Genomic DNA, 57671 nt, shown 5'->3' with positions numbered 1-57671 from the left:
CTCATCGGCTTTCTCGCCGGCGTGGGCGTGCAAGTATCGATCGCCATGTTCGGCGATATGTTCGGCATGACGGTGCCCATCCCTTCATCGCGAAGCTTTGCGCAACTCGTCTACGTCGCCGGCCATCTTACGCAGGCCAATCCGCCGACCGTTGCGCTGACGGCGCTCGTCGTCGTCGCCATCCTCGGCTGCAAGCGCTTTTTGCCCCGTGTGCCCATGTCGCTCATCGCGGTGGTGGGCAGCATCGCGGCCAGCAAGGTTTTCGATTTCGCCGCGCACGGCATGTCGGTACTCGGTCCGGTAGCGGGCGGACTGCCGCTGCCGCGTTTTCCCGTCGTGACTTGGCAGCAGTTGCTCGACCTCGTGCCGGTCGCCGCGTCGTGCTTCGTGATGATCATCGCGCAGAGCGCCGCGGCGGCGCGGGTGTTCGCGCAGGCGCACCACGAGGAAGTCGACGCGAACGCTGACATCCTCGGGCTCGCCGCGGCCAATGCGGCGGCCGCGCTCAGCGGGACGTTCGTCGTCAACGGCAGTCCGACGCAAACGGCCATGGCCGAGCGCGCGGGCGCGCGCAGCCAGATGGGCCAACTCGCGTTCGCGGTTGTCGTCGTAGTCGTGCTGCTTTTCCTTAGCTCGTTTCTCCAATATCTGCCGCGTTGCGTGCTGGCCGGCATCGTCTTTACCATCGCGCTGGGGCTCATCAACGTTCAGGCGCTGAAAGCGATTCGAGGCGAAAGCCCCGGCGAATTTGCGCTGGCTCTGGTGACGGCCGCCGCCGTCGTTTTGGTGGGGGTCGAGCACGGCATTCTGCTCGCTGTTGCCTTATCGATGATGCGGCACGTGCGGCACAGCTATCATCCGCATACGATGGTGCTCTCTCCCGCCGCACCGGGCGGACGGTGGCTTCCCATGCCGTCGCGGCCCGGCGTCATTACCGCGCCGGGCCTCATCGTCTACCGGTTCGGCGCGGATCTGTTCTATGCTAACGATCACTTCTTTTGCTCGGAAGTCGCCGGACTCATCGAAGCGGCGCGCGAGGAGTTGCACTGGTTCGTCGTCGATGCCGGGGCCATCACCGACCTCGACTACTCCGCGGCGCGTACTGTGAGCGACTTGATACAAGATCTGCGCGTGCGCAACATCCGCGTGATTTTCGGGCGCGTCAACAGTTACTTGCGTTCGGATATGGACCGGCATGGCGTAACCGCGATCGTGGGCACATCGAACATCTTCGAAACGCTCCACGAGGCGCTTGCCGTTGTAGGGATCGAGCCGCCTGCGCACGTGAATGGCGGTCTGTAGCGCGATTTCGGCGGCCGCGGTCGCAAGTCGCGGTAAGGTGTGGGGCACACGGGAGACGCTTATGAAGATCGGGTTCATCGGCCTCGGTGTCATGGGCCAGCCAATGGCGCTCAACCTTGCGCGCGCCGGTACCGAGCTCGTCGTCTGGAATCGTACGCCGGAGCGTGCCGACGCATTGCGCGAAGCGGGCGCGCAAGTCGCCGAGAGCGTCGCGGAAGTTTGCCGGGAGGCTCGCATCGTGATCGCGATGATGGCAACCGATGCTGCATTGGACGCGGTGCTCGGCCGCGGCACCGATGCGTTCGCCGCGAACGTCGCGGGACATACGATCGTGCACATGGGCACGACGTCGGCCGACTATTCGCGCGGGCTCGAGGTCGATGTCCGCTCGGCGGGCGGCCGTTATGTCGAAGCACCGGTCTCCGGCTCGCGCAAGCCGGCCGAGGCGGGGCAGCTCGTGGCGATGATGGCGGGCGACCCGGCGGCTGTCGAGGAAGTTCGGCCGCTGCTCAAGCCGATGTGTCATGAAACGGTGGTTTGCGGCGCCGTGCCGTCCGCGCTTTTGATGAAGCTGTCGGTCAATAGCTTTCTGATTCCGATGGTGACTTCGCTTGCCGAGGCCGCGCATCTCGCGCGACGTTTCGGGCTCGACATGAAGCAGTTCCAGGCGGTGCTCGACGCGGGTCAAATGGCGAGCAGCATATCGCGCGTGAAGGTCGACAAGCTCGTGAACGAAAATTTCGAGGTCCAGGCTTCGATCGTCGACGTGCTGAAGAACAATCGGCTGGCGACTGAGGCGGCGCGCAACGCAAATCTTGCATCGCCGCTGCTGGATATCTGCTTCCAGCTGTATTCGGAGACCGTGTCGCTAGGGCACGGCAACGAGGATATGGCGGCAGTCGTGCGTGCCATCGAGGCACGAAGCGATGCGAGGCGCGGATCGGCGTGAGCAGTGGCGCTCGACCCACATTGAATCGCCGAACTCATGTGTCCGATAGTGTGACGCCTCGAGTGCGGCCTCCGCGCGTTGTAGCGTCAACTCATCGGTGAATGCTCCGAGCAGCGCGTAGTGGCTGGAATCGGGTTCGTGTGTGCCTGTCACGATTGCATCGACGACTTTGAGCTTCGTTCGCGGACCAATGTGCTGACGCGCGACACCGTCGCCCGCTTGTACCGTGCCATCGACACTTGCCGCGGCCTCCAGAGCGCGCACCACAGTGGTCCCGATGGCGACAATGCGTCCACCGCGCTTGCGTGTGGCTTCGACCAACGCGGCAGTCGCCGCGGGGATCCTGTAGCACTCGTCGAACGGCAACTTCGCATCGAGCGCCGGATCGCCAGTCGTTGACAATCCCGCCGCATGCGTCAATGTTGCGAATGCCACCCCCTTCTCACGCAATTCGCGCAACATATGCCAGTCAAGAGCAAAACCCGCCGATGGAGGTTCGAACGCAACGGGATGCGCGGCGATGGGCGTCCAGACATCCCACATCGCAAGCGGATCGACCATGTAGGAGTACTGAATTGGCTTGCCATGCACCGCGAGTTCGTGCCAGATCCGTACCGGCTCGCTTTCGAATCGGATCTCGATCAAATGCGGATGGTCGAGGAGTCGGACGATGGTAGCGTTTAGCGCTCCGAGCACGATACGCTCGCCGAGCGTCAACGGAGGCGGGGCTGGGCGAGCTTCAGTCGGCGTACGAAAATCGCCGTCGCCGAAAACGACGCAACGAAAGTCTCGAACGTCGTCGGGTTCGAGCGAAGAACGGCCGGCTAGCCGCAATTCGACGCGCGCGCCCGTGCGTTCGAGGACGCCGGACAGGCTCGCGGGCAGCGTTGCGGCATCATTGGCGATCACGCAATCGCAGCGGCGCAGCAGACCCACCAACGCACTACGAGCGCGATGCTCGATCTTCCCGTAGCGATCGACGACAAGTAGTCGTGCATTCTTCGGTCGCTGGACCGGTGTGGTTGCCGCTTCCATGCTCACATTTCTCCTTTGGCTGGCAGGTGACGCATTTCCTCGAGCGTAGATGCGATGGCGTCGGCAAATTCGCGTGCCGCGTCAGCTGGGCGCTTGAGCGTCGCGATGTCCGCGTCAGGCACCGCAAGTGCGTGGAACGGCGTATTCATATCGCCGGGATCGAGCGAAAGCACGCGAATGCGCTCGGCACGTAGTTCCTCGTCCCAAATGCGGCTCATGTGACGAAGCGCAGCCTTGCTCGCGCCATAGGCGCCCCAAGTCGGGTACGGCTCGACGGCCGCGTCGCTCGATACATTCAGTACGACTGCGCCGCCTCGCTCGCGCGCCGCGGCGGCGAGAGCGCCTAAAAGCGCCTTTGTCAGACGGAATGGTCCAAGCAGGTTCGTGGCAATCGCCACTTCGAGGTCCTCGCAATCGGTGTCGCCAAGCAACGTCAGCGGCACGGGACCGAGCGACGACGCATTGTTTACGAGTACATCGACGCCGCCGAGCACGCCGGTGATTTGCATCGCGAGCGGATAAATGTCGTCCTTGCGTGAGACGTCGGCCGCGAAGCCCGTCGCGTACGGGCGTTCGCCGGCCACAGATGCGACGCGCCCGGCGTCCCGCGCGACGAAGGCCACTCGCGCTCCGCGCGCTAGAAGCTCATCGACTAGGGCAAGGCCGAGTCCGGACGTGCCCCCGGTGATCGCGGCGCGTATGCCTGCAAGGCTGAGCGGTTGCTCCATGATCGTTCTCCTCGTCCAGGTTCTGCCGGTGCACAACCGGCGGTTTCCGTATGACCGATAATGGCGACACTGCGGTGCACGCTCCAGCGTGATGTCTAAAACTTTGTCGGAAAGTCGATACGATGGACGAAGTAGAACAGGCTGCTCACCATCTCGCCCGCAATCTCGTGGCCTTGCGACATGCGCGTTCGCTGACGCAAGACGCACTGGCAAAGGTTTCAGGGCTGCCTCGATCGACGATAGCGAACTTGGAGTCGGGCGAGGGCAATCCATCGCTCGCCGTACTGATGAAGGTCGCGGGGGCGCTTGCGGCGCCGATAGACGAGTTACTCGCATCGCCTCGCGCGAAGGTGCGGAAATGGGCAGCCAGCGAAGTGCCGGCATCGAATCGCGGCACCGGCCTGACGGTCCGGCCGCTTGTGCCCGAGCCGGTACCGGACGGCATACTCGATACGATGGCGTTCGCGCCAGGTGCATCGATGCGCGGTACGCCGCATCTTCCTGGCACGCGCGAATATTTCACCTGCTTGTCGGGCACCGTGACCGTGTTCGTCGCGGGTGAACGGCACTCGCTCGTCGCCGGGGACGTGCTCGCGTTCCCCGGCCATGTAGCGCACTCCTATCGCAACGAGGATGCGGAGCAGGCGGCGCTGGGCATTTCGATCGTCATTCTTGCCAAGGCAGGCGTGTAGCGCCAATCCATCGCCGTTCTTGCATCGGGTAGGCCTCGCGAATGAGCGCAACTGGGCTGCGAAGGCTCACCTGAAGCAAAATGTCGTCTGCGCACGTCGGCAGAGCGCCGGTCACGTCACGTATCGGCCTTCCGACCCTTTTTGTTCCTTTGCCGGCCATCGATGCCGAGTAGGGGAAAGTCAATTCGTCGTTCAAGCGAGCTCAAAGGAGCCACTGCTCATGCCCGAAACGAACGTTTCGTTCTTCAGTCGATTGTCTCTCGCGATCGGCACGTTTTTTACCATCCTCGCCGATCGTGAGTTCGCGGCCGGCGTGCTCCGCTTGCGGGAAGGCGCTGCGCCCGTCGCCGCGGCGCCCCAAGCCCCGACCGCTGCCGCGCCCGTGATCAAGGATACGGGCCCGGATGCGGCGCTTCAGCTATTGGGACTTCTTCAGCGCGAGGCGCGCTTGATCGATTTCGTCGAGGAGGACATCGCCAGCTACGCGGATGCGGACATCGGCGCGGCGGCGAGGCTCGTGCACGAAGGCTGCCGCAAGGCGCTGCGCGAGCATTTCACCATTCGCCCAGTGCGCGAAGAGGCCGAGGGCAGTCGCGTGACGTTGGCCGAGAACTTCGATGCCAAGGCAATCCGGCTCACGGGCAACGTTGTCGGCAAGCCGCCGTTCAGCGGCAGCATCAGCCATCGTGGATGGCGCGTCGAGGAGGTCCGGCTGCCGAAGCTGACGGGTAGTCACGATGCGACCGTGATTGCACCGGCGGAGATCGAGCTATGAGCGATCCGCGCTATTCGATCGGCATTGATCTCGGTACGACGCATTGCGCGCTTTCCTACGTCGATCTCTCCGCGAGCGACGGCGAGAAGACGAGCCAGGACGTCATGCCCGTCATGCAACTGGTCGGCCCGGGGGCGCTCGAAGCCCTCGATTTGCTGCCGTCCTTCCTCTATCTCCCGCATGAAAGCGAATTGACGCCGGGCGATCTCGCACTGCCGTGGACTTCGGCACGAGATTTCATCGTCGGGGAAATGGCACGCAGCCGGGGAGCCGGCACGCCGATTCGGCTCGTGTCCAGCGCGAAGAGTTGGTTATGCCATCCCGGCGTCGACCGCCGCGCCGCCATTTTGCCGAGCGACGCGCCGCCCGAGGTTGCGCGCACGTCGCCGCTCGAGAGTTCCGTCCGCTATCTCACGCATCTGCGCGAGGCGTGGGACTATGCGCACCCCGACGCGCCATTCGCCGAGCAGGCCATCACCGTGACGATTCCCGCGTCGTTCGACCCGGCCGCGAGGGAGTTGACGGCGGAGGCCGCCGAGGCGGCCGGTTACAGCCGCGCGACGCTGCTGGAAGAACCGCAAGCGGCGCTCTATAGCTGGATCCAAAAGAGCGAGGGGGCCTGGCGTAAAGAGGTACGAGTAGGCGACATCATCCTCGTCGTCGATGTCGGCGGCGGCACGACAGACTTGTCGCTGATCGCCGTCGTCGAGCGCGAGGGCAATCTCGAGCTGCATCGCGTCGCGGTCGGCGATCATATTCTGCTCGGCGGCGACAACATGGACCTTGCGCTCGCGCACGTCGTCGCGCGCAAGCTGGCCGCGCAAGGCACGCAGGCCGACGCGTGGCAATTGCGCGCACTCACCTACGCGTGCCGCTCGGCGAAGGAGACGCTGCTGACGGCGACCGATACGGACGTCGCGCCGCTCGTCGTGCCGAGCCGCGGCTCGAAGCTGATCGGCGGCTCGATCCGGACCGAGCTCACGCGCGAGGAACTGACGCAAACGATTCTCGAAGGCTTTTTCCCGCAAGTCGACGTTTCGGCGCGACCGATCAATCGGCCGAGGGCCGGCTTGACACGGCTCGGCCTGCCGTATGCGCAGGATGCGGGCATCACGAGGCATCTCGCCGCCTTTCTTGGCCGGCAGGTCGGCGCGCTCGACGAACTCGACGGCTTGAACGAGGCGCGCGTGGAAGGGGTGAGCTTCCTGCATCCGACCGCCGTTCTCTTCAATGGCGGCGTATTCAAGTCGCCGCTGTTGGTCGAGCGCATCATGCAGGCGCTGAACGGTTGGCTCGCGGCCGAAGGCTCCGCGCCTGCGCGTCTGCTCTCGGGTGCGGACTTCGACCTTGCCGTCGCGCGCGGCGCGGCTTATTACGGTTATGTGAAGCGCGGCAAAGGCGTGCGGATTCGCGGCGGCACGGCGCGTTCGTACTATGTCGGCGTCGAATCGGCGATGCCGGCCGTTCCTGGCATCGAGCCGCCGATCCAAGCGCTTTGCGTGGCGCCGTTCGGCATGGAGGAAGGCACGGACGCGGACTTGCCGGAGCAAGAGTTCGGTCTCGTCGTCGGCGAGCCCGTTCATTTCCGGTTTTTCGGCTCGTCGGTGCGCCGCCAGGATCAGGTCGGCACGATGCTCGAAGCGTGGTCGGCGGACGAGTTGCAGGAGCTCGACGCGATCGAGGCGACGCTGCCGGCGCAAGGGCGCACGGCCGGCGAAGTCGTGCCGGTCAAGCTTCATGCGCGCGTCACCGAATCGGGGACGCTCGAGCTCGAAGCGATCCCGCGCGGGACCGACGAGCGCTGGAAGGTCGAATTCGATGTGCGCGGAGGGGCCGTCGGCTGAATTCGATGAAGCAATACACGGTCGGCATCGACCTCGGCACGAGCAACACGGTCCTCGCCTATGTCGAGGCGGGATCGGAAAACATTCGTGTCTTCGACGTCGACCAGCTCGTGAGTCTCGGTGAAGTCGGCGCGCGGCCGCTTCTGCCGTCGGTGCGGTATCACCCGGCACCCGGCGAGCTCCATGAGGGCGACCTGCAATTGCCGTGGACGCGCGCCGGGCAAGACGGCGAGGTCGGCGCCGAGCCGCCGGCCGTCATCGGCCAGCTCGCCCGGGCGCTCGGCGCGCAGGTGCCGGGCCGCATCGTCACGAGCGCAAAAAGCTGGCTCTCGCATGCTTCGGTCGATCGTCTCGCGCCGATTCTGCCTTGGGGCGCCGACGACGAAGTCGGCAAGGTATCGCCCGTCATCGCGAGCGCCAGCTACCTGGCTCATCTGCGCCGCGCCTGGAACCACCGCTTTCCGCACGCTCCGCTCGAGCAGCAGGATGTCGTGCTCACGGTGCCCGCGTCGTTCGACGATGGCGCACGCGCGCTTACGCTCGAAGCGGCGCGCATCGCGAAGCTGCCCGACCTGCGGCTGCTCGAAGAGCCTCAGGCTGCGTTCTACGACTGGCTGTTCCGTCATCGCGCCACGCTGAAGGAGGAGCTTGCCGATACGCGACTGGTGCTGATTTGCGATGTCGGCGGCGGCACGACTGATCTCACGCTCATCAAAGTGCAGTTCGACAACGGCGAGCCGCAATTGACGCGCATCGGTGTGGGCAACCATCTGATGCTCGGCGGCGACAACATGGATCTCGCGCTTGCGCGGCTCGTCGAAACGCGCATTGCCTCGGGCGATACACGCTTGTCGGCGGCGAGCCTCTCGCAGCTCGTCGAGCGGTGTCGGGCGGCAAAGGAGCAGCTCCTGTCGGACGACGCACGCGACTCGGTCGCCATCACGCTGCTGTCCGCCGGAGCGAGACTGGTCGGCGGAGCGCGAACGGCCGAGCTGGACCGAGAGGAAGCGGAGCGCGTCGTCGTCGACGGATTTTTCCCCGTCGTCGAGCCAGGCGAAACGCCTCGTCGCGCGCGAGGCGCGATCGTCGAGTTCGGGTTGCCTTATGCGGCGGACCCCGCCATCACGCGACACATCGCTGCGTTCTTGAGTCGCTTCGACGGACCCTCGCGCGAAGCGTTGAAATTGCCGGAGCACGCGAGCGCGGCCGCGGCCATGCCGGATACGTTGTTGCTCAATGGCGGCGTCTTTCGCAGCCAGCTGCTCTCGGACCGTCTCGCCGACACGATCGGCGCATGGCGCCAACGGCCGTTGCACGTCCTGCGCAACGATCATCCCGATGTGGCCGTCGCGCGCGGCGCCGTTGCCTATAGCCTCGCTCGCAAAGGTTTTGCGCCAAGGATCGGAGGCGGCTCGCCGCGCAGCTACATGCTCGTGCTCGATGAGGACGGCGACGTGAAGCGCGGTGTCTGTCTTTTGCCCAGGGGGACCGAGGAGGGGCACGAGGTGCGTCTCGAGGATCGGCTCTTTGCGCTGCGGCTCGGGCACCCCGTGCGTTTCCATCTGGTTTCGACCGCGGCCGATACGGCCTACCGGCATGGCGAGCTCGTCGATCTCTCGACGGGCGACTTCGTGCGATTGCCGCCGATCGCGACCGTCGTGCAGCCGCAGGGGACGGGCGAGGCGCGCGAAACGCCGGTCAAGCTCGCGACCTCGCTCACCGAGGTGGGCACCCTCGAGATGCATTGCGTCGGCGCCGACGACCCCGCGCAACGATGGCTGCTCGAGTTCCAATTGCGGCAGGGCGAACTCGGTGCGGAGGCCGCGTCCGCGTCTGAAACGGCGGCGCATTCGTCGCTCGAAGCGGCGATCGCGCCTATCGATCGAGCGTTCGGCGCACGCGCAGCCGGCGTCGATCCGAAGGAAACGAAGCGGTTGCGCTCGCGGCTCGAGGAACTGCTCGGGCCGCGCGAAAGTTGGGACAGCGCATTGCTTCGCGAGATGTTCGGTGCGCTTTGGGAGCGCGCGCGTCGGCGGCGGCGCTCCGCGGACCATGAGCGGATATGGCTCAATCTGGCTGGGTACTGCATTCGCCCCGGTTTCGGTTATCCGCTCGACGATTGGCGCGTCGATCAACTCTGGTCGCTCTTCGACGACGGCATTCAATACGTCAACGACGGCCGCGTCTGGTCCGAATGGTGGACGCTCTGGCGCCGCGCGGCGGGCGGCCTCGGCGAAGAGGCGCAACTGCAGTTGCTTGATGCGATGGCTTATCTCGATCCGGCCAACATGAAGCGACGCAAAATGCCGTTCGATCCCGCGAAGGTCGGCCATGCCGACATGGTCCTCGTCTCCGCATCGCTCGAGCGAATACCGGTCGAGCGCAAGATCGAGATGGCGGAGCGGCTGCTCGACCGACTTCGCAAGCCCTCGGAGAATCAGCAGCAGTGGTGGGCGATCGGCCGGATCGGCACGCGTCGACCGTTCTACGGCAGTGCGCATGGCGTGGTGCCGCCCGAAGTCGCGACGCGATGGCTGGAAGCGATTCTGGCGCTGGATTGGAAGAAGGTCGAATCGGCCGTCTTTGCCGCGCTTCAGATCGCTCGCGTGACGGGCGACCGGGCCCGAGACCTGCCGCTCGAAGTCCGCGAGACCGTCGCGCGTCGGTTGCAGGCGGCGAACGCGCCGCCGCGATGGGTGCGGATGGTCAGCGAGGTGGTGGAGCTCGACGACGCCGACTCGGTGCGCGTTTTCGGCGAGACGCTGCCCGCCGGTTTGAAGCTGATCGGCGGCTGACGTCGTGCTTCGCTCGCGAAAGCCGAGCGCAATCCGCTACGGCCGGGCCGCGACTTCGTCGAGATGAGAGAGGAGGTCGGCGGGGTCTTCATAGACGCGCAGGGCGCCCGCCTTCTCGAGCTCGTCGGTGCCATAGCCTCCCGAGAGCAGTCCCACGCCGAGGGCCCGGCATCGACGCGCCGCCAGCATGTCCCAGACGCTGTCACCCACCACGACCGTATGTTCGATCGGCACACCTAACCGATCGGCAGCCGCGAGAAAGAGATCGGGGTCGGGCTTCGCGTGCTTGACTTGATCGCGCGTGACGACGACGGCTGCTTCCGGGTCGACGCCGAGCGCTTCGAGGTTGAACTTCGCCGTTTCCATCCGCCCGCTCGTCGCGATCGCCCATCGAATCTTTGCGCGCGTCAGCGCTTCGAGCAGCGCGATGGCGCCCGGCAGCGGCTTCACCTCGCTACGCAGGCGTTGATACGCTGCCGTATGGGCGACGCGCAGACGCTCGACTCGATCCTCGTTGAATTGATCGTGCGTTTCGCGCAGGAGCTGGTTGACGAAGAGACCTCCGCTCATGCCGATCTTGCGGTGAATGCGCCAGACGGAAAGATCGATGCCCTCCGAGTCGAGCGCCTCCTTCCAGGCGAGCACATGCTGATAGACGCTGTCGACGAGCGTACCGTCGAGGTCGAAAAGAAACGATGTCTCGATGCGCATGGGTGGATGATCCTCTTCCTCAGGTTCGCTCAACGCCTCAGGCGTCGAGTCGTGATGTCGGGACTGCGCAGCAACGTGCGTACCGCGCGGCTCAATCCTCTCCGATATGCGCTTCGCCGTGACCGCTGAGCCCACGCGTATCGGGTGCGAGCTGCGCGAAGATCCACGCCGAAGACGCGGTGATGATGCCGACGCATGCGTACGTCGCATGAAACGCCACGAGCGTTTCATTGGACGATTGATGGCCGAACAACGACGTGAAGGTGCCGAGCAGCGCGCCGGCCACGGTGACGCCGAGGCTCATCGAGAGCATCTGCGCCAGCGAAAATAGGCTGTTGCCGCTGCTCGCCCCGGCGGTGCCGAGGTCCTTGAGCGTGAGGGTGTTCATGGCGGTGAACTGCATCGAATTGAAACCGCCGAAGATCGCAAACTGCACGATGTGCAGCCAAATGGGCTGATTTGGCGCGACGAGCGCGAAGCTCGCCATCGTCAGGCCGACGATCACCGTGTTGACGAGCAGCACCGAGCGGTACCCGTACCGGGTGATCAGTTCGACGACGATGCGCTTCGACGCCATGCCGGCAGCAGCGGCCGGCAACATCATCAGGCCGGCGTGAAACGGCGAATAGCCGAGGCTCACTTGGAGCAGAAGCGGCAGCAGGTACGGCATCGCCCCACTGCCGATGCGCGCGAAGAGGTTTCCGAGGAGACCGACCCGAAAAGTCGGGATCTGAAACAGGTCGAGCGAGAACAGCGGCTCCGCGCTGCGCGCGGCGTGCAATGCGTACCCCGTCAGGCAAGCGAACGCGAAGATGAGCAGCACGAGGACGATGGCATGCTGGAGCCCGAGCTCCGCGAGACCATCGAGCGCGACCGTGAGCGCCAGCATCGCCAGCGCGAGCATCGCATAGCCTTTGATGTCGAAGCCGCCGGCCGAAGGCAATGGCTCGCCGAGCATAAAGAGCGCCGTGGCCGCGCAGCCGACGACGCCGACCGGCACATTGATCAGAAAGACCCAATGCCATGACGCGACGTCGGTCAGCCAGCCGCCGAGCGTCGGGCCGATCAGCGGGCCGACGAGACCCGGGATGGCAACGAAGCTGAGCGCCGCCAGGTATCGCTCGCGCGGAAACGTGCGCAGAATCGCGAGGCGCCCGACAGGCAGAAGCATGGCGCCGCCGACGCCTTGCAACACGCGCGACGCGACCAACTGCCAAAGCGCGCGCGAGCTCGCGCAAAAGAGCGACCCCACCGTGAAAACGAGGATCGCGGCGAAGAATACGCGCCGCGTGCCGAGGCGATCGGCGAGAAAGCCCGAAACGGGGATCATCAGCGCCATCGTCAGCGAGTAGGCGACGACGACCGATTGCATACGTAACGGCAACTCGCCGAGACTGCGCGCCATCGCGGGCAGGGCCGTGTTGACGATCGTGGTATCGAGCGTCTGCATGAAGAACCCCGTGGCGACGAGCCATAGCGTGATCGTCAATTTGCGCTCGTGCGCTTTGTCTGGCTCGATCTCGGTCTCGGTCGTGATGTCGCGCATGGGGTATGGGACGATGGGGCTGCTCGGGAAGACGATAAAACGATGGGTAAAAAATGTCCGACTATTTTAGCGGCTTCCCTCAATCCGATTCGGTCAGGCGCGCATGGCGTCGCCAGGTTGGTCCGCACCGCTACCGGCTGCGTCGTCATGCTTCGGTCGGCGCACTGCCCGCAACTTCCCGCTGCCACCGCCCCCGCAGAAGAATTGCTCGCCGCCATCGGACTCGAGCCCCGAGACATTGACGCCTTCCGGCATTTCGATGGATTCGAACACTTCGCCCGTTTGCGGGTCGATTCGCCGCAACTCACTCGCGTCGTCTTCCCAAGTTCCGTGCCAGAGCTCGCCGTCGACCCAGGTCACGCCGGTGACGAAGCGGTTCGACTCGATGGCGCGAAGAATGGCGCCTGTTTCCGGGTCGACCTGATAAATCTTGCGCTCGCGATAGCGCCCGACCCAGAGCGTTCCTTCCGCCCATGCGAGCCCCGAGTTGCCGCCTCCGCCCGGCGCGGGAATCGTGGCGATCACACGCCCGGTCTTGCGATCGATCTTGTGGATGCGGTCGTCGGCGATTTGAAAGAGATGCTCTCCGTCGAACGCCGTTCCCGCACGCGACTCGACGTCGATCGAGCGTAGCGTTTCCCCGCTCGACGGGTCCAACGCCTGCAGCTTGTCGCCGGTCGCGAACCAGACATGCTGGCCGTCATAGCTGACGCCGTGCACGCCATCGACGCCGGGAAAGGGGCCATACTCGCGGATGATTTCGGCTGCCGATCGTTTCATGCACGTCTCCTGAGGTGTTCGTCATTCACTAGACTAGCCGAGCGGGGAGCAACAACGTGGTCGCCAAGGCCGGCATGGGCGGCGCCATCCAACGACGGGCCCGTCCGCGGCCGACCGATTGCACCTTGCCGCTCTGAGCGAGCGAATCGAGTGCCCGCTGCACGGTGCGCTGACTGGCGCCGAGCGCAAGCGCCACGGCGGAACTCGACCACGATTCGCCGTCCGCCAGCAATGCGAGAACGGCCGCGTGCTTCTCTTCGACGGGCCGCGCCAACACGACGATCTCGCGAGCATGCTGCGGGATCAGCGCAAATCCTCTTTTCGTCGCGACCACCTCAGCGAGCGGCCGAATGGCTGCGCGCAGCCGTGCCATCTCCACCCGCAGCCGCATGCGATGCGATTCATCGGGGAGCTTCGTCCGGAATGCATCGGCGATCAATGCGTTTCGGGGCACGTCTTCGGGCCATGCCTCGGCGAGGGCGCGGGCGAGCGCGAACAACACCGGTCGCCGTGCAAGACGGATCGCGGGGGCTGCGTTGCAGGCGACGATATGCCGGCAAGCGTCCACGACGAGCGTGCCCGACATCATCAGCGCTTCGACTTCTTCGAGCAGTAGCGGATGCGCTTGCCCGTGCGCGATCAGCCGCGCCGCCGGCGTCGACAGCAGGAGGGCCGCGCTCTCGACTTCCGCTTTTAGCGCAGGAATGCCCGAATGGGCCGCGGCGTGTCGGGCGCGGACGAGCGCGGCACGCGCGGCCTTTGCCTGAAGGCGCCGCATCGCCATGCCCGCGACGATCAACTCATGCGCCGCCTTCAACGCGGGCGGGAACGGTGCGGCGTCGAATCCGACGAGCAAGCGCTCGGCATCCTCGAGGCGGCCGATCAGCAAGAGGCGCCGGACTTCGAGGTACCGCGCGTGGGCTGCGTTCAGTCGATCGCCATGCGCTTCGAGCGTCGCGCGTGCTGCGTCCAGCGCCTTCGCTGGCCAGTTGAGCTCGCGCGAAGCGAGCGCGATCTCGGCCTCGGCGACGACACACCTTGCGCGGGCCAACGCTTCCTTAGGACCGAAGGCGCGCGCCGCGCTGCGCATCAGCGCTTTCGCTCGCGCCAAGTCTCCGAGCTGAGCCATGGCAATGCCTCGAAGCGCGAGCGCGGGCGCGTCGCCGCGCAGCGCGACGCGATTCAGCGCGCCGAGCGCATCTCCGGCCGCGAGCGCGCGTGCCGCGGCTTCGATCAGCGAGTCCATCCGAATCGCGCCAAAGTTGTCACTCCCTCTCGTCAGACGCCCGGCCCTAATCTATCACCACGCTCACCAACTAGCACGTCGAATCGGGGACCGACCGAGCGACGAAACCCGACGAAACCCCTTAGGAGGAAGGAATGGCAACGACACATGCAACCGGCACCCGTGACGAGTGGCTTGCGGCGCGGATCAAGCTGCTCGAGGCCGAGAAGGAGCTGACGCGACGCGGCGACGAACTGGCGACGCAGCGGCAGGCACTGCCGTGGGTCCGCGTCGAGAAGGACTACCGGTTCGACACCGAGGAAGGCAACGTTTCGCTGGCGGATCTGTTCAAAGGGCGCTCGCAACTACTCGTCTACCACTTCATGTTTGGGCCCGATTACCAAGCGGGGTGCCCGGCATGCTCGACGATCGCGGATGGATTCAACGGCTTCGCCATTCACCTCGCGAACCACGACGTCATGCTGATGGCGGTATCGCGAGCGCCTTTCGCGAAGCTGCAGGCGTACAAGCAGCGGATGGGCTGGACGTTTCCTTGGGCGTCGTCGCTCGGCAGCGAGTTCAATTTCGACTTCAACGTGTCGGTGACCGAGGAGCAGCAGCGCAAGGGCGACGTCGAATACAACTACGAGCGCGGCGGTCATGCCATGGATATGAAGGAGCCGCCGGAACCGGTCGTACGGTTTGCGAGTTCATGCGGCACCGACGCGGCGACCTACACGCGCGATCGGCCCGGCATGAGCGCATTCATCCTCGAGGACGGTGTCGTCTATCACACCTACTCGACTTATGCGCGAGGACTGGACGGCCTCTGGGGCATGTACCAGTGGCTCGATCGCGCGCCGAAAGGACGCAACGAAGCGGACGGCCTCTGGTGGCTTCGCCATGACGAGTACGAAACGCGTTGAGGCAGCGTTCAAAATGAGCATGAGGGAAGACCATCCCGCGGAGCGGGCGATACCGCGGCCCATCGCCTCGGAATTCGCCTCCCAGCGAGCCCTGTTCGGCACGTCGGCTCTGCTGTTCGTCATCGGCGCGGCGATCACGGTCGTCTGGTCCGCATCGATGTCGGCCATGCACGGAATGCCGATGGCGGGCGGCTGGTCGATGTCGATGGCCTGGATGCGGATGCCCGATCAGACATGGCTCGGCTTCGCCGCATCGTTCGTCGGCATGTGGGTCGCCATGATGACGGCAATGATGATGCCGTCGCTGGTGCCGATGCTCCTGCGCTACGGCCGGGCGATCGATGTCCGGGGCGCGAGACGGCTAGCGTGGCTGACATCGATTGTCGGTGCGGGCTATTTCTTCGTGTGGACGCTTATCGGCATGGCGGTTTTTGCGATTGGCGTCACGCTTGCCGCAGCCGAGATGGCCTGGCCGGCGCTGGCGCGCGCGGTTCCGATCGCGAGCGGTATGGCCGTGGTAGCTGCCGGAGGGCTCCAGTTCACCGCGTGGAACATGCGCCACCTCGCCTGCTGCCGCGAGGCACCGGGGCGCGATCGCAAATTGCGCCCCGACGCCGGCACGGCATGGCTCCACGGTTTGCGTCTTGGTCTGCATTGCTGCTATTGCTCGCTCGGGTTGACGGCGGTTTTGCTCGTCGTTGGGATGATGGACTTGCGCATGATGACTGTCGTGACGGTTGCCATTACCACCGAACGTCTCGCGCCGGGCGGCGAGCGTATCGCAAGGGCCATCGGTGCCGTTGTCGCCGTGGTGGGACTGGGCCTGATCATGCATGCCGGCTTGCAGGGGTGACGCATCGCGGCTATTTGCCTTTTCAGCGTCGCGAGGAGTATTGTCGGAGGCGGGCGTATTTCGAGATAGGAACAGCGGGTGAGGTATGATGGTGGAACATGTATGTTCCATTTGATGGACCTCCCATGAGGGATACCGACGTGCTTTACGGCGAGGACGCGCAGGCGCTGCGCAAGAAGGCCGGGCTCACGCAGACGCAGCTCGCGGAGCGCTGGGGCCTCACGCGACAGCAAATCGGTCGCTACGAAAAGACGGGACAGACAGTTCCGCCAAAGGAGGCCGACGCGTATCGAGGCTTGGTGCTTACCGTGCAGCGTAATGCAACATAGAAATTGCATTTGACGTCTGGGTGCGCTACCATGGATCCCCTCACCGAATTTCCTCGACGCGCGATGACGGCTATCGTTTTTGACACGCTTGCTTACGCTGAAAAGCTCGAGGCCGCTGGCTTTACGCACGAGCAGGCCAAGGGCCAGGCGCACGCATTGCGCGAAATGATCGATGATCAGATTGCGACGAAGCAAGACCTGGCCGCGCTCGATGCGAGTGTCTCGGCAAGGCTGTCCGAGATGAAAGCCGAGTTGATCAAGTGGTACATCGGCACGACGTTCGGCATGACCGCCTTGGTCGTCGGGCTGCTCAAGCTCATTCACTAGTCCGCCGTTCTTCTCAAACGGCGGCGTCGGCAAAAGCTCGCAACGAACCGGTTCGCAATCTTCATGCCGCGTTGCATAGTGATGCAGCATCCAGCTCAATCTTTTCCCAATTCACGAGTTAGCGATAGATTGCTTGGCTGCGTTAAATACAGAAAGAACGGCCTTTATATTTATTATTGACAAATACCTTACTATTTTCGGGGCGGGCGATTAAGCACGTAAAGCTCCGGCAATAGAAAAGATTTCGCTCCCGTGTTGTTCGCAGAGCGCCAGCCTAGTGCCTACGCTCAAGCCGAAGACGAAGCCGCGCCTTGACAAGCCGCGCGTTCCCACCTAATTTCATAACGCCGATCTTATCGGTATCTATGCATTACCCTCCGAAATTATTTATCAAAATCGCTTAACAGACGTTTCGCATCACGCAGTATTAATTTGTGCGGTTCGATAGTCAGGCTCTTGGTTGTGTCGAGAAGAGGGCTGAAGGTCGACCGTCGTCTGCTATTGCGCGCCGAAAAAAACGACGCGTATGGAAGGCGGCGGTCATCGAGAAACGGCAACTCAACTTCCAAGGACGAACAATGAAGAAGCGAGATAGGAGTGGTACACCGGGGCTCGAGCGTCGTTGTGGCGGCGGGCTCTGGCTCGGTGCGATTGCGGCGGCAGCGCTTGCGCTTGCCGGGTGTGGCGGTGGCGACGGCGGCTCGCCGGTGACGGCGAGCGCGAATGCCCAGCAACCCACGGCAGCGCAGTCAGCCGGTGAGCAGCAGGCGATGGCCGATGCGCCTTTCGTGGATCAGATAGCCTATTCGACGAACGCGGGCGACAGTCTCGATCCGACGCACGTATCGGAGAAGGCAGCCGTCATGCATCACGTTTGGACTTCGGGCAATACGACGATTCACTACACGACGACGACGGGCCATCTGACGGCCTTCGATCTTGGCGGCAAGCCGGAAGCGACGATGTCGTACGTCGCCTACACGGCGCCGAGCAAGGACGGGACGCCTCGCCCGGTCACGTTCTTCTACAACGGTGGCCCGGGCTCCTCATCGATCTGGCTGCGGCTTGGCTCGTTCGCCCCTACGCGCGTGGCCACGCCTGATCCACTGATGACGAATTGGCCGAATTTCCCGCTCGTGGACAATGCGCAGAGCCTTATCGATACAACCGACATGGTCTTCATCGACCCGCCGGGCACGGGGCTCTCGGAGGCCATTGCGCCCAACACGAACCAGAAGTTCTGGGGTAGCGATCCCGATGTCAATGTCATGCGCGACTTCATTCGTCGCTATATCGCGGCGAACAGCCGGAGCAATTCGCCGCTGTACCTGTATGGCGAATCGTATGGCACGCCGCGCACGGACATGCTGGCGCTCGCACTCGAATCCGCCGGCGTCCATCTGACGGGGATCATGCTGCAGTCGTCGATCCTGAACTACTTCGCCGATGCGATCGAAGCGGTCGCGATCCTCAGCGGCAACACGATCGACATGAATGCGCTCAAGCTCGACACCGATACGTTGAGCGGCTATTACCCCGGATATGCGGCGGTGGCGGCCTACTTCAATCAACTGTCGCTGCCGGTTCAAGTGGACCCGGCGTTGTTTGCGTTCCAGTCGGAGTTGTTCGCGACGACCCACTATAGTGACTTCACGAAGTATGCGCAGTCGTGGGTACTGAGCCAGCTCGGCGTGCCGACGTTCCTGGGCACGCCGGTTTTCCCGAGCGCACCTACGCTGGCTTCGTGGACGTGGTCGTCGGGCTTGTCGTTCCAGGCGCTGAATGGTTATTTCAACATCAATCCATTCAACAACGAACTGCTGCCGGGCACGACGATCGGCCGCTACGACGGACGCGTCTCGCTGCCCGATAGCGATCCGCGACTGCAAACCGACGGCGATCCTTCGGATATCTTGATTTCGCAGCCGTTCACGACGGCCCTCGCGACGCAGATGCCGACGTATCTCGGCTATACGGCGCCGAACGCCACGTACATGCCGTTGAACGACAACATCATTAACGTCTGGAATTTCTCGCACGACGGCCAGCCGCTGCCCGATACGATTCCCGATCTGCTGGCGGCGATCGAGCTCAACCCGCAGTTGCAGGTGCTTGCGTTGAACGGTTATCACGATCTCGCCACGCCGTTCTTCAACACGGAGAAACAGCTCGCACGTTTGCAGACGGTGCAAGGGTTCAATCCGAACCTGCAGGTGACGTTCTATCCGGGCGGCCACATGATCTATCTCGACGACAACGCACGCCCGAAAATGAAGTCGGATCTGCGTGACTTCTATGCCGGACAGCCGGCGCCCGGCGCACTCGGACTTTGGATGCTGCCGCCGCCGTGGAGAGACGAAAGCCCGGCGGGCACGCCGACGCTGGCGGCACAGTCCTCGACGCAGTAACCGGCGATTGCCGGTTTCTTCAGCTACCCTTTATAGAGAGCGGATCATGTCACCAATCGATATGCTGCGAAGACTTTCTATCTTGATGCTATTGAGCGTGCTGGCCGGTGGTGTTGGTGCGGCCACGCTTCAATCGGTTGCGCCTGTCCAACTGCCGCATCGCGGCAGCGGGGTCGATGGCCCGTACTTCCCGCGAACGCGGGTTACGGCGACGATGCCGACGACGGGCAACGATCTGGCCCAACAGGCGCAGCAGCGGCTCGACGCACGCCTTGGCGCTAACACGGTGCTCAGCAATGGCGCTGCGATAACCAAGACGCAAGCCCAAGCGAATGGGCTCGGCTATATCGCCAAGCACTTCGACCAGATCGACACGACGCACAGCGGGCGCGTCACGATGAGCGACGTCAGGCAGTACCTGCAGCAGCGTCAACGGCAATAGAGACGCGTCGACACCCATCATGGGAGCGTCATGCTGCCCGCACGCGGTTTTCTCGCGCGGGCAGTTTTTCTTTGCGCTGCGGGCGGAAACGGGGAACAATGAGAAAATGACCCGGGGCGCAAACGCGCCGCCCGGCCGTTAGCCGGTATCGATAACGACGCTCACCACATGGGGATCGCAATGCGTCTTTTGCTCGCTTTGGTTTTGCCGTGGTTCCAGTTTTTCACGATCGGCCGTCCGTTCGCTGGAATCATCTGTCTCCTGCTCCAACTCACGGTTATTGGTTGGGTGCCCGCCGCTATCTGGTCCGTTTATGCGTTGAGCCAATACAAGACGGACAAGAAGATCGAGCGCGCGTTGGGGAGCCGCGGCTGAGACGCTCCCAACGATCGAGGTGCCCCTTCCGGTCCAACAATGAAGCCATAGACATCCGTGTCGACACCTATGTTTCCGAAACGTCTCGCGGCAAAGATCGCGATGCCGGTGAGTATGTCGGGAGGAGCTATCCTCGTCTTGTGCGCGAGCTTCTCCACAACGTATGCGCATGCTGGCAGTTCATTGGACTGTCAAAAACTCAACGCGGCGACGAGCGGCCCGGACAACAATTTCAGACCGCCGGCTTCAGCGACGGTCACGGGATCGGGGCGTGCCTATTTCTATTCGGCTCCCGCCCCTCAATGCCTGACCAAGCGAACCTTTATCGTTCCCGGCGACGTCGTGGCGGTCTATAAGCCATACAAGACGTGGTACCAAGTGATGTATGTGAACAAGTCCGGTGAGGATTTCCAAGGGTGGGTCGAGGAAGGTCGTCTACGCTTGGACGGCCAATTGGGCGGCGGCGATCAGTAGTCGGACGCGCTTCATGCTTCGTCGCGGGGCCAGCCATCTGATCACCCGATCCGCGCCACGAACTCCCGGTCGATGTTGTCGATCCGCGCGCATCCGATCAACGCGAGATCCACGTCGATCTCCCGCCGCAGCAGTCGCAGCGCATGCCGGACGCCAGCCTCGCCGCCCACCGCGAGCCCATACATAGCGGGCCGGCCGACGAGAACGAACCGCGCACCCAGTGCGAGTGCTTTCAGCACGTCGGTGCCGCGGCGCACCCCGCCATCGAGAATGACGGCCATGTCGCCCGCGACCGCGGCGATCTCGGGCAGCGCGTCGAGCGTGGCGACGGCACCGTCGAGTTGCCGGCCGCCATGGTTCGACACGATCACCCCATCGGCGCCGGCCTCTTTCGCGCGCCGTGCATCACCCGGATGAAGGATGCCTTTGATCAGCAGCTTGCCCTTCCACTGCGTCCGTAACCAGTCGATATCGCTCCAGTTGAGCGCCGCGCGTCCGCTGCGGTGATCGCCGGTGGCCCCAGTGACGATAGGCCCGCCGCGCGTTGCGGTGAAATTCTCGAAGTGCGGGATGCCCCGTGTGGCCAGCGTTCGCGCGAACGTGGACCACATCCAGCGCGGCCTGGCGAGCCCGCCGAGCACGAGCCGAGTGCTCAAGCGCAGCGGCACGCTGAAGCCGTTGCGCAGTTCGTTTTCTCGTAGGGAAGCGAGCGGGACATCGACAGTCACCACCAGTACGCGGAAGCCCGCGGCTTCGACGCGCACGAGTAGAGCGGCGATCGCGGCGCGATCGGCGCTCAAGTAGGCCTGATACCAGCTGCCGGGCGCGGCTTTCGAGATCGCTTCGAGCGGCACCGTCGACGCCGCGCTCAGCACGAACGGCACGCGCTCGCTGTGCGCGACACGGGCGAGTTGGAGGTCGCCGTCATGCGCGCACAGTCCGGCAAGCCCCATTGGCGCAATGCCGATCGGCGATGCATAGCGCGCGCCCAGCAGTTCGACCTCCTGCGAGCGCTCGGCAACGCCGGTCAACATCCGTGGCACGAGCGCCCAACGAGAGAATGCGGCCCGGTTGCCCGCGAGTGCGCATTGGTCCTCCGCTGCGCCGCTCACGTATCCATAGATGCTGGCCGGCAGCCGCCGACGCGCGCTGCGCTCGAGATCGGCGATGGACAGGTGACGCGCGAGTTTCATCGAGCGTTTGCCTCCGCTCCGGCATCGATGACTAAATTTGGCGTAAGGACGTGGGGTTCGGTGCGCAAGACGAGCACAGACGCTGTCCGCGCAGCGCGTGCGCGCTCGAAGGCCGAAGGAAAATCTTCAGTGCGCTCCACTTGCTCGGCATAGGCGCCATACGCGCGCGCGAGCCCGACGAAGTCGGGGCTTTTGAGTTCGGTGCCGATCACGCGCCCCGGGTAGTGGCGGTGCTGATGCATGCGGATGCTGCCGTACATGCCGTTATCCACGACGATCACGATGACGAGCGCGCCGTATTGCACCGCCGTCGCGAGTTCTTGACCCGTCATCAGGAAGCAGCCGTCGCCCGCGAAGCAGACCGCCGGCCGCGTCGGTTCGTGCAACGCTGCCGCGATCGCGGCGGGCAATCCATAGCCCATCGCCCCGCTCGTCGGGGCAAGTTGCGTACGCCAGCCGCGATAGCGAAAGAAGCGTTGCACCCACAACGTATAGTTGCCGGCGCCATTGCTGACGATCGCGTTCCCAGGCAGGGCCTCGTCGACGTGCGCCACGATCGCCGCAAGATCGATTGCCCCCTTGCTTGCGGGCGGCGTTCGCCGAGCTTCGTAGTCGGCGTGCGCGGCGCGAGTCCATTCGCTCCACCTCGATTGGGCGGGCGAGGGCAATCGCGACAGCGCTTGCGCGAACTCGGCCATGCCGGCATTGATCGCGAGGTGCGGACGGTAGACTCGGCCGAGTTCACCGGCGTCGCGATGGACATGGACGAGCTTTGTCGCGGGTACCGGAACGGAAAAGAGTTCATAGCCGCGTGTGCTCGTCTCGCCGAGGCGCGGTCCAATCGCAAGAACGAGATCCGCTGCGCGCAGCCGCTCGGCGAGGGCTGGATCCATTCCGAGTCCGGCTTCGCCCGCATAGTGCGGATCGCGATTGTCGAAGAGGTCTTGCCGCCGGAACGCGCAAACGACGGGCAAATCGAAGCGCGTGACGAACGCCTGCAAGTCGGCGCACGCGGCGGGAGTCCATGCGCCGCCGCCGAGCAGGACGGCCGGCCGCTGCGCCTCGTCGAGCAGCGTTCGCAGTTCGTCGATCTGCGCCCTGGCCGGCTCCATGACGATCGAATGAGAGGGCAGTAGCGGCGGCACGTTCTCAGCGGGAACGAGTTCGACGAGCATATCCTCGGGCAGCGCGATGACGACCGGGCCAGGTCGTCCCGACGTCGCCACATGGAATGCGCGGCTCACGATCTCGGGAATTCGCGCGGCGGACTCGATCTGCGTGACCCACTTTGCGACGTGGCCGTACATCTGGCGGTAATCGATCTCCTGCCACGCTTCGCGCTCGAGCGCATCGCGCGACACTTGACCGACGAAAACGATCATCGGCGTCGAGTCCTGCCGTGCCGTGTGTACGCCGATGCACGCGTTCGATGCGCCGGGGCCACGCGTGACGAAGCAGACTCCAGGGCGATTCGTGAGCTTGCCGTGTGCTTCGGCCATGTTCGCGGCACCGCTCTCATGTCGGCAGACCACGAGGCGAATTTCATCACGCACATCGTAAAGTGCGTCGAGCACCGCAAGAAAGCTCTCGCCGGGCACCGTGAAGACGGTATCGGTCCGTTGCGCGCGCAACGAGCCTACGAGCAGGCGCGCTCCTGAAAGAGAGCCGGTTTCGCTTGTCATTCTTGATCTTCCACTTGCCTTGCGATTTCCAGATTGCCGCGCGTTTCGGGCACGATACAGGCGCCGAGCAGAAACAGCGCCGAAATGACGAAGAGGAACCATGATAGCGTCGCCGGCAATTGCTGCACGTCGCGGGCGAACAGTGAAACGACCGTGGGCATCATGCCGCCGATCGCGAAGCCGATGTTCCAGGAGAGACCGGTGCCGCTCGCGCGAATGGCTGTCGGGAAGCGTTCGTTGAGGAAGATCAAGAGCGGAGCGTAGGTCGCGCCGCCGAGAATCGCGAGTACCAGAGAGTAGGCTGCGAGCACGGGTACGCTCGTGGTTCGAGTCATCAGTAGATAGAGCACGGGCAAGAGCAGAAGGCGCAGCACCCCCGAGCCGATAAAGACGGTTTTGCGGCCCACACGCTCGGACAGCGCGCCGATGGCGATCGCGGCGACCATCGAAAGCAACCCCGTGATCATCAAGATCGTCGAGGCAGTGCTGTTCGGCAGATGCTTGATTACCTTGAAGAAGGTCGGCATATAGCCGGAGCAGAGGTAGTAGCCCGCGCCGCTCGTGCCGGTGAGGATCAGGTTGACGAGCATCACGCGGCGATGCGGCGGAGAAAACAGGACGCTCAGCGGCGACTTCTGCGTGAAGCCTGCCGCGCGTCGGGCGGTACGCCGCGCCTGTTGCGCTTTCCAGAACGGAGACTCTTCGAGCTTCGTGAACAGCAGCGCGCCGATCAGCGAGGTCAGCAGTCCGGCGAAGAACATCGTGCGCCAGCCCCACACCTCGAACTGCGGGCCGGGAAAGAGTTCCGACGCGACATAGAACACGAACGACGCGATGAGCCCGCCGATACCGGCGCCGCCGCCGCCGATCAATCCCGACACCGCGCCGCGCCAGTGCTGCGGCACCGACTCGGTGCCGATTGTGTGCGAAGAGGCGACCACGCCGCCGACGAACACCCCTTGCACGAGTCGCAACAGCACGAAGATGACCGGCGCGAAGATCCCGACCTGGTGGACCGTCGGCAATGTCCCGAACAGCGCGGTGCTGACGCCGACGCCGAGCACGGCGATTTTCATCGCGCGCTTGCGGCCGTGACGATCCGCGTACGATCCGAACAGCGCGGACCCGAGCGGGCGCATCAGCAAGGTGACCGCGAACGAGGCATAGACGGCTGCCAGCGAGAGTGTCGGGTGACCCGACGGAAAGAACAGCTTGCCGACTACAGGGGCGACGTAGAGCAGGACGAAGAGGTCGAAGAGGTCCAGCGCCCAACCGAAACAGGACGACGCCGCCGCGATGATGATGCTGCGATTGCTCGGAGTCGTGGTGCTGCTAACGCCGCCAACGGTCGTATTCATCTGCTTGTGCTCCGTGAAGGGTCGCCAACGGTTGCTTCATAGGGGATGGCCAGAGGAGTGCGTTCGCGGAATCGCGCCGCGCAGATAGCCGCGCAGCATCCACTGCGACGGCCGACCGCGAGTCGCTTACGAGCACTCACGACTCGGGCTCTTCGTCGCCGCCATTGCGAAACGCGTCGGCAAGGCCGCTCCATCGCTGCGGGATCTCGCCATGCTCGACGCCGAAGAGATCGAGAATGCGCCCGACCGTGTGGTCGACGACGTCCTCGATCGTTTTCGGATGCGCATAGAAGGCAGGTACTGGCGGCATGGCGATCGCACCCATTTCGGTCGCAAGCGTCAGGTTGCGAAGATGCGCAAGATTGAGCGGCGTTTCGCGGACGACGAGCACGAGGCGCCGCCGCTCCTTGAGCGTCACATCGGCCGCGCGCGTGAGCAGATTGTCGGCGAAGCCATGCGCGACCGCCGCGAGCGTCTTCATCGAGCAGGGAGCGATCACCATGCCGGCGGTGACGAACGATCCGCTCGCGATCGACGCGCCGATGTCGCGCACGTTGTGTACGACATCGGCAAGACGGTCAAGATCGGCGCGGCCGACGCCGAGTTCCTGGGCGGCCGTCACGGCGCCGGACGGCGAAACCACGAGATGCGTCTCGTGCGTGCCGAGGCGCCGCAGCGCCGCGAGCAAGCGCACGCCGATCATCGCACCGCTGGCGCCGGTGATGCCGACGACGAGGCGCGGCCTAGCCATTGGAACGGCGCATGTAGGTGCCGAACGCGGCGTTGTCGGGCGCGACGAGCGCCGCGAGGTCCGCGGTCTCGAAGCCTGGAATGCGCACGCGCGTGAAGACGTGTCCGGAATAGACCAACGGGCGCGTCGCGTCGAGGCCCATCTTCGCGCTGATGCCCTGCATGTGCGGCGGCGCATCGTCGGGCAGGCCGACCGTCGTCGAAGGATCGAGCACGGACCCTTGCGCGCCCTCGATGACGACGAGATCGCGATCGGCCTGGAAGCGCGTGGCGATCGCCCATTCGACTTCGGCCGGATCATGGACGTCGACATCGGTATCGACGACGACGACCTGCTTGATGTCATAGTGCGCGCCGAATGCGCAGAGGATCACGTTCTTGGCTTCCCCTTCGCGCTTCTTGTCGAGCTGGACCCAGAGGTGATAGCGGCAAACGCCGCCGACGGACAACTCCACGTCCTTCACGTTCGGATGGCTGCGTTGGAGATGAGCGAGCAGCGTCGCTTCGCGCGGGATCGCGCCGAGCAGCAAATGCTCCATCTCGGCGGGTACGATCGTGTGATAGATCGGATGGCGACGATGCGTGAGCGCGCGGACTTCAATGACTTCGCGCGCCTCACGCGCGCTGTAGTACTTCGGAAACTCGCCGAACGGTCCTTCCATTTCACGCGCGCCCGGCAGGATGCGCCCCTCGATGACGATCTCCGCATTGGCCGGCACACGCACTTCGCTCGTCTTGCATTTGACGACGGGCAGGGGGGCGCCGTGCAGTGCGCCCGCGATTTCGAGCTCGTCATGATCGATCGGCGTAATGGCTTGCGACGCAAGCAGCGTGAGCGGATCGACGCCGATCGCGATGGCGACGTCCAGCGGTTCGCCATTGGCTTCGGCGGCGCTGTAAAACTCATGGAGATGCCGCGGCAGCATCAGGATCCCCATTCGGTCGGGGCCGTGGACCTGGATGCGATTGATCGAGACGTTCTGGATGCCGGTGCGCGGGTTGCGCGCGATGACGAGGCCCGCCGTAATGTACGGACCGTTATCGTGCTCGCTGTGCGTCGGTATCGGCAGCAGCGCGTAGAGATCGATGCCCGCGGTGTGCACGATCTGTTGGCACGCGGCTTCGTCCTGGCCGACTTCACGCCAAGGCAACGGATGCACGGCGGCATCGGAAAAGCGCCGCAGCAGGGCGTCTTCGCTGACTCCCATCGCCTCGGCGATCCACGCGCGGCGTGACATGAAGCCGCTGACCACGGCGATCGAATGGCTGCCGGGGCGCATGAAGCAGGCGGCCTGTCGCCCATCGAGACGCTTGGCGACAGCGGCGAGCTCATGCTTCAGATCGACTGTGCGCTTGATGGTGGCGAGCCGACCTGTCCGGTCCAGATGCGCGAGCCAGTCGCGCAGCGTACCTCCGGGCGCCGCTCCGCCTTCGCGGACTCCGGCGCTTGCGGACGCCGTCAACTCTCTTGAATTCATTGAAGGGGATCCTTTCTGGCCATGGCCGCCGATCGTCGTGAACGGCCGTCGCGGGGCAAGTCAATCGGCATTTGACGCAGCATAGCGAGTCGGACCTATAACGGCTAATATTGTTTTCTGATCGATCAAATCAGTCAGCGTGATATCCGTGTTGTCACTGATGTCGGCGCACTGGCTCGTGGCAGAGATGCAGGCACTTGACGAGCATTGAACTCGTTGAAATGGATTGATGACCGGGCGATCGTACGATCAGCGACGATGATGACGAAGGCGGCACTTTCCGCCCACGGCGAAACGACATGGACCTCAAGCAAATCCAATACTTCATTGCGCTTTTCGAAGACGGCTCGGTCACGCGCGCCGCCAAGCGGCTCAACATCGTTCAGCCCGCCCTCAGCATGCAGATCGCCAAGCTCGAGGACGAACTCCACCAGACGTTGTTCGAGCGCGGAGCGCATGGCATGACGCCGACTGCCGCGGGCCGGCTCATGTATCGACTGTTTCTGCCGATCATGCGCGACCTTCAGCACGCGCGCATGCAGCTGATGCAGCGCGACGAGATCGTGACGGGGCACGTATCGCTGGGACTCATCGCATCCGTTACCGAGACGGTGTTGGCCGATGCGCTCTCGCGGTTTCACGCGCAGTATCCGCACGTCGAAGTGACGGTTGCCGACGGCTATAGCACGACGTTCATCGATCTCGTCACGGGCGGCCAGCTCGACGCCGCGCTCATCAATCGACCCCGTGCGCGCCTGTCGCTCGACTCCGAGCCGCTTCTCGACGAAGAAATGGTGCTCGCAACCGGCGTCGCCGCCGGTCCGACGCTGCCTTCTGTCATCGAGTTCGGTCAGCTGCAGGACCTCGATCTCGTGCTGCCCACGAAGCGTCACGGATTGCGCGGCGTGCTCGACGCGGCGGCACAGTCCGCCGATGTGCTGCTCGCGCCGCGCTTCGAGATCGACGTCCTCAGCGCGATCGTCAAGCTCGTCGAGACCACGCGCTTCGCGACGATCTTGCCGCGCATCGTCGTCGAGCGAGCGGTTCAGCGAGGCACGATGCGGGCCCACCCGATCCTCGCGCCGCGCATCGTGCGCCATATCGTGCGCATCAGTCATCCGCGGCGCCCGCCCGGTGCGGCGACGGACGCATTGATCGCGATCATCGCCGATGAACTGCGCCAGGTATCGAGCACGGATACGCGCTAATACATTGCGGCTTCGCGCTCGGCCGTCTGAAACACGGCGACGGCGGCGATCAGCTGTTGCGTCTGATCGGCCATGAGGCTGGCGGCGGCCGATGCCTGCTCCACGAGCGCCGCATTCTGCTGCGTCACCTCGTCGATTTGCGCGATCGCGCGATTGACCTGCTCAATCCCCGTGCTCTGTTCCGTCGAGGCCGCGGCGATCTCGCCGATGATCCTTCTGACGCGCTCGATCGCTTCGACGATCTCGCGCATCGCGCCGCCTGCTTGCTCCACGAGTGCCGAGCCGTCCTGAACGCGCGTGGTCGATTCGACGATGAGCTCCTTGATTTCCTTCGCCGCGGCAGCGCTGCGCTGGGCGAGCGTGCGCACTTCGCCGGCCACGACCGCGAATCCGCGGCCTTGCTCGCCGGCGCGGGCCGCTTCTACGGCCGCGTTCAACGCAAGGATGTTCGTCTGAAACGCGATCCCGTCGATGACGCCGATGATGTCGCCGATCTTGCTCGAGCTCGATGAAATGCCTTGCATCGTATCGATGACACGGCCGACGACGTCGCCGCCTCGCGCCGCAATCTCGGACGCGTTCGTCGCGAGGCCGTTCGCGTGTCCCGCGCTTTCCGCATTCTGTTTGACCGTGGCGGTCAGTTGTTCGATCGACGCCGCCGTTTGCTCGAGCGACGCAGCCTGTTCTTCCGTGCGCGCCGAAAGATCGGTATTGCCCGCGGCGATCTGCTGCGCGGCGGTCGTGAGATTTTCGGCGCTACCGCGTATGCGGCCGACGATCGACGACAGATTGCGCTGCATGCGAGCCATGGCGGCGAGCAGGCTGCGATCGTCCGTCGCGCGCGCGGCGACGGAAACCGTCAAGTCGCCATCGGCGACACGGCTCGCGATCTGAGCGGCGTAGTCGGGCTCGCCGCCCAGCTGACGCCGGATGCCGCGCGTGATGCGGGTGGTCACCAGCGTGACGGCCCCGCCGATGATGAGCATGAGCACGAGCGCGCGCAGCAGGATGCCGCGAAACGTCGCGTCGATATCGTCGCTATAGACGCCGGTGATCATGTTCCAGTCCCACGGATCGAACCGGCGAACGTAGCTCAGCTTCGGCGTCGGCTTTCCCGTTTCGGGCTTCACGTAGACGTAGTTGACGAAGCCTCCGCCCTTCGACGCCGCATCGATGATCTCGCGGATGTAGAGCTTGCCCGTCCCATCCCTCGCGTCGAGCGTCATTTTGCCGATCTGTGAGGGCACGGCCGGATGCATGAGCACGATGCCTGCCGAATTGTCGACGAGGACGTAGCCGTTGCTGCCGTATCTCATCTCCTTGATTCGCGCCAACGCTTCGCGCTTGGCCTGCTCGGGCGGCAGCGTTCCGTTCTGCGCCTGCTGGTAGTAGGCATTGGCGACGTTGGTGGCGATGTCGATTACGCCCTTCAGCGAGGCTTCCCGTTCCGCGATCATCAGCGAGCGAGCTTTGAAGGCGTCGAATACACCAAGCGACAACAGGCCCAGCCAGACGGCGATGGTCACGATCCAGAGGCGCTGACTCAGCGATAGTTTTGTCATCTGTCGATACGGCGGCGTGCGCATGCGCGCCAGGATGGTTGCAATCACCGTTCATCTACGGCGTGCGGGGGCGATAACTTTATGCAGGGAGGGGCGTCATCAGCGTAAATTATTCGTCTTATCAATAAAGCTGATCGAATGTGCTTCTCCAACGCGATTGGCTCATCAGCGCCCAAAGAAGTCTGACTGTTCAGCCAAGACGAATAGTCAAGAATCAAAGAGGAATCGGCTTGTGCCGGCCATGTCCGCTGTCCTATCCTGACGCGTTGGCGACCGGAGGGCTAGCATATGGACCGCATTCAGGCAATGGAGGTTTTTACCCGCGTGGTGGACGCGAACAGCTTCACGCGGGCCGCTGAGACGCTCAGCATGCCGCGGGCGACGGTGACGACGACGATCCAGAGCCTCGAGGCGTTGCTGGGCGTGCGACTGATGCACCGGACGACGCGGCGGCTCTCGCTGACGCCCGACGGCGCGGCGTACTACGAGCACTGCATCAAGATTCTCTCCGAGATCGCGGAAGCCGACGCCAGCTTCCAGCAGGGCAACCGCAAGCCGAGCGGTTCGCTCAGGGTGCACATGCCGGGCGCCATCGGGCGCCGGCTCGTGATTCCGGCGCTCTCGATCTTCCATCAGCGGTATCCGGATATCACGCTCGATCTGGGGTTGTCGGATCGGCCCGTCGATCCGATCGAGGAAGGGGTCGACTGCATGATTCGAGTCGGCCCGCTCGAGGACTCGTCGCTGGTCGCGCGGCGGATCGGCACGTTGAAGCGCGTGACCTGCGCGTCGCCTGAGTATCTGAAGCGATACGGCGAGCCGAGGACGATCGCCGAACTCGAGGGCCATCGCGCCGTGAATTTTCGGATGAGCCATGACGGCCGTCCTCATCCGTGGGTATTCATGATCGATAGGAAGCCTGTGGAAGTCAGGGTGAAGGGCGCCCTCATGGTCAATGATTCGGACGCCTACGTCACTTGCGGCGTGGAGGGCTTCGGGCTGATTCAGCCGACGCTCTTCATGGTGTTGCCGCATCTGCTCGACGGATCGCTGCAAGAGGTGTTGCCGGATTTCAATCCGAAGCCGAAGCCGATTTCGATCGTCTATCCGCACAACCGCCATTTGTCCGCGAAAGTCCGCGTATTCGCCGAATGGGTCGCCGAGCTGTTCGAGTCGACGCCGGCGCTCGAAGGCGGCGATGACTGGCGCGGCGGCTCGCCGAGCGGCGCACGTGCCGCCGGCGGCAAGAAGCGCCCAGAGGAAAGCGGCCATGTAGCGGCCTGACGGTTGCCGTTGACGCTTTTCGGCGGTTGGCTTGGACCTGCCGACGGGCTGACCGCGCGCGGCTGGCGCAAAAAGTGCGAGCACCTTCCTGAGGGATCTCGACGCGTTGCGCCTGCCGCCGGCACGGACGCCGTTGGGGGGACGCCATCATGAAGGTATCGCTCGATAGCCCGCTTCTTACCGATCTGTACGAATTGACGATGCTGCAGGCGTACTTCGACGGCGGCATGAACGACTCGGCGAGCTTCGAGTTATTCGTCCGATCGTTGCCGCCTCAACGCAACTTCCTGGTGGCGGCGGGGCTCGAGCAGGTGCTCGACTACCTCGAGAAACTGCGGTTCACGGAAGACGACCTCACGCTGCTTGCTCGAACTGGCCGCTTCAAGCCGGGGTTCCTCCGTTCGCTCGGGTCGCTGCACTTCACGGGGGACGTCGATGCGATCCGTGAAGGGACCGTCTTCTTTCCGGACGAACCCGTCTTGCGGATCACGGCCCCGATGCGCGAGGCCCAGCTCGTCGAAAGCCGCGTGATGAACCTGATTCACTATCAGACGGTCGTGGCGAGCAAAGCCGCGCGTATCGTGCTCGCGGCGCCCGATGCGCAGCTCATCGACTTTGGGCTGCGCCGCGCGCACGGCTCGGAGGCCGCGCTGCTTTCCGCGCGCGCAAGCTACCTCGCGGGCTTCACGGGAACGGCGACGCTTGCCGCCGGCGTGCGCTTCGGAATATCGGTCCACGGCACGATGGCGCATTCGTATGTGCAGGCACACGCGAACGAAACCCAGGCCTTCGAGGACTTCGCTCATTCTCAGCCGGCCAATACCACGTTGCTGATCGACACGTACGATACCGAAGCGGCCGCGCGCAAGATCGTCGACCTCGCTCGGCGCGTCGCGCGATACGGCATCGCGATCAAGGCGGTCCGGATCGACAGCGGCGATCTGGGCGAGCATGCGCGCCGCGTGCGGCGCATCCTCGACGAGGGCGGGTTGCCGTACGTCACGATTTTCGCGAGCGGCAATCTGGACGAATACCGTTTGCGCGATCTCGTCGCGGCCCATGCGCCGATCGACGGCTTCGGGGTAGGCACGCGCATGAATACGTCGGCCGATGCGCCTTACCTGGACTTCGCCTACAAGCTCGTCGAATATGCGCACCAGCCGCGGCGCAAGCGCTCCGAGGGCAAGGCGACCTGGCCCGCGCGCAAGGCCGTCTTTCGGCAGGTAGACCGGCACGGTGTGATGACTCGCGATTGCCTCGCGCTCGCGGACGAAAAGCGAGACGGCATTGCGCTGCTGGAGCCGGTCATGGTGGCGGGCGCGCGCCGCAAAGGCCTGCCGAACCTCGCGGCCAGCCGCGACCACGCGCGCCGCCAATTGATGGCACTGCCGCCCGCGTTGCAAAGCCTGGAGCCTGCCGATCCGTATCCCGTTGCGGTATCCGATGCGTTGAAGCATCTGGCGCAGCGTTTGGATGCTAGCGCTCCCGCATCAACGAAAAACCAGGAATAAACCATCGTGTCGTCCGGTACCTCCGGCGTGGCGTTCCTGCATCGTGCAGGAGCGCCACTTGCAGCCGGCGCGCACCGCATTGAGCGATCCGTGCCGGGCCTCGCCCGTATCTCGCTGGAGAAAGTCCATGAAGACTCTGACGGTGATTTCTATTGCCGCATTCGCGGCTTGTACCACGCAGGCAATGGCGGCTGGAACTGAAGACACGCCAAGCACGACATCGAGCGACGCCACGGTGATGACGCAGAACGCCGTCGGCGCGCAACCGGCAACCGGCATGGAGAGCGGTGCTCCCATGGGCAAGACGCGCGCCGAGGTGTATCAGGAACTGCTCCGCGCGCAAAAAGACGGGACGTTGGATCGCTTGAATGCGCTTTATGGGGGAGGGCAGTAAGGCATTCGTCTCGGCGAGTAGGGCGCCGGTCTTAGCGGCCGGCGCTCGCACGAGGTTTGCTTGATCGATGATGTCGCTCAAGGAGAACCTCGATGACTAAGCGGGAACAACGATGCTTCAATGTGGGGCCTGGACTTGGCGGATTGCTATCCGCGTTCGCCACGCTCGGGGCGACCGATTCGACCGCCGCGCTTCCGCAGCCCGATGCATTTCACTTGCCCTCGAACGATTGGATTCCGAACAACCCGCGTTTGCCCGTGCTCGTCTATCGACGCGCGGTGCCGATCGTCGGCTCTGATCCTGCTGCGCGCTTCGAGCAGCTGTTCAGTCAGAACGGCTGGCCGCCGCACTGGCGAGACGGTGTCTACGATTTCCATCATTTCCACCCGTCGACGCATGAAGTGCTCGGTTTCGCGCGAGGCAGGGCGCGTGTCATTCTCGGCGGCCCGCCGCCGGTCGGGCGTGAAGTCGAAGTCGAGGCGGGCGATGTCGTCGTGCTGCCCGCGGGCACGGCGCACTGCAAGATCGACGCGAGCTCCGATTTTCTCGTCGTCGGCGCATATCCACCCAATCAGGACACGGCCATCAGTCGCAAGGCGTTGAGCGAGGCAGAGCACGAGGCGATGCTAGCCGTCGACTTTCCAGAAAGCGACCCGTTGACGGGTGCGGGCGGTCCGTTGACGCGATTGTGGAAGGCGGCTTACTGAGCCGCGACGTTTCAAGCCGTCGAGCTTCCGCCGCTCGCCGAGGCATAGGTCATTCTTACCTGTGCACGAGGTTCGTTACGGGAAAACATCGATAAAGATTTCCTGACAAGCTGCCGTTATCCGGTCCATACGGGGAAAGCACAACATCCAAGCTTGACAGGGGATCGAGAGTGAGCCAACAACGCACTTCCTGGTCGCGGGCGGCCGCACCGGGTGAGGTCATCTATTCCGAAGGTTACGCCGGAGAGCCGGTCATCTATGTGATCGCGGACGGCAAGGTCGAGATCTCGACCAATTGCGACGACAAGAAGGTCGTGCTCGCCACGCTCGGCAAGGGCGAGTTTTTCGGCGAAGCCGCGTTGCTGCCGCCCGAACCGAAAGCGCATACGGCGAAGGCGTTGACGTTCTGCCAACTGACGGTGATCCAGGCCGAAATGGTCGAGCAGGAGCTCGAGCGCGCCTCGCCGCTGTTGCGGCATATCGTGCGCTCGACGATCCGCCGACTGCGAAAGCGCGACGATCTGCTCGCGACTTATACGCATGCCGATTTCCTGCCGGGCGTGCTCTCGTACGCGCATGTCCTTTCGTTGATGGCAGGGTCCGAAAACGCCGACTCGGGAGATGGCTGGGCGCGTCGCGGCCAGTCCGAGGAAGTCTCGGTGCCGCTCGTCGACGTCATCAAGAAATGCCGGGCCATCGCGGGGCATTCGCGCCCACACGTTCTGACGATGTTGAAGCGGATGGAAAAGCTCAATCTCATCACGCTGCAGTCGGGCACGACGGAGCACTTCAGCAACAACACCGCGCGCTACGCGGCGAACGACGGCGCCACGGGACGCCAGCTCGTCACATTCGACCCGGCGCGGATCACGGAGCGTGCGCAACAGGTGGCCGACGAGGATCTCGACATCGCGATCAACAGCGAGCTCGAGCTTATCGATCTGACCGATCTGGAGGCGCTGATCGGCGTCGAAAAATCCGTGATCCTCAACAAGCTCTCGCACGCCGAGATCGCCGAGGACGTGTTCGCGTTCCGCAAGACCAAGGTGCTCAACTACGTCGAAGAGAAGGGCGTCGCCTACTTCTCGCGCCGCAATCCGCGCAGGGTGACCGAGGTGAAGTCGCTCGAGGATCTTGCGTACGTCGATCAACGCACGCTCTTCGAAGCCATCAGCCAGACCGATACGTACGATCTCGCGAAGCTCTTCGCCTCGATGACGGACCAATCGGTCGTGGACCGCCTGTTGGCCGTGATGACGGAAACGCGCAGGAACGAAATTGCGTGGGTCATGCGACGCGACATCAAGGTCGACCCTGTCGAGGTGGGCGACATCGAGGTGCGCTTTCTCGAAACCGTAAAGGCGCTCAAATCGGCCCCGACGGCCGGCGCTGCCTGATTGCACGCTGCCTCACCAAAATGGAATAGATCGGCTATGGATCTGCTTACGTTATTCGGTGCCATTTTCGGTACCGCGGCAATCGCCACCGGCTTCTGGCTCGAAGGCGGCGACTTTACGTCGCTGCTGCAGGCCGAGGCGCTCGTCGTCGTGCTCGGCGGGACGCTTGGCGCCGTGATGATACAGAACACCTGGGCGCGCTTTTTTGACGGCGCGAAGCAACTCGCGCTCGCGTTTTCGAAGCCGAAGCAGGTCGACCGCGCGAATCTGGCATTGCTGCTCGAATGGGGCGATCAGGCCAAGGTCAACGGTCTGCTCGCGTTCGAATCGATCGATTCGAACGGCATCGACGCTTTCGCGAAACGCGGCCTCGACTTGCTGGCGAACGGCGTGCCGACGCCGGTTCTCGAAGATGCGTTGCGCAGGGAGCTCGACGCCTACGAGCGCAATCGCATGGCCGCGGCGAAGATCTGGCAGCAGGCCGGCGGCTATGCGCCGACGTTCGGTATCCTCGGCGCCGTGCTCGGCCTCATTCACGTGACGGGTCATATCCTCGAGCCCGCTTCGCTCGGACGCGGCATTGCCGCGGCGTTTACGGCGACGCTCTATGGTCTCGGTCTCGCGAATCTCGTGTTCTTGCCGCTTTACGGCAAGATCAAGGCGCAGGTCGATTCGGAGCTGCGTTTCCGAAGGCTCTATTTCGACGGCTTGCTCGCCATCTCGCGCAAGGAATCGCCGCAAACGATCGAAACGCGTCTCGCCGGGGATATCCGCGAACGATCGGCTGAATTGCTCGGCTGACATACTGGTGGAGCGGCTGCCGATCCCTTTCGATACGGCAGTCCAACGGAGCGTCCGAGGACATGGAATTTTCATCGATCACCAAGCCGCCCGGCACTTCGCCGCGCGACCAGGAGCATGAGGACGAAGCGCGCTCCGAGCGCTGGCTTCTTTCCTATGCCGATCTCGTCACGACCTTGATGGTCTTCTTCCTCGCAATGTACATTCTGCAGCTCGCGAAAACGAAGGAGTCCGAAATGAAAGCCGCGGCGGCTCAGGCAGTGCCCGTGGCCGTGGCGCCACCCGTCACGCAGCCCGATGTGACACGCAGGGCTCGGCTCGTCGCGCTGCTCGCGCCGCTCGTCGAGCGCCGCGAAGTGACCGTGAAGGAGACGCCGCAGGGGATCGAAATCGCGATCAATGCGAGAGTTCTTTTCAATTCGGGCGAAGCGCGACTGTTGCCCGACGGCCTCGACGATCTCGCGCGCGTCGCCGAGGTATTGAAGAAAGGCTCGCCGAGGAGCATTCTCGTCGAAGGCCATACCGACAGCGCGCCGATCGCCACGGCTCAATATGCCTCGAACTGGGAGCTTTCGGCTGCGCGAGCGGGGGCCGTCGTGCGCTTCCTCGTCGAGCGGGGGATCGAGCCGGGCCGTCTCGCCGCAATCGGGCGGGCCGACAACGATCCGCTTGCGCTTGGCGACGATGCGGTGGCGCGCGCCGCGAACCGACGCGTGACGATCGTCGCGCAGTACTAGGGGCTGGCACGCTTCTCGCAGCGCACGGTTGTTCTCCTTCCTTCGGGCGAGTCAGACAGCCAAATGAAACCTTCGAGCGAGAAGCCGCATTCCCACGCGCGCGTGGCGAGCCAGGTGCGCGGCCGCCTGCGCGTCAAGTTCGACCATCGATCGCGCAGCAAGGCGCAGCTCGAGCGCATTGAGCAATACCTCGAGTCGAAGCACGGCATCGGCGATGTCGTCGTCAATGCGGCGACCGGCAGCATGACGATTCCCTACGATCATGCGAAGCTCGACGGCAAGGGGATCTTTCAGTTCTTGCAGGACCTCGACGTCGTAGTCGAGTCCACGCTGCATCCGCCGACCGTCGAGGAGGCCGGACCGGAGTCTGGCCGCCATCCGAGCTTGACGGAAGCGATCGACGATCTCGATGCCTATGCGCGCCGCGCGATCGGCATGCCGATCGACTTGCGGCTCGTGCTGCCGCTCGCGCTCGTGGCCGCCGGCGTGTGGTCCATCGCGAGGCGCGGGCTCATGATCGAAACCGTGCCGGGCTGGGTCTTTCTCTGGCTCGCATTCGATACGTTCGTGAAGCTGCATCCCGAACGCGGGCCGATGCCTCATCCGGCGCCCGGCTCCGATAGCCGTCGCTGAATGTGATTTCGCAATCGGTGGATCACCCACCGGCAGCGCGAAACCGCGCGTCTATAATGGATTTCTTTGCGGAGGGCGCGTCATGGCCGGACTGGACGACTTCTTCAGGGGCAACGTCTTGGCGGGGCTCGCGGTTGGCGTCGGTGCAGTAGTGCTTGCACCGGTCGTATTGCCCGTCGTTGCGGCCGTCTCGAAGCCGCTTGCGAAAACGGCGATCAAGACAGGCGTCATTCTTTTCGATAAAGGCAGAGAGGCCGCCGCGGAAATGGCCGAGGTGTTCGAAGACCTCGTGGCCGAGGCGCGCGCGGAGCTCGAGCATCCGCATCCGCACGAAGGCGCGATCGTCGAAGGGATGTCCGCGGCGGGTGCGGCGCACGGCGCGAACGGCGGCGAAGCGGCCGCATCTTCTCCTTCACAGGATCATCCCGGTGCCTCTTGACGAAGCGCAGCTCACGCATCGGATTGCGGGGAGGTTGCGCATCAAACTGCTCTCGCGGCGTCGCGACGCCGCGTACTTTTCCGACCTGTCGCGGCGTCTCGCGCAATGCGACGGCGTGACGGATGTGCATGCGAGTCCGCTGACGGGCAGCGTACTGATTCGACATACCACGACAGTCGATGCGATTGCGACCTATGCGGATCGGCACGGGTTGTTCTCGCTTCGGCTACCGCGCGTATCGTCGGAGGAAAGCGCGCCTGCGCGCGCCCATGCGATGACGCGCCGTGAGCCGGCGCGGATCACCCGTCGCAAAGCCGGCGAGTCTAACGACGACCGCGAGCGAGCGCAGGCGCGCAGGCTGAGTGCGACGCTTGCGGGTCTCGGTACCCTGCAAACGGTCAGGGGGCAGATCATGGCCCCCGCGGTCACGCTCTTCTGGTACGCCTATGACGCGTGGCGTTCTCGTCCTCGCGCGCGTACTGATTCTCCCGCGCCCATGCCGCCTGTACCGCCCGCAGCGGGCGATGACGGGGGTCGGGATCGGCGATAAGCCTGCCTGCCCCGGGGGCGAAAAGATCGCACGTCTTTCCGCGAAATCGCGCGCTCTTTAATCAAGCCGTCACATCGAGGCGTTCCAATAACGCATGACGCCGAGCTATCGGCATGAATGCGTAACGGGGCGCTCGCAAGAATGGCAGAGTCAGAGTATCTCGCGGATCAGATTCATCATGTGCCCGGCCGGCTTCGACTGAAGCTTTCGGCGATCAAACGGAACGACGCGCGCGCGCGCCTTGCCGAGCAGCAACTGGGCGTGCTCGATGGAGTGCGCAGCGCGATCGGTAACCCGCTGACCGGCAGCCTCGTCGTGCGTTTCGACCCCGAACTCATCAGCGCTGAGCGGATCTTCGCCGAACTCAGGGCGTGCGGCTTGCTCGATGCACTAGCGATTCCATACGTGACTGCCCCGGCGGCGACTATGCCGCAGATCGGCGGCATGGCACGGGCAATGCCTTCTCGGTCGCTCGCGGACGCACTCGTCGACAAGGCGATCGAAGCGCTGGTCGAGCGCTGTGCGATCGCACTCGTCGCAGCATTGATCTGACGTAACACGAGCAGAAGCGATCAGCGTGGCGGGTGCGGCCCGTTGCGCACGGTCAGCGCCGGCTTCGTCGATTCGTTCAGTAAATAGGGCGCCGTCGCACCGGCGGCGATGGCCAACGCATCGAGCACATCGATGCGCGACAGTCCGAGCATTCCATTCAACCCCGGGATCACACTGGCAAGCAGCTGCAGCGCCACCGAGCCGCCGATTGCGAGATCGAGTTGCCGGTTGCGTGGCCGCTTGACGATGCTGAGCGCGCCGCGCGTCGCTGAGCGGCAGCTATACGCATGCAAGAGCTGAGCGAGCGTCAAAGTCATGAAGGAAACGGTTCCGGCCGCCGCTCCGACACCGTGGCGCATCGCCGCGAAGGTATGACTCGCGAGCGCCCCGCCGCTGATGGCGAGCGCTTCCTTGCCGTACCGGAGCATGTCCGTGCGCTGCACGATCGCTTCACCGGGATCGCGCGGCGGTCTTTGCAGCACGTCCGGTTCGGGAGGCTCCACGGCAAGGGCGAGGGCAGGGAAGACGTCGCTCAGAAGATTGATCCAGAGCAGCTGCATCGGCGTGAGCGGCTGGCCGATGCCGAGGCCGAAAGCCGACAGCGTCACGACGATTTCGCTCATGTTCGTCGAGACGAGAAAGTGCACCGATTTGCGGATGTTGTTGTAGATGGTGCGACCCTGACTCATCGCGATCGTGAGCGTTTGCAGATCGTCGTCTTGGAGGACCACGTCCGCCACTTCGCGTGCCAGATCCGTGCTGTGGCGCCCCATCGCCACGCTGATGTCGGCGGCTTTGAGCGCGGGACCATCGTTGACCCCGTCGCCGACCATCGCAATGACCTGGTGCTGGCGTTGCAGCCTGCGCACGATACTGAGCTTTTGCGCGGCGCTGGCACGCGCGAAAATGTCGGCGTCCGCCGCAAGCTCGGCGAAGGCGCCTTCGTCCATGCCGTTGATCTGCGTCGAGTCGACGACGATCGCGCCGCCGTTGGTTCCGATGCCGAGCGTCTTGCCGATCGCCCGCGCCGTGACGCTCTGGTCGCCGGTGATGATGACGGTCTTGATGCCGGCCCTCTCGAAGAGCGCGATCAGCTCCTTCGCTCCCTCGCGGATCGGGTCGGCTAGTCCCAGCATGCCGAGCCAGCAAAGGCCGCGCGCATCCACTTCGAGCGTTTCGTCGCCTGACGCATAGGCGAAGCCGAGCATGCGCAGCCCGCTGCCGCCCATCTCGACGTTCGCCTCGGTAATGCGGCGGCGATTTTCGTCGTCCAGTGGAAGGCGTTGACCGTCTTTCATCTGCTCGTCGCAAAGCGCAAGCACTTCGACCGGATTGCCTTTGACGGCGAGGACATGCCCTCCCGATTCGGCATGCCGGTGCAGTGTGCTCATGTAGTTTCGATCTTCGGCGCGATAAGCGATCTTCAGCTGCGGATGACGCATGCGCACGGCATTGACGTCGATGCCGGCTGCGAGCGCGAGCTCGACGAGCGCGATCTCGGTCGAGGAACCGTCGAGACGATAGCGCGGCGCCGTGCCTCTCAACTCCACTTCGTTGCAGAGCACGGCGACGTGCATGAGCCTCAGCACGTCCTCGCGCGCGAAGAGATCGATTCGACCTTGCGGCGAATACAAGAGACCGTCCGTCACGGCGCTGCGCTCGCCGTTCGCATGCATGGCGAGCACGCGCATGCGGTTGATCGTCAGCGTGCCGGTCTTGTCGAAGCAGACGGTATGGACGGCACCGAGCGTTTCGACGGCGTCGAGCCGGCGCACGAGCACGTTTTGCCGGCGCATGCGGCGGATGCCGAGAGCGAGCGTCGTCGTCGCGACGGTCGGTAGTCCTTCGGGCACCGCGGCGACGGCGAGCGATACCGACGCCTTGAACATCTCGAGCAAGCCGCGCCCGCGCAGCAGGCCCAGAACGAAGACTAGCCCGCATATCGCGGCCGCGATTCGCACCGTCTGATTGCCGAGGCGTTCCATCTGCCGCTGCATCGGCGTGGCCGGCGGGCGCGTGGTGCCGACGAGCGTTTGAATGAGACCGATCTCGGTTGCGCGTCCGATGGCGACGACTACGGCGAGGCCGTTGCCCGTGACGATCGTCGTGCCCATATAGACCATGCAGGTCCGATCCGCGAGCGCGACGTCCTCGCTGTCGGTACGAATCGGCGACTTATGGGCTGCCACGCTTTCGCCTGTCAGCGCGGATTCGTCGGCGGACAGTTGACGGGCTTCGATCACGCGTGCATCCGCGGGCACGTAGGCACCGCCCGACAGCACGAGTATGTCGCCGACGACGAGGTCGCTCGCGTCGATTCGGCGCAAGGCCCCGTTGCGCAGCACGAGGGCATGCCGCTCCGTGTCCTCGCTCAGCGCCTCGATCGCCCGTTCGGTCTGCGCCTCGGTCGCATAGCCGATCACCGCATTCACGATCACGACTCCGGTGATCAGCACGGCGTCGGCGAGCCCACCGGTGGCGATCGAAACGACGGCCGAACTCGCCAGGAGCGCGACGGGCAAGCTCTTGAATTGCGAGACGAACATGGCGAGCGGCGAGCGACGCTGCGGCCGCTGCAGGCGATTCGGCCCGTTGGCGAGCCGCCGCCGCCGCGCTGCGTGCTCGGACAGACCGCGACGCCTCGACGAGCCGAGCGCGAGCAGTACCTCCTTAGCATCGAGCGCGTGCCACGGCCGCGCAGCTTGGTCGGGCTGACCGGCACTTGCGCGCGCACGCTCTTTGCGGTCCTGTTCGCGCGCGGCAAACGGAGGATGAAGAACGCGTGCCGTTGCGCTTGCAGTCGCGCTGGCAGGCGGTGGCGAATGATTCGGAGTGAAACCGTTTGGCGGCTCGTCGGCGAGCGCGGCAATCTCGGCGGCCGGAGTCGCCGGATCGAACCATATCAATGCGTTTCCCGTCAACGCGCTGGCTTCGACACGGCGGACGGGGCCGCGGGCAGTCAAGCTCTGCGCGAAGGCGTTGCACGCCGCTTCGTCGCGGTAGAGTCGTGGTACATGCAATCTTGCGCGCCCTGGCACGGCCGAGTGCAGGACGACGGCCGCGTTCGCTGCATCAGGCATCGCGGCAGGCTCGCCCGGCGCGCGCGCAAGCGCCGTAGCGAGAGCCGCATCGGAGCGCCCGTTCATGAGTGTTCTTCGTCGTCAGCGGTAGAGAGACCAAGCATAGGTCAATCTCATGCGAATGCCAGCCGTTTAGGGATAGTCCCACGGGTCGCCTAGAATGACGGCCAGTCCACGAGGTTCTGGCGATCGACCGCAAATGAAACGAGACAAACTACAGCAACGACCCGACAAAGCGCGCGACCTGCGGCGGATGAAAGCGGCCGCGACAGGACTGCTGATTGCGATGATCGCGCTCTTCGCCGCTTCGGCTTTTTTCGAGCGAGCATATCCTGTGCTCGGCTTCGTTCGCGCGTTCGCCGAGGCCGGCATGGCCGGCGGCATCGCGGATTGGTTCGCCGTCACGGCCTTGTTTCGGCACCCGCTGCGGCTGCCCTTGCCGCATACGGCGATCATCCCGCGCAACAAAGACCGTATCGGCGAAAACCTTGGCAATTTCTTCGAGCAGAATTTTCTATCGCAGGAAGACATCGCGGCCAAGCTTGCCGACGTCGATCTTTCGGGCGCATTCGTGCGATGGATCGGCAAGGCCGAGCAGACGGGGCAAATCGCCGATTATCTGGCTGGGCTGATGCCTGACTTGTTGGCCAGTGTCGGCACTGAGGATGTCGAGCAATTCACACGCAGCGCGCTCGCGGCACGCATCCGCGAGATCGAGCTTGCGCCGCTCGTGGGCGGCGTGCTCACGCAAGTGGCGCAAACCATCGACTACGATGCGCTCATTACGCCTGCGCTCGAAGAGCTGGCGTTGCTCTTTCATGAGAACCACGACCTGATCCGCCGCCGCGTGCGCGAAGGCACGGGATGGATATGGCAGCGCATCGCGCTCGACGATAAGGTCGCCGACGCGGTCATTCGCGTCATCGACGAAGCGATGAGCGACGTGCGCGACAATCGCGATCATCCCTGGAGGCGCCGCTTCGGCGAGTTCGCGCATGAGCTCGTCGCCGGGCTCGCCGCGTCGCCGGCCTATTTGGCGAAATGCGAGGCATGGCGCGAGCAGTTGCTTGCGCATCCTGCGTTTGGAGCCTGGGTCGGCAGCCTTTGGAGCGAGCTCGTCGAACAAACGCGCATCGACGCGCAGGCACCCGATTCGGTCGTGAAGGCGCGACTGCAGACGCTCATCACGCAATGGACGCGCGAAGCGTTGCGTGACGAAGCGTTGCGCTCGCGGATGAACGAGCGCGCGAGAGAGGCGATCCTCGATATGATGCCGGCTCAGCGGCATGAGCTCGCGCGACTGATTGCCGATACGGTGCGGCGTTGGGATACCGCCACCGTGACGGAAAAGCTAGAGGTCGAGGTGGGGCGCGATCTGCAATTCGTGCGAGTCAACGGAACGTTGATCGGGGGCATGGTGGGCCTCGTGCTGCACGCGCTCGGAACGCTCTTCTGATTTTTCGAGGGGGCGCCGCCGCTCTTCTGAACCACGGCCACCCACCCAGGCGAAGCAGTCGAGCGCGCCAACCTGTACTTAGGTTCTGCCCGCCGCCTCGCGCTCGCGCGTACTAACGCCTTCCTCCCGCGCCGATCCACGACGCAGCGGTACCGCGGACCCGAGTATGTCCCGGACACCGCCGACGCCGCCCACGAGAATCTCGCGTGCGGTCGTCACGACGCCATTGCCGAGCGTTCCCACAGCGCCGAGCGTTTCCGTGCCGACCTCCTCGGTCGCGTGCACCGCGCCGGTCAACACGTCGCGCACGATTTCCACTGCGTCGTTTGCGACGGTGCCGGTCGCGCGTAGCGTCCCCGTCACCGTGTCGCAGACGAACCCGATGATCGGGCCACCGAATTCTTCCGAAGCGACCCGGGCCGGGCCGCGCAGTCCATATCTCATGCCACGGCCTTTGCCGTCGCCCGAGGGCGATTGGTCAGCACCCTGCGTTGCCTGCGTGTTTTCAGCGCCGGTTGCCTTCTCCTTTTCATCTCGACTTGTTGCCATTTGAGCCTCCTCAACTGCAAGGAAATCATTGGAGCAGGGCGAGAAGCGCGGCGCCCCCCGCTTTCATCGCGCGAGCGCAGTCACGCCCCTGGGCGTCACAACGCCGCCCTGCTCCTACGATAGAGCAATGTAGCTCGCCGCAACAATTGTTCCTCTATGGCTGAGTTCTCTCCTTGAGATTGTTTCTCACGCTTGGACGTTGGAGGCCGCGAACGGCAAGGCATGGACGCGCTTGCCCGTCGCGGCGAAGATGGCATTCGCGACGGCCGGCCCGATCGGCGCCACGCCCGGCTCGCCGACGCCCGTGGGCGCTTCGTTCGAGGGCACGATATGGACCTCGACTTTCGGCATGGCGTCGATGCGCAATACTTGATAGCCGTCGAAGTTGTTTTGTTCGACGTGGCCGTCCTTGAGCGTGATCGCGCTCGAGAGCGCCGCGCCGAGCCCGAAGCCGATGCCGCCTTCCATCTGCGCCGCGATGATGTCGGGGTTGATCGCCGTGCCGCAATCGACGGCGCAGACGACACGGTCGACCTTGACCTTGCCGTCCTTGTCGACCGTGACTTCGGCCACCTGCGCGACGAACGAATGGAAGGCTTCGGCGACGGCGATGCCACGGCCCTTGCCCGGCGGGAGCGGCGTATTGCTCCAGCCGGCTCGCTCGGCGGCGAGATCGAGCACCGCTCGCATGCGCGGCTCGTGCGCGAGCAAACTGCGCCGGAAAGCGTAGGGGTCCTGGCCCGCCGAGTGTGCGACTTCGTCGATGAACGCCTCGACGGCGAAGGCCGTGTGTGAACTACCGACGACGCGCCACCAGAGCACCGGTACGGCCGATTGCGTCGTCGAGAGCTCGACGGCGATGTTGGGAATCGCATAGGCGATGTTCGCCGCGCCTTCGACCGAGGTCGCATCGATGCCGTTCTTGACCATGACCGCCTCGAACGGCGTGCCCGCGAGGATCGACTGCCCGACGATCACGTGCCGCCAGCCGGTCAACTGGCCGTCGGCGGAGAGGCCTGCCTCGAGCTTGTGGAAATACATCGGGCGATAACGGCCGCCGTGGATGTCGCCTTCGCGCGTCCACTGCAGCTTGACCGGCGTGCCGTTGGCGCCGAGTGCCTTGGCGATCGACACCGCTTCGACGATATAGTCCGATTCCGCATTGGCGCGCCGTCCGAAGCTGCCGCCCGCATAGAGCGTGTGGATCCGCACTTGCTCCGGCTGCAGGCCCGCGACGCGCGCGGCATTGCCCTGATCGACGGTTTGGAACTGATCGCCCGCCCATATCTCGCAGCTATCGGCCGTGAGCTTGACGACGGCGTCGAGCGGCTCCATCGGAGCATGGGCGAGATAGGGGAATTCGTAGGATGCCGAAACTTTTCGCGCGGCACCGGCGATCGCCTTCGGCGCGTCGCCGACTACGCGAGCGGGCAGGCCAGGCTTGTCGGCAATGCGGCGGTACTCGGCCATGATATCGGCCGAGCTGCGCTTTTCGGCGCGGCTATCGTCCCATTCGACCTTGAGCGCGTCGCGTCCTTTCTTCGCGGCCCAAAAGCTCTTCGCGACGACGGCGACGCCGCGCGGAACCTGCACGACGTCGACGACGCCGGGCACCGCCTTCGCCGCCGACGCGTCGAACGACTTCACCGTGCCGCCGAAGCGCGGCGGGCGCTGCATGACGGCGACGAGCATGCCGGGCATTGCAACGTCGATCGTGAATTGCGCCGTGCCGTTCGTCTTCGGGGGGACGTCCACACGCGGCAGCGGTTTCGCGCCGACGAGCTTGAACGTCTTCGGGTCTTTCAGCGCGACGGTCTCGGGGACGGGAAGCTTTGCCGCGACGGGGACCAGCGAGCCGTAAGTCGCCTGCTTGCCGCTTGCCGAATGATGGACGGTGCCGCGTTCGGCACGAAGCTCCGTCGCGGGCACATTCCATTGTTGCGCCGCCGCCGCGATCAGCATGGCGCGCGCCTTGGCGCCCGCCTCGCGAAGCTGCATCCACGAGGTTCGACATCGCCGAGCTTCCGCCCGTGCCCTGGATCTTGCCGAATGCGAGGTTCGCGTAGCGCGTTGCGTCGGCCGGCGCGCTTTCGACGCTGATCTGCGACCAGTCGGCGTCGAGCTCTTCGGCGACGATCGTCGCGATGCCCGTATAGGCTCCCTGACCCATCTCGACGTGCTTCGCGATGACAGTCACGCGATTGTCCGTGCCGATGCGCAGGAATGCATTAGGCATGAACGTGCCGCCCGCCGGGCCGCCCGAGGCGGACGTCGCGGCGAGCGCGCGCGGCGCCGAGACGCCCCATTCGAAGCCGATGGTGAGCGCGAGCGCCGCCGCGCTGCCGACGCCCTTGAGAAACTCGCGCCGTGCCGGCCGCGATACTTCAGCGATATCGGTCGTCATGAGTCGTTACCCCTTGATCTCTTGAGCGGCTTCATGAATGGCGGCGCGAATGCGCGCGTAGGTCGCGCATCGGCAGATGTTCCCGCTCATCGCGGCATCGATGTCGGCATCGGTGGGCGCCGGATTGTGCTCCAGCAGCGCCGCGGCCGACATGATCTGACCGGATTGGCAATAACCGCATTGAGGAACCTGAAGCTTGACCCACGCGGCTTGCACGGCCTTCGCGGGCTTTCCCTGCAGGCCTTCGATCGTGGTGATGTGGCGGCCGGCGACGGCTGCGAGCGGCGTCACGCAGGAACGTATGGCCTGGCCCTCGAGGTGAACGGTGCAGGCGCCGCATTGCGCCATCCCGCAGCCGAACTTGGTTCCGTGGAGCCCCGCGACTTCGCGGATGGCCCATAGCAACGGCATGTCGGGATCGGCATCGAGGGTCGTGGACTTGCCGTTGAGAACGAACGAGGTGGACATTGACGGCTCCGGAGGTCTGCGACGATGTGGGAGTGTGCATGAAACTCCACATCCTTCGCTTATCGAATCCTCCGGATTTCTTGCCTAATTCTTTTGAAGACGACGAGTCAGTTCTTGAACGCGCCGCGATCGTAGCCTTCGCAGTACTCGCGCCAATCGCCGACGACCTGCTCGGCGCATTTGACGGCAAGATCGATCAACGGAAGCCGCCAATCTTTGCGCGCGCCGAACGCGATCAGTTCATCGGCGATCGCGGACCCTTGGCGGCCGCCGCTGCGCAAGTGCGCCCATGCCGAGAGCTGCGCCATGTTGTCGACGACCGATTCGAGTCGCGGCAACTTGCCGTTCCAAGCGCCGAGGTCGACGCGGTCTTCCGAGGGCTGCAAGCTGCGCAGCACGTATGGGCGCTTCTCGAACGTTACCGCATGCAAAAGCGCTTGCGGTACGGCTTGAGCGCGCGCTTGCACTTCCACCACGCGGCGCGCTTCGCTATCCCAATGCGGCTGCGCCACCGTGAGGTTGGGGGCGAGCGACGACGGCAACGCTTGCTTGAGATCGAGCAAGTAGTTGCCGTCGGGCGAGCCTTTCCCTTCGACGAGGATCACATACCGATCGACGCCGAGGCTGCCCGTTCCCGCGATCCGCCGCGCTACATCGAGCGGCCGGTAGAAACCGGGGTTGTCCTGGCCGCTCGCGAAATCGCTCATGAAGGCCATCACCGCATTGCGTCTTTCGTCGTCGATCACTAGTGCCTTCTTGCCGTCGATCTTGAGGACGCGCTTTTTGCCGTTCGACTCAGTGCGTCGATTCAGAAGATCGACTCTCGTGCGCTTGCCCAGTGAATCGAAGAGCTCGCGCACCATGCCCTCGGCCAGCTCGTGCTCGATCCAGCGCGCTTTGCCGAGGCCCAGGGCCGTGCCATACGATTCGACGGCCACATGGCACAACGCGAGCGCCTCGGCGCGACTGATGTGCAGATCCTCCGCGGCGACGAGCACGCTCGTGAGCAAGCGGATGAATTCATAAAGGCAAGGGGCGAGGCAAGCTTCGTCGAAGTCGTTGATATCGAAATAGATGAGCCCGTTATCGCCCTTGTAGCTGCCGAAGTTCTGCAAGTGCATGTCGCCGCAGGCCCAAGTCGAAGGCCCTTCAGTAAGCACGCCCCCGTCATGCAGATCGCGCACGCGTGCATAGAAAAGATGACATGTGCCTCGCAGAAACGCGAAAGCGGAGGCCCGCATGAGCCGATACTTCATGGCGAGGCGTTCGGGATCGCGGCCTGCGTTGAATCGCGCGATTTCGGTCGTGACATCCGGCATGACGATCTCCGTCTAAGTGTTTTCCCCAATCAAGATTCTTTGGGCCGTCGTCGTTATAAGGCAGTAGTCATCGAACTGTCATGGAAGCCAAGCAGCCGGGCGCAAACGTTTCACCGCGCACCGTCTGGGGCAATGGGGTTTGCTCGCCGACATGAGCCGATGGCGATGATACGTTGTCGCGAAGGAGATGCATGTGAATATGCTGAAAGCCGATGTGGGACAACTGGAGAAGGCCGTGAACGTGTTGATCACGCGTCCGCGCCTGATTCGCCGCGAATACTGGGTCTCGCAAATCGACAGCCTGCTGGAACTTCCGAGCATATCGATGCTCGAGCGCCAACGGTTGTGTGCGCTGCTCGATCTGCTCGGAACTGTCGCCGCCGATTGAAGTCGAGCGCTCCACGCTCGACTCGCCCGCTGCGCGCATCCGCTGTCCCGAGCGTACTGGGAGCGGCGGCTGTTGGCAAACCGAAAGCATCGGGCGTTTCGATCGCCTTCTGTCTACTGCTCTGCCGAAAACCGCAAATTCTGCGAAAGTTACGGTTTTCCCCGCCGCCTTGCCGCTCGACCCTCCAATGAGCGAGCGCGCAGAGGATGCCGGTGGGACGTCTTTCCGGGCAGAAAACAGGAGATCAGCATGGCAATCGAAGGGTACGTGGACACGCAGTTGGTCATCAACGGCGAGTGGTGCGACGCCGCGAGCGGCAAGACCATCGACGTGGTCAATCCGGCCACGGGCAAGGTGATCGGCACCGTGGCGCACGCCGGCATCGCGGATCTCGAGCACGCTGTGTCGGCTGCCCAGCGCGGTTTCGAGATCTGGCGCAAGGTGCCCGCGCACGAGCGCGCGGCCACGATGCGCAAAGCCGCCGCGCTGCTGCGCGAGCGTGTCGAGACGATCGCGCGGCTGATGACGCTGGAGCAGGGCAAGCCGCTCGCCGAATCCCGCATCGAAGTGATGGCGGCGGCGGACATCATCGAATGGTTTGCCGACGAAGGACGTCGCGTTTATGGTCGCGTCGTGCCGTCGCGCAACCTTGCCGTTCAGCAGCTCGTCGTCAAGGAGCCGGTCGGCCCCGTCGCGGCATTCACGCCGTGGAATTTTCCGGTGAACCAGGTCGTGCGCAAGCTCTGCGCGGCGCTCACGACCGGCTGTTCGTTCATCGTGAAGGCGCCTGAAGAGACGCCCGCTTCGCCGGCGCAACTGTTGCGCGCATTCGCGGATGCAGGCGTGCCCGCGGGGGTGATCGGGCTCGTGTACGGCGATCCGGCCGAGATCTCGGGCTACCTGATTCCGCACCCGGCCATCCGCAAGGTCACGTTTACGGGTTCCACGCCCGTGGGCAAGCAACTCGCGGCGCTCGCCGGTCAGCACATGAAGCGCGTGACGATGGAGCTTGGCGGCCACGCGCCCGTGATCGTTGCCGAAGATGCCGACCTCGAGCTCGCGGCGCGAATCTCGGGCGGCGCGAAATTCCGCAATGCCGGTCAGGTTTGCATCTCGCCGACCCGCTTTCTCGTCCACAACAGCATTCGCGAAGCGTTCCAGCAAGCGCTCGTCAAGCATGCGCAGAGCATCAAGGTCGGCGATGGCCTCGCCGAAGGCACGACGCTCGGGCCGCTGGCCAACGCGCGCCGGCTGAGCGCGATGGCCAGCGTGCTGTCCGACGCGCGGGCGAAGGGCGCAACCATTGCGACGGGCGGCGAGCGCATCGGCAGCGAGGGCAACTTCTTCGCGCCGACAGTGCTGACCGACGTCCCGCTCGATGCCGATGTCTTCAACAACGAACCGTTCGGCCCGATTGCGGCGGTACGTGGCTTCGACTCCCTCGAGGAGGCCATCAACGAGGCCAACCGGCTACCGTACGGCCTGGCGGGCTACGCGTTCACGCGCTCGTTCAGCAACGTCCATCTGCTCACGCAGCGGCTCGAGGTCGGCATGCTCTGGATCAATCAGCCGGCCACGCCGTGGCCCGAAATGCCGTTCGGAGGCGTGAAGGATTCCGGTTATGGCTCCGAAGGCGGTCCCGAGTCGCTCGAGCCGTATCTCGTCACGAAGTCGGTCACCGTGACAGCGGTCTAAAAGCAACAACGGACGGCAACAACAGACGGCGCGAACAGGCTCATCGCCAGCGATGGCCTTTCGCCGCCGTGCGGGCAGATGAATCAATTGCCGCGCGAGCCGGTTTTTCCGGACCGGTAGCGCAGCAAGTGATCCGTGCCCGATTCCGAGAGCCAGACCTCGCCCGGGCGGCCCGCCATCTGACGCACATTCGCGTGCGCGCGAGGCAGCGCCAGTACGGCGAACCGTTCGGTGCGCGGATCGAAGCGCACGAGGGCATTGGCGATCCACTCACTGAGCCAGACGATATCCTGATCGTCCACGAAGATGGCGTAATCGTGCGGATTGTCGCCAGGCAATCGCCATTCGCGCCATCCGCGCGTGGCCGGATCGTACATGCCGACTTTCCCGGCGTTCCATTCGCTGATCCAGACGCGCCCTTTCGAATCTGACCAGACGCGGCGCGCGCCTTGATGCGGCGTGGGCGGTTCGATCACCTCCGTCGCGCCCGTCTTCGGATCGATGCGGCCCAGATAGTTGCCGGCGAGCGAGGCGAAATAGAGACTGCCGTCGGGGGTCACGCAGATCCCATAGGGCCCCGGGCCTCGCGGCGCGTCGAAGACCTGCATGCTTCCCGTCTTCGGGTCCAGCTCGCCGTAGATGCCGCTTTGCCCGGTAAACCAGAGATGGCCCTGCTTGTCGAATACGGCGGTGTTGAGATTGGCGTCCGACCGGTCTTTCGGCAGCGGGAAACGCTTAACGGCGAGCGTCTCGGCGTCGATGCGCACGATCGCGTTCGCGCCGCCGTCGGTCACCCACGCGGCTCGATCGGGACCGACGATCACACCATGCGGTGCCGATCCCTCACCGAGCGGAATCTTCTCGATCTTCCCCGTGCTCGGATCGAGCCGGCCAACCGCGCCCTGCGCTTGCTCGGTGAACCAGACGGCACCGCCCGCGACCGGCACCGGCGCGACATCGTGAGGCGCGCTACCGGGCGGGACGGCGAAACTATCGAATGCCGGCGCTTGCGCGAACGCGGAGCCGAGCGCCAGCGCCATGCCTGCCAGCCCCAGCGCGAAAAATTGCATGAGCCGGCCTGCGAGAACGTTGCCTGCGGCTCCGGCAACTCGTTCGTTGGCGATCTTCCTCATCTTCGCCTCCCATCTCGTTCGAATCGTGATGTTCGACGCTCGATATTCTGTCACCGATAGAGGAAGCGCCACGCGCCTTGTCCGTGACGAGAACCGTATGAGGCGCTAGGCCGCCGCCCCCGCCACGCGGAACACGCCCACGACCTCCGAGAGCACGCGGGCCTGTTCTTCCATCGACTGTGCCGCGGCGGCCGCTTCTTCGACCATCGCCGCGTTTTGTTGCGTCGTCTGATCCATCTGCGCGATCGCGATGTTGACCTGCTCGATGCCGCGGCTCTGCTCCTCGGAGGCGGCCGAGATCTCGCTGATGATGTCCGTCACGCGCCGCACCGATTGAACCAGCGATTGCATCGTCGCGCCGGTTGCCTCGACGAGCGTCCGGCCGTTTTCGACGCGGCCGACCGAGTCCTCGATGAGCGACTTGATCTCCTTCGCCGCTTCCGAGCTGCGCTGCGCAAGATTGCGCACTTCGCCCGCCACGACGGCGAAGCCGCGTCCTTGCTCGCCCGCGCGGGCCGCCTCGACGGCCGCGTTGAGCGCCAGGATGTTCGTCTGGAACGCGATGCCCTCGATGACGGAAATGATGTCGGCGACGCGGCTCGAACTGTCGGCGATCGTTTGCATCGTCGAGACGACTTGCTGCACGGCTTCACCGCCCTCGCCGGCGATCCGCGAGGTCTCGGCCGCCATTTGATTGGCCTGTCGCGCGTTGTCGGCGTTTTGCTTCACGGTCGCCGTCAGCTGCTCCATGCTCGCGGCCGTTTCACCGAGTGACGATGCCTGCTGCTCCGTGCGCGCCGACAGATCGAGATTGCCGGCCGCGATCTGCCGTGCCGCGTCGGTTATCGTCTCGGTGCTGCCTCGAATGCGACGGATGGCATCAGCCAGCCGCTGCTGCATCCGCTGCATGGCGGACAGCATGCTGCCGTCGTCCGATGCGATCGCGACCTTGTGCGTCAAGTCGCCTTCGGCGATCGTCTGGGCGACCGTCGCCGCATACGCGGGCTCGCCGCCAAGACTGCGCTTGACGTTCCGAATGATCACCACGAGTGCTAGAGAAGCGAAGCTGCCGATCACGACGATGGCGATCAGGTAGCGAATGAGGTCGCCCGTGAAAGCCGCGTCGATGTCGTCGATGTAAAGGCCTGAAATCAGATACCAGTCCCAGGGCTCGAACCGCTTCACGAATGCGAGCTTCGGCACGCGCTCGGTCTTGCCTGCCACACGGCCCATGTATTGGACGAATCCTTGACCGCTGGCCTGCCCGACTTTGACGAGATCGACGAAAAGCAGCTTGCCTGCACTGTCCGCGTAGTGGCTCACATCCTTGTTGCGCAAATCGGCGAGCACGGGGTGCATGATCACGACGGGCTTCGCGGTCGTGATGATCATGTAACCATTGCCGGGAAAACGCATCGCGGAAAGACGCGCCATCGCCTGTTGCTGCGCATCGGCTTCGGCGAGCTCATGTCGCTCCGCCATCTGTGCGTATTGCGCCACGATTCCGTGCGCCGCCTCGACTACGTTCCGAATCGCGGCTTTGCGCTCCGCGAGCATCGTGTCGCGAGTTTGTATGGCCGCCCAGCCTCCGAACAACAGCAAACCCAGCCACATCACCAGCAAGGCCAACCACAACTTCGCGTTCAGACTCAGACGGTCCACTTTTCCCCCTGTCGTGATGCGGCACACACGCCGCGGCTGCCTGTCGATTCGGGCGGTATAACGGCAACGCGGGGCGCTACTTGATAGGGGGAAACCTCAACAGAATCTGAGCGGCCCAGCGCGCTCTATCTTCATACATCGTCCGTCATCAGAAGGGCTCAGTTGTCATGACAGGCTTACGCGCTAATCGTGGCTGCGTCCGCAAGACAACACCACGCCCAGCAGTAAAGCCAGCGGCACGCCCAGTACGGCGATGCCGAACCGATGCAAGCCGAGCGCGCCGGCTGCCGCGCCCGCCACGAACAGCAGCAGTTGCAGCGAGAGCTGAACGAGCGTCCGATCGTGCCTGTCGCGATCGTGACGACGCGTCATGCGCTCGACGAGTGCGATCGTCCACGCGCTGAAGTTGCTTGTCATCACGGTGGTCGGTGTGCCCATACTGAGCTCGCCCGGCAGCTTCGAGAGCGCGCTCTGGCAGCCCATCGCAGCCCCCGCGCAGAGCGCCACGGCGTACCGCGCCCAAGTCCCGTCGCTCAGCACCGCTTGTGAGGCGAGCAGCAGCGCGAGCCATGCCGCCTCGACGAGGATCACCGCGCGCCGCGCTCGCATCGGCGCGGCGCGGCCATCGATCGTGATGATGCGTGCCGCAATGACGGCGCACACGCCGCCGCCCGCGAACGCGACGATGACGGCAATGCGCAACGCCGTCGTCTCGTCTGGTTTGACGAGCGCGCTCGCCAGCGCTGCGAGATTGCCGGTGACATGTGCCGTGAAAACTTTCGACAACGCAAGAAAACAGGCCGCATCGACGAATCCGGCGACGGCCGACAGCACGACGAACATCGACATCGCAGAGCGGGAGGGAACGCAATCGTGATCCAAACGGTCAGCGCATTCATCGTGCCAGCCGGCGATGCATCAACCCAGATCCGAGAAAACCAGCGGTCGCCTAGTCTCCACGATTGTCTTCGCGAACGGGCACGTTAACTGCGGCGCCTGCCGATGCTCGCGTTCGTCGCCTCTGCACCACAACGCCGCGCGCGAGACTGCGAAAAACCTTGCAACGGTTGGCCGCATCGCGCATGGAGCGCACCTTCCGCGCGGCACGTCCGGTCAACCCGTCAGACCGAATTCAGCGGGAGGCATCCGTGACGGACACCGTGTCAGACCACGTCGTGGCAATTCTCAAGCAATGGGGCGTCGATACCGTGTTCGGCTTGCCGGGCGACGGCATCAACGGACTTGTCGAAAGCTTTCGCAAGGCAAGCGACAGCATTCGCTATGTTCATCTACGCCACGAGGAAAGCGCCGCGCTCGCCGCTTGCGCTTACGCCAAATTCTCGGGGCGTCTCGGCGTCTGTTTTTCGACCGCCGCGCCCGGCGCCGTCCATCTGCTCAACGGCCTCTACGACGCGAAAGTCGACGGCGCGCCGGTGCTCGCCATCACCGGAATGACCTATCACGACCTGATCGGCACGCACTATCTGCAAGACATCAACCAGGACTACCTGTATCAGGACGTCGCCTACTACAACCAGCGCGTGATGGGTCCCGAGCATCTCGAGAACGTGATGAACTACGCGTGCCGGACGGCCCTGTCGCGCTCGGGCGTCGCGCACGTCGCGATTCCCATCGACATCCAGGCGATGCCCGCATCGAAGGAGCAACGCTTCAAGCGCAATATCAAGGGCCATACGTCGAGTGCGTATCAGCCTCCGACGCGCACGCCGCAGGCCGAGCTGATCGCTGAAGCAGCGGATTTGCTCGGCGGATGCGAGAAGATCGCGATCCTCGCCGGGGCCGGTGCGCGCGGTTGCCGCGCCGAGCTCGAGCAACTTGCCGAGCGGCTCGGCGCACCGATCGTCAAAGCGCAACTCGGCAAGGAGTGCGTGCCCGATACGAGTCCGTATACGACGGGCGGAATCGGCGTGGTCGGCACGCTGCCGTCGGTCCAAGCGCTCAAAGGCTGTAACGGGCTGCTGATCGTCGGCAGCTCGTTTCCCTATATCGAGTTTCTGCCGAAGCCGGGCCAAGCGGCTTGCGTGCAGATCGATCACAACCCGGAGCATATCGGCCTGCGCTATCCGGCCGACATCGGTCTCGTCGGCGATGCGCGGGCGACGCTGCACGAACTGCTCGGCAAGCTGCGCCGCAACGAATCACGCGAGTTCCTGACGCTGGCCCAATCGCGCATGCGAGAGTGGCGTGCGCTGATGGAGGAGCGCGGGACCTCGACGGCACTGCCGATGTGTCCGCAGGTCGTCGCACACCATCTGCCCGAGCTGCTCGATGACAACGCGATCATCTGCGGTGACTCGGGCACCGTGACGGTGTGGCAGGCGCGCATGGAGCTGCGCGAGAACCAGCGGTTTTCGTTCAGCGGCACGATGTGCTCGATGATGGCCGCGCTGCCGTACTCGATCGGCGCGTCGGTCGCTTATCCGGGCCGCCAGGTCGTCGCGTTCACGGGCGACGGCTCGTTCACGATGATGATGGGCGAGTTCGCTTCGCTCGTGCAGCACCGCCTGCCCGTCAAAGTCGTTGTGATGAAGAACAACACGCTTGGCCTCATCAAATGGGAGCAGATGCTCTATCTGGGCAACCCCGAATATGGCGTGGACCTGAGCCCCGTCGATTTCGTCAAGGTGGCCGAGGCCTGCGGTGCGCGCGGCGTGCGGATCGAGGATCCGACGCGCTGCCGCGATCAGCTCAAGGATGCGCTCGCCATGCCAGGGCCGGTGCTGATCGAATGCATCGTCGATCCGCTCGAGCCGCCGTGGCCGCCGATGGTCAAGAAGGACGACGTGCGGCTGCTCTACGACGCGCTTGCGCGCGGCGAGGTGAACCGCAAACAGATCGGCCTCACGATCGGCCGGCATGCCGCGCAGGAGTTCCGCTTCTCGGCGAGTCCGTTCGGTATCGCCGGGCGCGTGATCGACAAGCTGACCGGGCACCACGAGAGCGAGCCCAAGCACGAATCCGACGAGCGCAAGAAGAAGGAGTAGCCGATGAGCGTCATCGATATGCATGCACACGCGAGGACGCGCGGCCAGCGCCACGTTGGCGATGCGCGCAGGCAGAACGACGCGGCGCGCGAACTGGCGGCCGCACTGCGCGGGAAAATTGCCGGTGAGGTTCGTTTCGACGGCGGATCGCGCGCGCTTTATGCGACCGACCATTCGATCTACCGGCAGGTCCCGATCGGCGTCGTCATTCCGCGCACCGACGACGACGTCATTGCGGTCGTCGCCGCATGTCGCGAGCGCGGCGTGCCGGTGCTGGGCCGCGGCTGCGGGACGAGCCTGGCCGGCCAGACTTGCAACGTCGCCGTCGTGATCGATTTTTCGAAATACATGAACCAGCTGCTCGCGCTGGACCCGGATTCGCGGCAGGCGCGCGTTCAGCCGGGACTCATCAATGACCAGTTGCGCGAGGCCGCGCAGCGTCACGGGCTGACGTTCGCTCCGGACCCCGCCACCCACCGCTACTGCACGCTCGGCGGCAACATCGGCAACAACTCGTGCGGCGCGCACACGGTGATGGGCGGCAAGACCGTCGACAACGTCCTCGAGCTCGATGTGCTGACCTACGACGGACTGCGCATGCGCGTCGGCGAGACGTCCGACGATGAGTTCGAGCTGATCGTGCGCGCGGGCGGGCGACGCGCGCAAATCTATCGCGATCTCAAGGCGCTGATCGGGCGCTACGGCGACGCGGTCCGCCGCTCGTATCCGCAGATCCCGCGCCGCGTCTCGGGCTACAACCTGGACGACCTGCTGCCCGAGAAGGGCTTCCATGTCGCGCGCTCGCTGGTCGGCTCAGAAAGCACCTGCGCGCTCGTGCTCGGCGCAACGGTGCGGCTGATCGACTACCCTGCGTTCCGCGCGCTGATGGTGCTCAGCTATCCGAACGCCGCTGCCGCGGCCGACGAAGTGGTGCGAATCCGCGAATTCGGCCCGGTCGCGATCGAAGGCTTTCACCATCACATGATCGACAACATGCTTCGCAAGGGCAAACGGCTGCCGGGAATGGCCATGCTCGACAGCGACGGCGCTTACCTGCTCGTCGAATTCGGCGGCACGAGCGCCGAGGAAGCGAAGGGCAAGGTCGAGAACACGTTCGCCGCGCTGCGCAAGATGAATACGGGCGCATCGGCCATGCATCTGTTCGAGGATCCGCGCGAGCAGGAAGAGATCTGGGCACTCCGTGAAGGGGGCGTCGGCGCGAGCCGAGTGCCCGAAGACGAAGAGGCGTGGCCGAGCTGGGAAGACGCGGCCGTGCCGCCCGAACGGCTCGGCGACTATTTGCGCGATTTCGACGCGCTCAATCGCCGCTACAGCTACCGCTATACGCTCTATGGGCATTTCGGCGATGGCTGCGTTCATACGCGAATGACGTTCGGTCTGCGCACGACCGAAGGCGTGCGGAAATTTCGCGCCTACATGGAAGAAGCGGCGGATCTGTGCCTCTCGTACGGCGGGTCGCTATCGGGCGAGCACGGCGACGGTCAGGCGCGCGGCGAACTGCTCCCGAAAATGTTCGGCGCCGAGGTGATTCAGGCGTTTCGCGACTTCAAGACGATTTGGGATCCAACCTGGCGGATGAATCCCGGCAAGATCATCGATCCCTATCCGCTCGATACGAACCTGCGCACCGGCCCCGACTACAAGCCGATCGACGTCGTCACGCATTTCCACTTTCCCGAAGATCGCAATTCGTTCGCCGATGCGACCGAGCGCTGCTTCGGCGTCGGCAAATGCCGTGA

At 64.3% G+C, this 57671-nt stretch carries 51 protein-coding genes and 1 pseudogene (2 of these 52 only partly in view); 32 read left to right on the top strand and 20 right to left on the bottom strand.

What is annotated here, in order from left to right; translation table 11 throughout:
• Positions 1 to 1302 carry the 3' portion of a SulP family inorganic anion transporter gene (locus C9I57_RS25745; RefSeq protein ID WP_107153417.1) on the top strand. Its footprint begins 417 nt before the window's first position, so the window shows 1302 of its 1719 coding nt (coding positions 418-1719); its start codon lies beyond the left edge, outside the window; the stop codon is at positions 1300 to 1302.
• Between the two features lie 37 nt (positions 1303 to 1339).
• A complete protein-coding gene (locus C9I57_RS25740; protein ID WP_258187822.1) occupies positions 1340 to 2251 on the top strand; it encodes an NAD(P)-dependent oxidoreductase in 912 nt (303 codons plus the stop codon).
• On the opposite strand, the gene C9I57_RS25735 is transcribed toward C9I57_RS25740, so the two are convergent.
• Positions 2171 to 3286, bottom strand: coding sequence for an S-adenosylmethionine:tRNA ribosyltransferase-isomerase (locus C9I57_RS25735; protein WP_107153416.1), 1116 nt, complete (start codon positions 3284 to 3286; stop codon positions 2171 to 2173). The genes C9I57_RS25740 and C9I57_RS25735 overlap by 81 nt on opposite strands.
• 2 nt (positions 3287 to 3288) lie before the next feature.
• Positions 3289 to 4014 carry an SDR family NAD(P)-dependent oxidoreductase gene (locus tag C9I57_RS25730; RefSeq protein WP_107153415.1) on the bottom strand — a complete coding sequence of 242 codons (726 nt, stop codon included), beginning with the start codon at positions 4012 to 4014 and terminating at the stop codon, positions 3289 to 3291.
• 122 nt (positions 4015 to 4136) lie between these two features.
• Between C9I57_RS25730 and C9I57_RS25725 the strand changes: the two genes are divergently transcribed.
• The 4 genes from C9I57_RS25725 (at position 4137) to C9I57_RS25710 (ending at position 10120) form a co-directional block, all read left to right on the top strand.
• Positions 4137 to 4706, top strand: a complete 570-nt coding sequence (locus C9I57_RS25725; protein WP_107153414.1) for a helix-turn-helix domain-containing protein — start codon at positions 4137 to 4139, stop codon at positions 4704 to 4706.
• Between the two features lie 220 nt (positions 4707 to 4926).
• Positions 4927 to 5481: a DUF2760 domain-containing protein gene (locus C9I57_RS25720; protein WP_107153413.1), complete on the top strand. Its 555-nt coding sequence runs from the start codon at positions 4927 to 4929 to the stop codon at positions 5479 to 5481.
• The gene (locus C9I57_RS25715) at positions 5478 to 7325 is read left to right on the top strand and encodes an Hsp70 family protein (RefSeq protein WP_107153412.1); all 1848 of its coding nucleotides are present in this window, start codon (positions 5478 to 5480) and stop codon (positions 7323 to 7325) included. Before C9I57_RS25720 ends, C9I57_RS25715 begins: the two co-directional genes overlap by 4 nt.
• A gap of 5 nt (positions 7326 to 7330) precedes the next feature.
• Positions 7331 to 10120: an Hsp70 family protein gene (locus C9I57_RS25710; protein ID WP_107153411.1), complete on the top strand. Its 2790-nt coding sequence runs from the start codon at positions 7331 to 7333 to the stop codon at positions 10118 to 10120.
• A gap of 36 nt (positions 10121 to 10156) precedes the next feature.
• Here C9I57_RS25710 and C9I57_RS25705 read toward each other — a convergent pair whose 3' ends face one another.
• The 4 genes from C9I57_RS25705 to C9I57_RS25690 form a co-directional block, all read right to left on the bottom strand.
• A complete protein-coding gene (locus C9I57_RS25705; protein ID WP_107153410.1) occupies positions 10157 to 10831 on the bottom strand; it encodes an HAD family hydrolase in 675 nt (224 codons plus the stop codon).
• Positions 10832 to 10922: 91 nt separating this feature from the next.
• Positions 10923 to 12377: a multidrug transporter subunit MdtD gene (mdtD, locus tag C9I57_RS25700; RefSeq protein WP_107153409.1), complete on the bottom strand. Its 1455-nt coding sequence runs from the start codon at positions 12375 to 12377 to the stop codon at positions 10923 to 10925.
• A gap of 93 nt (positions 12378 to 12470) precedes the next feature.
• The gene (locus C9I57_RS25695) at positions 12471 to 13157 is read right to left on the bottom strand and encodes a Vgb family protein (protein ID WP_107153408.1); all 687 of its coding nucleotides are present in this window, start codon (positions 13155 to 13157) and stop codon (positions 12471 to 12473) included.
• A gap of 28 nt (positions 13158 to 13185) precedes the next feature.
• Positions 13186 to 14403: a helix-turn-helix domain-containing protein gene (locus C9I57_RS25690; protein WP_107153407.1), complete on the bottom strand. Its 1218-nt coding sequence runs from the start codon at positions 14401 to 14403 to the stop codon at positions 13186 to 13188.
• A gap of 134 nt (positions 14404 to 14537) precedes the next feature.
• Between C9I57_RS25690 and C9I57_RS25685 the strand changes: the two genes are divergently transcribed.
• The 8 genes from C9I57_RS25685 (at position 14538) to C9I57_RS25650 (ending at position 20516) form a co-directional block, all read left to right on the top strand.
• Positions 14538 to 15308 carry a DUF899 domain-containing protein gene (locus tag C9I57_RS25685; protein ID WP_107153406.1) on the top strand — a complete coding sequence of 257 codons (771 nt, stop codon included), beginning with the start codon at positions 14538 to 14540 and terminating at the stop codon, positions 15306 to 15308.
• A gap of 13 nt (positions 15309 to 15321) precedes the next feature.
• On the top strand, positions 15322 to 16161 hold the full coding sequence (locus tag C9I57_RS25680; RefSeq protein ID WP_258187817.1) for a DUF2182 domain-containing protein: 840 nt from the start codon (positions 15322 to 15324) through the stop codon (positions 16159 to 16161).
• Positions 16162 to 16286: 125 nt separating this feature from the next.
• Positions 16287 to 16490: a helix-turn-helix domain-containing protein gene (locus C9I57_RS25675; RefSeq protein ID WP_107153405.1), complete on the top strand. Its 204-nt coding sequence runs from the start codon at positions 16287 to 16289 to the stop codon at positions 16488 to 16490.
• Between the two features lie 30 nt (positions 16491 to 16520).
• Entirely contained in the window at positions 16521 to 16817 is a 297-nt protein-coding gene (locus tag C9I57_RS25670; RefSeq protein WP_219909911.1) for a CCDC90 family protein, read from the top strand.
• 578 nt (positions 16818 to 17395) lie between these two features.
• A complete protein-coding gene (locus tag C9I57_RS25665; RefSeq protein ID WP_107153404.1) occupies positions 17396 to 19225 on the top strand; it encodes a S10 family serine carboxypeptidase-like protein in 1830 nt (609 codons plus the stop codon).
• A 46-nt stretch (positions 19226 to 19271) separates the two neighbouring features.
• Positions 19272 to 19667: a 2-oxoglutarate dehydrogenase gene (locus tag C9I57_RS25660; protein ID WP_107153403.1), complete on the top strand. Its 396-nt coding sequence runs from the start codon at positions 19272 to 19274 to the stop codon at positions 19665 to 19667.
• 180 nt (positions 19668 to 19847) lie between these two features.
• Positions 19848 to 20042: a YqaE/Pmp3 family membrane protein gene (locus C9I57_RS25655; RefSeq protein ID WP_107153476.1), complete on the top strand. Its 195-nt coding sequence runs from the start codon at positions 19848 to 19850 to the stop codon at positions 20040 to 20042.
• Positions 20043 to 20111: 69 nt separating this feature from the next.
• Positions 20112 to 20516, top strand: a complete 405-nt coding sequence (locus C9I57_RS25650; RefSeq protein WP_107153402.1) for a hypothetical protein — start codon at positions 20112 to 20114, stop codon at positions 20514 to 20516.
• 41 nt (positions 20517 to 20557) lie between these two features.
• On the opposite strand, the gene C9I57_RS25645 is transcribed toward C9I57_RS25650, so the two are convergent.
• The 5 genes from C9I57_RS25645 to C9I57_RS25625 form a co-directional block, all read right to left on the bottom strand.
• The gene (locus C9I57_RS25645; protein WP_107153401.1) at positions 20558 to 21709 is read right to left on the bottom strand and encodes an alpha-hydroxy acid oxidase; all 1152 of its coding nucleotides are present in this window, start codon (positions 21707 to 21709) and stop codon (positions 20558 to 20560) included.
• Positions 21706 to 23391, bottom strand: a complete 1686-nt coding sequence (locus C9I57_RS25640) for a thiamine pyrophosphate-binding protein (RefSeq protein WP_107153400.1) — start codon at positions 23389 to 23391, stop codon at positions 21706 to 21708. The genes C9I57_RS25645 and C9I57_RS25640 overlap by 4 nt, the downstream gene beginning before the upstream one ends.
• Positions 23388 to 24749, bottom strand: a complete 1362-nt coding sequence (locus C9I57_RS25635) for an MFS transporter (protein WP_107153399.1) — start codon at positions 24747 to 24749, stop codon at positions 23388 to 23390. Before C9I57_RS25635 ends, C9I57_RS25640 begins: the two co-directional genes overlap by 4 nt.
• Before the next feature lie 136 nt (positions 24750 to 24885).
• Complete coding sequence (locus C9I57_RS25630; RefSeq protein ID WP_107153398.1) at positions 24886 to 25500, bottom strand: UbiX family flavin prenyltransferase; 615 nt, start codon at positions 25498 to 25500, stop codon at positions 24886 to 24888.
• Positions 25493 to 26977, bottom strand: a complete 1485-nt coding sequence (locus tag C9I57_RS25625) for a UbiD family decarboxylase (protein WP_107153397.1) — start codon at positions 26975 to 26977, stop codon at positions 25493 to 25495. Before C9I57_RS25625 ends, C9I57_RS25630 begins: the two co-directional genes overlap by 8 nt.
• A 299-nt stretch (positions 26978 to 27276) precedes the next feature.
• Between C9I57_RS25625 and C9I57_RS25620 the strand changes: the two genes are divergently transcribed.
• A complete protein-coding gene (locus C9I57_RS25620; RefSeq protein ID WP_107153396.1) occupies positions 27277 to 28185 on the top strand; it encodes a LysR family transcriptional regulator in 909 nt (302 codons plus the stop codon).
• Here the strand turns inward: C9I57_RS25620 and C9I57_RS25615 are convergent.
• Positions 28182 to 29747 (bottom strand): methyl-accepting chemotaxis protein, encoded by a 1566-nt coding sequence (locus C9I57_RS25615; protein WP_181321956.1) that lies wholly within the window; start codon positions 29745 to 29747, stop codon positions 28182 to 28184. The genes C9I57_RS25620 and C9I57_RS25615 overlap by 4 nt on opposite strands.
• Before the next feature lie 288 nt (positions 29748 to 30035).
• On the opposite strand from C9I57_RS25615, the gene C9I57_RS25610 reads away from it, so the two are divergent.
• The 11 genes from C9I57_RS25610 to C9I57_RS25560 all read left to right on the top strand — a co-directional run bounded on the left by C9I57_RS25610 (position 30036) and on the right by C9I57_RS25560 (position 38752).
• On the top strand, positions 30036 to 31031 hold the full coding sequence (locus C9I57_RS25610; protein ID WP_219909910.1) for a LysR family transcriptional regulator: 996 nt from the start codon (positions 30036 to 30038) through the stop codon (positions 31029 to 31031).
• 149 nt (positions 31032 to 31180) lie between these two features.
• Positions 31181 to 32542, top strand: coding sequence for a nicotinate phosphoribosyltransferase (locus tag C9I57_RS25605; protein WP_107153393.1), 1362 nt, complete (start codon positions 31181 to 31183; stop codon positions 32540 to 32542).
• 127 nt (positions 32543 to 32669) lie between these two features.
• Positions 32670 to 32936, top strand: coding sequence for a DUF4148 domain-containing protein (locus C9I57_RS32860; RefSeq protein WP_107153392.1), 267 nt, complete (start codon positions 32670 to 32672; stop codon positions 32934 to 32936).
• Positions 32937 to 33028: 92 nt separating this feature from the next.
• The gene (locus tag C9I57_RS25595) at positions 33029 to 33643 is read left to right on the top strand and encodes a cupin domain-containing protein (protein WP_258187816.1); all 615 of its coding nucleotides are present in this window, start codon (positions 33029 to 33031) and stop codon (positions 33641 to 33643) included.
• A gap of 170 nt (positions 33644 to 33813) precedes the next feature.
• Complete coding sequence (locus C9I57_RS25590; protein WP_107153390.1) at positions 33814 to 35040, top strand: Crp/Fnr family transcriptional regulator; 1227 nt, start codon at positions 33814 to 33816, stop codon at positions 35038 to 35040.
• Positions 35041 to 35076: 36 nt separating this feature from the next.
• Positions 35077 to 35841: a flagellar motor protein gene (locus tag C9I57_RS25585; RefSeq protein ID WP_107153389.1), complete on the top strand. Its 765-nt coding sequence runs from the start codon at positions 35077 to 35079 to the stop codon at positions 35839 to 35841.
• A 62-nt stretch (positions 35842 to 35903) separates the two neighbouring features.
• The gene (locus tag C9I57_RS25580) at positions 35904 to 36578 is read left to right on the top strand and encodes an OmpA/MotB family protein (RefSeq protein ID WP_107153388.1); all 675 of its coding nucleotides are present in this window, start codon (positions 35904 to 35906) and stop codon (positions 36576 to 36578) included.
• Between the two features lie 63 nt (positions 36579 to 36641).
• Positions 36642 to 37211 carry an HMA2 domain-containing protein gene (locus C9I57_RS25575; protein WP_107153387.1) on the top strand — a complete coding sequence of 190 codons (570 nt, stop codon included), beginning with the start codon at positions 36642 to 36644 and terminating at the stop codon, positions 37209 to 37211.
• A gap of 82 nt (positions 37212 to 37293) precedes the next feature.
• On the top strand, positions 37294 to 37650 hold the full coding sequence (locus C9I57_RS25570) for a DUF5132 domain-containing protein (protein ID WP_107153386.1): 357 nt from the start codon (positions 37294 to 37296) through the stop codon (positions 37648 to 37650).
• On the top strand, positions 37640 to 38200 hold the full coding sequence (locus C9I57_RS25565) for a hypothetical protein (RefSeq protein WP_107153385.1): 561 nt from the start codon (positions 37640 to 37642) through the stop codon (positions 38198 to 38200). The genes C9I57_RS25570 and C9I57_RS25565 overlap by 11 nt, the downstream gene beginning before the upstream one ends.
• Positions 38201 to 38341: 141 nt before the next feature.
• Positions 38342 to 38752 carry an HMA2 domain-containing protein gene (locus C9I57_RS25560; protein ID WP_107153384.1) on the top strand — a complete coding sequence of 137 codons (411 nt, stop codon included), beginning with the start codon at positions 38342 to 38344 and terminating at the stop codon, positions 38750 to 38752.
• A 20-nt stretch (positions 38753 to 38772) separates the two neighbouring features.
• Here C9I57_RS25560 and C9I57_RS25555 read toward each other — a convergent pair whose 3' ends face one another.
• Positions 38773 to 41898 (bottom strand): cation-translocating P-type ATPase, encoded by a 3126-nt coding sequence (locus C9I57_RS25555; protein WP_107153383.1) that lies wholly within the window; start codon positions 41896 to 41898, stop codon positions 38773 to 38775.
• Between the two features lie 133 nt (positions 41899 to 42031).
• On the opposite strand from C9I57_RS25555, the gene C9I57_RS25550 reads away from it, so the two are divergent.
• On the top strand, positions 42032 to 43288 hold the full coding sequence (locus C9I57_RS25550; protein WP_181321954.1) for a DUF445 domain-containing protein: 1257 nt from the start codon (positions 42032 to 42034) through the stop codon (positions 43286 to 43288).
• 78 nt (positions 43289 to 43366) lie between these two features.
• Here the strand turns inward: C9I57_RS25550 and C9I57_RS25545 are convergent, their stop codons facing one another.
• Complete coding sequence (locus C9I57_RS25545) at positions 43367 to 43837, bottom strand: hypothetical protein (RefSeq protein WP_107153381.1); 471 nt, start codon at positions 43835 to 43837, stop codon at positions 43367 to 43369.
• Positions 43838 to 44023: 186 nt separating this feature from the next.
• Positions 44024 to 46034 (bottom strand): annotated as a pseudogene (locus C9I57_RS25540) (molybdopterin cofactor-binding domain-containing protein).
• Between the two features lie 37 nt (positions 46035 to 46071).
• Here C9I57_RS25540 and C9I57_RS33370 point away from each other — a divergent pair.
• A complete protein-coding gene (locus tag C9I57_RS33370) occupies positions 46072 to 46266 on the top strand; it encodes a hypothetical protein (RefSeq protein WP_258187823.1) in 195 nt (64 codons plus the stop codon).
• Here C9I57_RS33370 and C9I57_RS25535 read toward each other — a convergent pair.
• A complete protein-coding gene (locus C9I57_RS25535) occupies positions 46248 to 46709 on the bottom strand; it encodes a (2Fe-2S)-binding protein (RefSeq protein WP_107153380.1) in 462 nt (153 codons plus the stop codon). The genes C9I57_RS33370 and C9I57_RS25535 overlap by 19 nt on opposite strands.
• Positions 46710 to 46816: 107 nt before the next feature.
• Positions 46817 to 48028: a DUF2252 domain-containing protein gene (locus C9I57_RS25530; RefSeq protein WP_107153379.1), complete on the bottom strand. Its 1212-nt coding sequence runs from the start codon at positions 48026 to 48028 to the stop codon at positions 46817 to 46819.
• Between the two features lie 187 nt (positions 48029 to 48215).
• On the opposite strand from C9I57_RS25530, the gene C9I57_RS25525 reads away from it, so the two are divergent.
• The gene (locus C9I57_RS25525; protein ID WP_107153378.1) at positions 48216 to 48416 is read left to right on the top strand and encodes a hypothetical protein; all 201 of its coding nucleotides are present in this window, start codon (positions 48216 to 48218) and stop codon (positions 48414 to 48416) included.
• Between the two features lie 249 nt (positions 48417 to 48665).
• Complete coding sequence (locus C9I57_RS25520; protein WP_107153377.1) at positions 48666 to 50111, top strand: NAD-dependent succinate-semialdehyde dehydrogenase; 1446 nt, start codon at positions 48666 to 48668, stop codon at positions 50109 to 50111.
• Between the two features lie 83 nt (positions 50112 to 50194).
• Here the strand turns inward: C9I57_RS25520 and C9I57_RS25515 are convergent, their stop codons facing one another.
• From C9I57_RS25515 to C9I57_RS25505, 3 genes are all read right to left on the bottom strand, one after another.
• Positions 50195 to 51244, bottom strand: coding sequence for a Vgb family protein (locus tag C9I57_RS25515; RefSeq protein WP_107153376.1), 1050 nt, complete (start codon positions 51242 to 51244; stop codon positions 50195 to 50197).
• A 105-nt stretch (positions 51245 to 51349) separates the two neighbouring features.
• Positions 51350 to 52906, bottom strand: coding sequence for a methyl-accepting chemotaxis protein (locus C9I57_RS25510; protein WP_107153375.1), 1557 nt, complete (start codon positions 52904 to 52906; stop codon positions 51350 to 51352).
• Between the two features lie 183 nt (positions 52907 to 53089).
• A complete protein-coding gene (locus tag C9I57_RS25505) occupies positions 53090 to 53755 on the bottom strand; it encodes a DUF1275 family protein (RefSeq protein ID WP_107153374.1) in 666 nt (221 codons plus the stop codon).
• Positions 53756 to 54054: 299 nt separating this feature from the next.
• Here C9I57_RS25505 and C9I57_RS25500 point away from each other — a divergent pair, with 299 nt between their 5' ends.
• Together C9I57_RS25500 and C9I57_RS25495 are read left to right on the top strand one after the other, a co-directional pair.
• The gene (locus C9I57_RS25500) at positions 54055 to 55911 is read left to right on the top strand and encodes a thiamine pyrophosphate-dependent enzyme (RefSeq protein WP_181321953.1); all 1857 of its coding nucleotides are present in this window, start codon (positions 54055 to 54057) and stop codon (positions 55909 to 55911) included.
• 3 nt (positions 55912 to 55914) lie between these two features.
• A protein-coding gene (locus C9I57_RS25495; protein ID WP_107153372.1) for an FAD-binding and (Fe-S)-binding domain-containing protein crosses the window boundary here: on the top strand, positions 55915 to 57671 show its 5' portion. 1339 nt of this gene lie beyond the right edge of the window; only the first 1757 of its 3096 coding nucleotides appear in the window; the start codon lies at positions 55915 to 55917; its stop codon lies off the right edge, out of view.

The organism is Trinickia symbiotica, assembly GCF_003028655.1.
In the GTDB taxonomy this organism is placed as follows: Bacteria; Pseudomonadota; Gammaproteobacteria; order Burkholderiales; family Burkholderiaceae; genus Trinickia; species Trinickia symbiotica_A.
The sequence above is the reverse complement of the archived record's forward strand: the minus strand, read 5'-3'. Positions and strand labels throughout refer to the sequence as shown.

Coding starts and splice junctions, on each gene's coding strand:
- C9I57_RS25675 (WP_107153405.1), top strand. CDS start 16,287: ATGAGGGATACCGACGTGCTTTACGGCGAGGACGCGCAGGCGCTGCGC.
- C9I57_RS25635 (WP_107153399.1), bottom strand. CDS start 24,749: ATGAATACGACCGTTGGCGGCGTTAGCAGCACCACGACTCCGAGCAAT.
- C9I57_RS25725 (WP_107153414.1), top strand. CDS start 4,137: ATGGACGAAGTAGAACAGGCTGCTCACCATCTCGCCCGCAATCTCGTG.
- C9I57_RS25560 (WP_107153384.1), top strand. CDS start 38,342: ATGGCAGAGTCAGAGTATCTCGCGGATCAGATTCATCATGTGCCCGGC.
- C9I57_RS25570 (WP_107153386.1), top strand. CDS start 37,294: ATGGCCGGACTGGACGACTTCTTCAGGGGCAACGTCTTGGCGGGGCTC.
- C9I57_RS33370 (WP_258187823.1), top strand. CDS start 46,072: ATGAACGTGCCGCCCGCCGGGCCGCCCGAGGCGGACGTCGCGGCGAGC.
- C9I57_RS25720 (WP_107153413.1), top strand. CDS start 4,927: ATGCCCGAAACGAACGTTTCGTTCTTCAGTCGATTGTCTCTCGCGATC.
- C9I57_RS25645 (WP_107153401.1), bottom strand. CDS start 21,709: ATGAAACTCGCGCGTCACCTGTCCATCGCCGATCTCGAGCGCAGCGCG.
- C9I57_RS25685 (WP_107153406.1), top strand. CDS start 14,538: ATGGCAACGACACATGCAACCGGCACCCGTGACGAGTGGCTTGCGGCG.
- C9I57_RS25690 (WP_107153407.1), bottom strand. CDS start 14,403: ATGGACTCGCTGATCGAAGCCGCGGCACGCGCGCTCGCGGCCGGAGAT.
- C9I57_RS25535 (WP_107153380.1), bottom strand. CDS start 46,709: ATGTCCACCTCGTTCGTTCTCAACGGCAAGTCCACGACCCTCGATGCC.
- C9I57_RS25705 (WP_107153410.1), bottom strand. CDS start 10,831: ATGCGCATCGAGACATCGTTTCTTTTCGACCTCGACGGTACGCTCGTC.
- C9I57_RS25680 (WP_258187817.1), top strand. CDS start 15,322: ATGAGCATGAGGGAAGACCATCCCGCGGAGCGGGCGATACCGCGGCCC.
- C9I57_RS25665 (WP_107153404.1), top strand. CDS start 17,396: ATGAAGAAGCGAGATAGGAGTGGTACACCGGGGCTCGAGCGTCGTTGT.
- C9I57_RS25630 (WP_107153398.1), bottom strand. CDS start 25,500: ATGGCTAGGCCGCGCCTCGTCGTCGGCATCACCGGCGCCAGCGGTGCG.
- C9I57_RS25655 (WP_107153476.1), top strand. CDS start 19,848: ATGCGTCTTTTGCTCGCTTTGGTTTTGCCGTGGTTCCAGTTTTTCACG.
- C9I57_RS25715 (WP_107153412.1), top strand. CDS start 5,478: ATGAGCGATCCGCGCTATTCGATCGGCATTGATCTCGGTACGACGCAT.
- C9I57_RS25650 (WP_107153402.1), top strand. CDS start 20,112: ATGTTTCCGAAACGTCTCGCGGCAAAGATCGCGATGCCGGTGAGTATG.
- C9I57_RS25505 (WP_107153374.1), bottom strand. CDS start 53,755: ATGTCGATGTTCGTCGTGCTGTCGGCCGTCGCCGGATTCGTCGATGCG.
- C9I57_RS25730 (WP_107153415.1), bottom strand. CDS start 4,014: ATGGAGCAACCGCTCAGCCTTGCAGGCATACGCGCCGCGATCACCGGG.
- C9I57_RS25710 (WP_107153411.1), top strand. CDS start 7,331: ATGAAGCAATACACGGTCGGCATCGACCTCGGCACGAGCAACACGGTC.
- C9I57_RS25625 (WP_107153397.1), bottom strand. CDS start 26,977: ATGAATTCAAGAGAGTTGACGGCGTCCGCAAGCGCCGGAGTCCGCGAA.
- C9I57_RS25595 (WP_258187816.1), top strand. CDS start 33,029: ATGACTAAGCGGGAACAACGATGCTTCAATGTGGGGCCTGGACTTGGC.
- C9I57_RS25575 (WP_107153387.1), top strand. CDS start 36,642: ATGAAACCTTCGAGCGAGAAGCCGCATTCCCACGCGCGCGTGGCGAGC.
- C9I57_RS25515 (WP_107153376.1), bottom strand. CDS start 51,244: ATGAGGAAGATCGCCAACGAACGAGTTGCCGGAGCCGCAGGCAACGTT.
- C9I57_RS25520 (WP_107153377.1), top strand. CDS start 48,666: ATGGCAATCGAAGGGTACGTGGACACGCAGTTGGTCATCAACGGCGAG.
- C9I57_RS25530 (WP_107153379.1), bottom strand. CDS start 48,028: ATGCCGGATGTCACGACCGAAATCGCGCGATTCAACGCAGGCCGCGAT.
- C9I57_RS25545 (WP_107153381.1), bottom strand. CDS start 43,837: ATGGCAACAAGTCGAGATGAAAAGGAGAAGGCAACCGGCGCTGAAAAC.
- mdtD (WP_107153409.1), bottom strand. CDS start 12,377: ATGCGCGACATCACGACCGAGACCGAGATCGAGCCAGACAAAGCGCAC.
- C9I57_RS25660 (WP_107153403.1), top strand. CDS start 19,272: ATGTCACCAATCGATATGCTGCGAAGACTTTCTATCTTGATGCTATTG.
- C9I57_RS25620 (WP_107153396.1), top strand. CDS start 27,277: ATGGACCTCAAGCAAATCCAATACTTCATTGCGCTTTTCGAAGACGGC.
- C9I57_RS25555 (WP_107153383.1), bottom strand. CDS start 41,898: ATGAACGGGCGCTCCGATGCGGCTCTCGCTACGGCGCTTGCGCGCGCG.
- C9I57_RS25735 (WP_107153416.1), bottom strand. CDS start 3,286: ATGGAAGCGGCAACCACACCGGTCCAGCGACCGAAGAATGCACGACTA.
- C9I57_RS25525 (WP_107153378.1), top strand. CDS start 48,216: ATGCATGTGAATATGCTGAAAGCCGATGTGGGACAACTGGAGAAGGCC.
- C9I57_RS32860 (WP_107153392.1), top strand. CDS start 32,670: ATGAAGACTCTGACGGTGATTTCTATTGCCGCATTCGCGGCTTGTACC.
- C9I57_RS25550 (WP_181321954.1), top strand. CDS start 42,032: ATGAAACGAGACAAACTACAGCAACGACCCGACAAAGCGCGCGACCTG.
- C9I57_RS25610 (WP_219909910.1), top strand. CDS start 30,036: ATGGACCGCATTCAGGCAATGGAGGTTTTTACCCGCGTGGTGGACGCG.
- C9I57_RS25695 (WP_107153408.1), bottom strand. CDS start 13,157: ATGAAACGATCGGCAGCCGAAATCATCCGCGAGTATGGCCCCTTTCCC.
- C9I57_RS25640 (WP_107153400.1), bottom strand. CDS start 23,391: ATGACAAGCGAAACCGGCTCTCTTTCAGGAGCGCGCCTGCTCGTAGGC.
- C9I57_RS25605 (WP_107153393.1), top strand. CDS start 31,181: ATGAAGGTATCGCTCGATAGCCCGCTTCTTACCGATCTGTACGAATTG.
- C9I57_RS25585 (WP_107153389.1), top strand. CDS start 35,077: ATGGATCTGCTTACGTTATTCGGTGCCATTTTCGGTACCGCGGCAATC.
- C9I57_RS25580 (WP_107153388.1), top strand. CDS start 35,904: ATGGAATTTTCATCGATCACCAAGCCGCCCGGCACTTCGCCGCGCGAC.
- C9I57_RS25615 (WP_181321956.1), bottom strand. CDS start 29,747: ATGACAAAACTATCGCTGAGTCAGCGCCTCTGGATCGTGACCATCGCC.
- C9I57_RS25670 (WP_219909911.1), top strand. CDS start 16,521: ATGGATCCCCTCACCGAATTTCCTCGACGCGCGATGACGGCTATCGTT.